This window comes from Terriglobales bacterium (assembly GCA_035691485.1).
Taxonomy (GTDB): Bacteria; Acidobacteriota; Terriglobia; order Terriglobales; family Acidobacteriaceae; genus JAIQGF01.
The window spans coordinates 1-48,710 of sequence record DASSIZ010000116.1; the positions used below are offsets into that span (position 1 = coordinate 1).

Annotated in this window: 46 protein-coding genes and 1 tRNA gene; 24 read left to right on the forward strand and 23 right to left on the reverse strand. The window is 61.6% G+C overall.

The window, feature by feature from the left end:
* Positions 1–178 precede the first annotated feature (178 nt).
* Together VFI82_14620 and VFI82_14625 are read left to right on the forward strand one after the other, a co-directional pair.
* Positions 179–1,204, forward strand: a complete 1,026-nt coding sequence (locus VFI82_14620; GenBank protein ID HET7185917.1) for a xanthine dehydrogenase family protein subunit M — start codon at positions 179–181, stop codon at positions 1,202–1,204.
* Complete coding sequence (locus tag VFI82_14625) at positions 1,201–2,043, forward strand: amidohydrolase family protein (GenBank protein HET7185918.1); 843 nt, start codon at positions 1,201–1,203, stop codon at positions 2,041–2,043. The genes VFI82_14620 and VFI82_14625 overlap by 4 nt, the downstream gene beginning before the upstream one ends.
* A 100-nt stretch (positions 2,044–2,143) precedes the next feature.
* Here VFI82_14625 and VFI82_14630 read toward each other — a convergent pair whose 3' ends face one another.
* Entirely contained in the window at positions 2,144–4,270 is a 2,127-nt protein-coding gene (locus VFI82_14630) for a S46 family peptidase (protein ID HET7185919.1), read from the reverse strand.
* Positions 4,271–4,540: 270 nt separating this feature from the next.
* Here VFI82_14630 and VFI82_14635 point away from each other — a divergent pair, with 270 nt between their 5' ends.
* The 3 genes from VFI82_14635 (at position 4,541) to VFI82_14645 (ending at position 8,649) form a co-directional block, all read left to right on the forward strand.
* The gene (locus tag VFI82_14635; GenBank protein HET7185920.1) at positions 4,541–5,677 is read left to right on the forward strand and encodes a citrate synthase; all 1,137 of its coding nucleotides are present in this window, start codon (positions 4,541–4,543) and stop codon (positions 5,675–5,677) included.
* A gap of 62 nt (positions 5,678–5,739) precedes the next feature.
* Positions 5,740–7,380: an NAD+ synthase gene (locus tag VFI82_14640; GenBank protein ID HET7185921.1), complete on the forward strand. Its 1,641-nt coding sequence runs from the start codon at positions 5,740–5,742 to the stop codon at positions 7,378–7,380.
* 105 nt (positions 7,381–7,485) lie between these two features.
* Positions 7,486–8,649 (forward strand): thioredoxin domain-containing protein, encoded by a 1,164-nt coding sequence (locus tag VFI82_14645; protein ID HET7185922.1) that lies wholly within the window; start codon positions 7,486–7,488, stop codon positions 8,647–8,649.
* A gap of 4 nt (positions 8,650–8,653) precedes the next feature.
* Here VFI82_14645 and VFI82_14650 read toward each other — a convergent pair whose 3' ends face one another.
* From VFI82_14650 to mutS, 6 genes are all read right to left on the reverse strand, one after another.
* Complete coding sequence (locus tag VFI82_14650) at positions 8,654–9,358, reverse strand: HAD family hydrolase (GenBank protein HET7185923.1); 705 nt, start codon at positions 9,356–9,358, stop codon at positions 8,654–8,656.
* Between the two features lie 16 nt (positions 9,359–9,374).
* On the reverse strand, positions 9,375–10,187 hold the full coding sequence (locus tag VFI82_14655) for a TIGR00282 family metallophosphoesterase (protein HET7185924.1): 813 nt from the start codon (positions 10,185–10,187) through the stop codon (positions 9,375–9,377).
* Positions 10,188–10,258: 71 nt separating this feature from the next.
* A complete protein-coding gene (locus tag VFI82_14660; protein ID HET7185925.1) occupies positions 10,259–11,776 on the reverse strand; it encodes an ABC transporter substrate-binding protein in 1,518 nt (505 codons plus the stop codon).
* Between the two features lie 101 nt (positions 11,777–11,877).
* On the reverse strand, positions 11,878–13,020 hold the full coding sequence (locus tag VFI82_14665) for an anhydro-N-acetylmuramic acid kinase (GenBank protein ID HET7185926.1): 1,143 nt from the start codon (positions 13,018–13,020) through the stop codon (positions 11,878–11,880).
* 120 nt (positions 13,021–13,140) lie between these two features.
* Positions 13,141–14,250: a beta-N-acetylhexosaminidase gene (nagZ, locus tag VFI82_14670; GenBank protein HET7185927.1), complete on the reverse strand. Its 1,110-nt coding sequence runs from the start codon at positions 14,248–14,250 to the stop codon at positions 13,141–13,143.
* A 31-nt stretch (positions 14,251–14,281) separates the two neighbouring features.
* Positions 14,282–16,951 carry a DNA mismatch repair protein MutS gene (mutS, locus tag VFI82_14675; protein HET7185928.1) on the reverse strand — a complete coding sequence of 890 codons (2,670 nt, stop codon included), beginning with the start codon at positions 16,949–16,951 and terminating at the stop codon, positions 14,282–14,284.
* A gap of 99 nt (positions 16,952–17,050) precedes the next feature.
* On the opposite strand from mutS, the gene VFI82_14680 reads away from it, so the two are divergent.
* The 6 genes from VFI82_14680 to VFI82_14705 all read left to right on the forward strand — a co-directional run bounded on the left by VFI82_14680 (position 17,051) and on the right by VFI82_14705 (position 22,452).
* Complete coding sequence (locus VFI82_14680) at positions 17,051–18,043, forward strand: DUF4931 domain-containing protein (GenBank protein ID HET7185929.1); 993 nt, start codon at positions 17,051–17,053, stop codon at positions 18,041–18,043.
* Positions 18,044–18,051: 8 nt separating this feature from the next.
* Complete coding sequence (locus VFI82_14685) at positions 18,052–18,408, forward strand: hypothetical protein (protein ID HET7185930.1); 357 nt, start codon at positions 18,052–18,054, stop codon at positions 18,406–18,408.
* A gap of 160 nt (positions 18,409–18,568) precedes the next feature.
* Positions 18,569–19,390 (forward strand): cytochrome c biogenesis protein CcsA, encoded by an 822-nt coding sequence (gene ccsA / locus VFI82_14690; GenBank protein HET7185931.1) that lies wholly within the window; start codon positions 18,569–18,571, stop codon positions 19,388–19,390.
* Positions 19,387–20,691 carry a glutamyl-tRNA reductase gene (gene hemA, locus VFI82_14695; GenBank protein HET7185932.1) on the forward strand — a complete coding sequence of 435 codons (1,305 nt, stop codon included), beginning with the start codon at positions 19,387–19,389 and terminating at the stop codon, positions 20,689–20,691. Before ccsA ends, hemA begins: the two co-directional genes overlap by 4 nt.
* A complete protein-coding gene (gene hemC, locus VFI82_14700) occupies positions 20,691–21,626 on the forward strand; it encodes a hydroxymethylbilane synthase (GenBank protein HET7185933.1) in 936 nt (311 codons plus the stop codon). Before hemA ends, hemC begins: the two co-directional genes overlap by 1 nt.
* Positions 21,627–21,657: 31 nt before the next feature.
* The gene (locus VFI82_14705) at positions 21,658–22,452 is read left to right on the forward strand and encodes a uroporphyrinogen-III synthase (GenBank protein ID HET7185934.1); all 795 of its coding nucleotides are present in this window, start codon (positions 21,658–21,660) and stop codon (positions 22,450–22,452) included.
* Between the two features lie 47 nt (positions 22,453–22,499).
* On the opposite strand, the gene nth is transcribed toward VFI82_14705, so the two are convergent.
* Together nth and VFI82_14715 are read right to left on the reverse strand one after the other, a co-directional pair.
* Positions 22,500–23,363, reverse strand: a complete 864-nt coding sequence (gene nth / locus VFI82_14710; GenBank protein HET7185935.1) for an endonuclease III — start codon at positions 23,361–23,363, stop codon at positions 22,500–22,502.
* Positions 23,363–24,073: a chlorite dismutase family protein gene (locus VFI82_14715; GenBank protein ID HET7185936.1), complete on the reverse strand. Its 711-nt coding sequence runs from the start codon at positions 24,071–24,073 to the stop codon at positions 23,363–23,365. The genes nth and VFI82_14715 overlap by 1 nt, the downstream gene beginning before the upstream one ends.
* 168 nt (positions 24,074–24,241) lie before the next feature.
* Between VFI82_14715 and hemQ the strand changes: the two genes are divergently transcribed.
* From hemQ to VFI82_14730, 3 genes are all read left to right on the forward strand, one after another.
* On the forward strand, positions 24,242–25,108 hold the full coding sequence (hemQ, locus tag VFI82_14720; protein HET7185937.1) for a hydrogen peroxide-dependent heme synthase: 867 nt from the start codon (positions 24,242–24,244) through the stop codon (positions 25,106–25,108).
* A 69-nt stretch (positions 25,109–25,177) separates the two neighbouring features.
* Entirely contained in the window at positions 25,178–25,399 is a 222-nt protein-coding gene (locus tag VFI82_14725) for a hypothetical protein (protein ID HET7185938.1), read from the forward strand.
* Positions 25,400–25,431: 32 nt separating this feature from the next.
* The gene (locus tag VFI82_14730) at positions 25,432–26,097 is read left to right on the forward strand and encodes a DedA family protein (protein ID HET7185939.1); all 666 of its coding nucleotides are present in this window, start codon (positions 25,432–25,434) and stop codon (positions 26,095–26,097) included.
* Positions 26,098–26,162: 65 nt separating this feature from the next.
* On the opposite strand, the gene VFI82_14735 is transcribed toward VFI82_14730, so the two are convergent.
* Positions 26,163–26,720, reverse strand: a complete 558-nt coding sequence (locus VFI82_14735; protein HET7185940.1) for a DUF4440 domain-containing protein — start codon at positions 26,718–26,720, stop codon at positions 26,163–26,165.
* A 123-nt stretch (positions 26,721–26,843) separates the two neighbouring features.
* Here VFI82_14735 and VFI82_14740 point away from each other — a divergent pair, with 123 nt between their 5' ends.
* Positions 26,844–27,245 carry a DUF3592 domain-containing protein gene (locus VFI82_14740; protein HET7185941.1) on the forward strand — a complete coding sequence of 134 codons (402 nt, stop codon included), beginning with the start codon at positions 26,844–26,846 and terminating at the stop codon, positions 27,243–27,245.
* Positions 27,246–27,305: 60 nt separating this feature from the next.
* Here the strand turns inward: VFI82_14740 and VFI82_14745 are convergent, their stop codons facing one another.
* The gene (locus tag VFI82_14745; protein HET7185942.1) at positions 27,306–28,166 is read right to left on the reverse strand and encodes an SDR family oxidoreductase; all 861 of its coding nucleotides are present in this window, start codon (positions 28,164–28,166) and stop codon (positions 27,306–27,308) included.
* A gap of 193 nt (positions 28,167–28,359) precedes the next feature.
* On the opposite strand from VFI82_14745, the gene VFI82_14750 reads away from it, so the two are divergent.
* From VFI82_14750 to VFI82_14760, 3 genes are all read left to right on the forward strand, one after another.
* Positions 28,360–29,634: an inositol-3-phosphate synthase gene (locus tag VFI82_14750; protein HET7185943.1), complete on the forward strand. Its 1,275-nt coding sequence runs from the start codon at positions 28,360–28,362 to the stop codon at positions 29,632–29,634.
* Between the two features lie 157 nt (positions 29,635–29,791).
* On the forward strand, positions 29,792–30,169 hold the full coding sequence (locus tag VFI82_14755; protein ID HET7185944.1) for a hypothetical protein: 378 nt from the start codon (positions 29,792–29,794) through the stop codon (positions 30,167–30,169).
* 261 nt (positions 30,170–30,430) lie between these two features.
* A complete protein-coding gene (locus VFI82_14760; GenBank protein ID HET7185945.1) occupies positions 30,431–31,645 on the forward strand; it encodes a M48 family metalloprotease in 1,215 nt (404 codons plus the stop codon).
* Between the two features lie 67 nt (positions 31,646–31,712).
* Here VFI82_14760 and VFI82_14765 read toward each other — a convergent pair whose 3' ends face one another.
* From VFI82_14765 to VFI82_14780, 4 genes are all read right to left on the reverse strand, one after another.
* Complete coding sequence (locus tag VFI82_14765) at positions 31,713–31,904, reverse strand: hypothetical protein (protein HET7185946.1); 192 nt, start codon at positions 31,902–31,904, stop codon at positions 31,713–31,715.
* A 196-nt stretch (positions 31,905–32,100) separates the two neighbouring features.
* Positions 32,101–32,343: a hypothetical protein gene (locus tag VFI82_14770; GenBank protein ID HET7185947.1), complete on the reverse strand. Its 243-nt coding sequence runs from the start codon at positions 32,341–32,343 to the stop codon at positions 32,101–32,103.
* Between the two features lie 207 nt (positions 32,344–32,550).
* Positions 32,551–32,793: a zf-HC2 domain-containing protein gene (locus VFI82_14775; GenBank protein HET7185948.1), complete on the reverse strand. Its 243-nt coding sequence runs from the start codon at positions 32,791–32,793 to the stop codon at positions 32,551–32,553.
* Positions 32,790–33,416 (reverse strand): sigma-70 family RNA polymerase sigma factor, encoded by a 627-nt coding sequence (locus tag VFI82_14780; protein ID HET7185949.1) that lies wholly within the window; start codon positions 33,414–33,416, stop codon positions 32,790–32,792. The genes VFI82_14775 and VFI82_14780 overlap by 4 nt, the downstream gene beginning before the upstream one ends.
* A gap of 277 nt (positions 33,417–33,693) precedes the next feature.
* On the opposite strand from VFI82_14780, the gene VFI82_14785 reads away from it, so the two are divergent.
* Together VFI82_14785 and VFI82_14790 are read left to right on the forward strand one after the other, a co-directional pair.
* Entirely contained in the window at positions 33,694–34,899 is a 1,206-nt protein-coding gene (locus VFI82_14785; protein ID HET7185950.1) for a hypothetical protein, read from the forward strand.
* A gap of 13 nt (positions 34,900–34,912) precedes the next feature.
* Positions 34,913–37,183, forward strand: a complete 2,271-nt coding sequence (locus VFI82_14790) for a transglycosylase SLT domain-containing protein (GenBank protein HET7185951.1) — start codon at positions 34,913–34,915, stop codon at positions 37,181–37,183.
* On the opposite strand, the gene lspA is transcribed toward VFI82_14790, so the two are convergent.
* Entirely contained in the window at positions 37,184–37,708 is a 525-nt protein-coding gene (gene lspA, locus VFI82_14795; GenBank protein ID HET7185952.1) for a signal peptidase II, read from the reverse strand.
* Entirely contained in the window at positions 37,698–40,538 is a 2,841-nt protein-coding gene (gene ileS / locus VFI82_14800) for an isoleucine--tRNA ligase (GenBank protein ID HET7185953.1), read from the reverse strand. The genes lspA and ileS overlap by 11 nt, the downstream gene beginning before the upstream one ends.
* A 588-nt stretch (positions 40,539–41,126) precedes the next feature.
* Between ileS and VFI82_14805 the strand changes: the two genes are divergently transcribed.
* The 3 genes from VFI82_14805 to VFI82_14815 all read left to right on the forward strand — a co-directional run bounded on the left by VFI82_14805 (position 41,127) and on the right by VFI82_14815 (position 43,383).
* On the forward strand, positions 41,127–42,140 hold the full coding sequence (locus VFI82_14805; GenBank protein ID HET7185954.1) for an energy transducer TonB: 1,014 nt from the start codon (positions 41,127–41,129) through the stop codon (positions 42,138–42,140).
* Positions 42,141–42,288: 148 nt separating this feature from the next.
* Positions 42,289–42,588: an antibiotic biosynthesis monooxygenase gene (locus tag VFI82_14810; GenBank protein HET7185955.1), complete on the forward strand. Its 300-nt coding sequence runs from the start codon at positions 42,289–42,291 to the stop codon at positions 42,586–42,588.
* Between the two features lie 57 nt (positions 42,589–42,645).
* On the forward strand, positions 42,646–43,383 hold the full coding sequence (locus VFI82_14815; protein HET7185956.1) for a uracil-DNA glycosylase: 738 nt from the start codon (positions 42,646–42,648) through the stop codon (positions 43,381–43,383).
* Between the two features lie 29 nt (positions 43,384–43,412).
* Here VFI82_14815 and VFI82_14820 read toward each other — a convergent pair whose 3' ends face one another.
* Genes VFI82_14820 through VFI82_14830 form a run of 3 tightly spaced genes read right to left on the reverse strand, consistent with a single transcriptional unit; the run spans position 43,413 to position 46,235 of the window.
* A complete protein-coding gene (locus VFI82_14820) occupies positions 43,413–45,044 on the reverse strand; it encodes a glycosyltransferase family 39 protein (GenBank protein ID HET7185957.1) in 1,632 nt (543 codons plus the stop codon).
* 49 nt (positions 45,045–45,093) lie between these two features.
* Positions 45,094–45,390: a DUF3467 domain-containing protein gene (locus tag VFI82_14825; GenBank protein HET7185958.1), complete on the reverse strand. Its 297-nt coding sequence runs from the start codon at positions 45,388–45,390 to the stop codon at positions 45,094–45,096.
* A 53-nt stretch (positions 45,391–45,443) separates the two neighbouring features.
* Positions 45,444–46,235, reverse strand: a complete 792-nt coding sequence (locus VFI82_14830; protein ID HET7185959.1) for a sulfite exporter TauE/SafE family protein — start codon at positions 46,233–46,235, stop codon at positions 45,444–45,446.
* Between the two features lie 242 nt (positions 46,236–46,477).
* On the opposite strand from VFI82_14830, the gene VFI82_14835 reads away from it, so the two are divergent.
* Positions 46,478–46,795 (forward strand): antibiotic biosynthesis monooxygenase, encoded by a 318-nt coding sequence (locus VFI82_14835; GenBank protein HET7185960.1) that lies wholly within the window; start codon positions 46,478–46,480, stop codon positions 46,793–46,795.
* A gap of 75 nt (positions 46,796–46,870) precedes the next feature.
* Here the strand turns inward: VFI82_14835 and VFI82_14840 are convergent.
* The 3 genes from VFI82_14840 to VFI82_14850 all read right to left on the reverse strand — a co-directional run bounded on the left by VFI82_14840 (position 46,871) and on the right by VFI82_14850 (position 48,588).
* Positions 46,871–46,955: transfer RNA gene (locus VFI82_14840), tRNA-Leu, on the reverse strand.
* A gap of 17 nt (positions 46,956–46,972) precedes the next feature.
* A complete protein-coding gene (locus VFI82_14845) occupies positions 46,973–47,170 on the reverse strand; it encodes a hypothetical protein (GenBank protein ID HET7185961.1) in 198 nt (65 codons plus the stop codon).
* A 218-nt stretch (positions 47,171–47,388) separates the two neighbouring features.
* Positions 47,389–48,588, reverse strand: a complete 1,200-nt coding sequence (locus VFI82_14850; protein HET7185962.1) for a fibronectin type III domain-containing protein — start codon at positions 48,586–48,588, stop codon at positions 47,389–47,391.
* Between the last annotated feature and the right edge of the window lie 122 nt (positions 48,589–48,710).

A 48,710-nucleotide genomic window follows, 5' to 3' on the forward strand; every position in this document is an offset into this window, starting at 1 on the left:
GCGCGCGAAAAACGGCGAAAAGAAGTTGAACATGACGCGCGACGTTGACCCCACCGCCCCAGCCACATTTCCCGAACACGGCGGCGCGCTTTGGTTCAAGGGCAAGGGCCCGGAGAGACATGCCGCCGACCCGTCGCGTACGGCGCATCCGGTGGCAGAAAATGGAGGCGACGACTAGATGGCGCTTCCCGACTTCCAGTTGCTTCGCCCGCGCACTCTCGCTGAAGCCATCGAGCAACTGGCGCAGCATGCGGCCCATGCGCAGATTGTTGCCGGCGGCACCGACCTGATCCCCTCCATGCGGCAGCACTTGTTCGCGCCGCGTTTCCTGGTGGACATCCGTGGCATCGGCGAGCTGCGCGGCATTCGCTCTCGCGATGGTGGCCTGGAGATCGGCGCGCTCACAACGCTGACCGCGATCGAGCGCTCGCCGGAGGTTGCGCGCAATTATCGCGTGCTGCACGAGGCGGCCAAGACGGTGGCCTCGCCGCTGCTGCGCAACATGGGCACGATCGGCGGGAACATCTGCCTCGACACGCGCTGTCTCTGGTACAACCAGTCACTGGCGTGGCGGAAATCGTGCGGCTTCTGCATCAAGGCACCCCGGCCGGCGGGGCTGGCCGGGGACCCCGCACATCAGGACGGCGACCTCTGCCACGTCGCGCCCGGCGGAACCAAATGCTGGGCGGCGTTTTCCGGGGACACGCCGCCGGCGCTGCTTTGCCTGGAAGCTGAAATCGAAATTGCGGGGCCGCGTGGGACGCGCCGGGTTGCGCTCAGCGAGTTCTACACCAACGTCGGCGACGCGCGCATGCAGCTGGAGAAAAACGAGCTGCTCACGCGCGTGCTGCTGCCGGCGCGGACTTCGGGCTGGCGGGGCGTCTATCGGAAGCTGCGCATTCGCGGCTCTATTGACTACCCCCTGGCCGGTATCGCGGTGGCGCTGAAGCGCAGCAATGGCCACGTCACCGAGGCCAAGGTTGCCATCACCGCGGTCAATCCGGCGCCGCTGGTGGTGAAGGGCGCAAGCGAGGCACTGGCGGGCAGGGAAGTGGACGAAGAGTTGGCGTCGCATGTCGGGGAACTGGCGGCGCGCACGGCCAAGCCGCTGACGACCTCGGCATTGACGCCGGAGTATCGGCGGGAGATGATTCGCGTGTTCACCAAGCGCGCGCTGATGGACGCTGCCGCCGATCGTCAATGATTACCGACTGCCACATCCACATTCAGCCCCTCGAGCTGCTCAAGCCGGAAGCGCTGCGCCTGATGAAGGCCAAGCGCCCGGAGTTCCCCCAGATCGAAGAGTTCTGCCGCTCGCCGCGCGCCTTTCTCCATCACATGGACAAGGCGGGCATCGATCGCGTGGTGCTGATCAACTACGTGGCGCCGGAGGTGATTGGGTTCACCGGCGCGGTCAACGAATTTGTCGCCAATTACGTGAAAGAAGACCGGCGGCGGCTGATCCCGTGCGGCTCATTGCATCCGCGCCATTCCAACAATTTCATGGCCGATGTCGAGCAATTGCTGCGGCTCGGCATCCGGCTGATCAAGATCCATCCTCCGCACCAGCTGCTTTATCCCAACGATTACCTGCGCGGCGTCAAGGAACTGGAAATCCTCTACCGCGCCGCCGAAGCCAACGGCATCCCGGTCATGTTTCATACCGGCACGTCAATTTTTCCCGGAGCGCGCAACAAGTTCGGCGATCCCATTTACGTCGACGATGTCGCGGTTGACTTCCCCCAGTTGAAGATCCTGCTGGCGCACGGGGGCCGCCCGCTGTGGATGGACACCGCATTTTTCCTGGTTCGCCGCCATCCCAACGTCTATCTGGATATTAGCGGCATCCCGCCGAAAACTCTGTTGAAGTATTTTCCGCGCCTGGAGGAGATCGCATCCAAGACCCTCTTTGGCACCGACTGGCCCGGACCCGGCGTGCCCGACATGAAGCGCAACCTTGATGACTTCAAAACGCTGCCGCTGCGACCCGAAGTCCGCGAGCAGATTCTCGGGAAGACCGCGCTCACCGTCTGGGCGGAATAAGAAAGTCGTTGGTCATTGTTCATTGGTCGTTCGCAACCTGACTGTTGCGCGAACACCAAGGATCCAACGCCAACGACTCACTACCGCCGATTCTTATTTCTTATTTTTTGGCAGCGCCGGCGCTTGCTGCCGCCGTCTTTCCCTCCAATTCATCGGCCACTCGGGTTGCGCCATAGATGTGGCGGAGTGCTTCCAGGATGCCGCGCGAATCCACGTGCAGCGAGCGGCCAATCCCGTCTTCGTACTGGAAGTTCCAGGGAAGCGACTGGATGTTTCCGTCGAAGATGATGCCCACCACGTCGCCCGCCTTGTTGACCACCGGGCTGCCGGAGTTGCCGCCGATGATGTCGGCGGTCTCAATCGCATTCAGCGGCGTTTGGAGGTTGATTTTCGACTTGTTCTGCATCCAGCTGGCCGGCAGTTTATAGGGCGGCTGGTTGTTGTGCTTGGCGGCGTGCTCGAAGGCACCCGCGAAATTCGTGAAATACGGCAGCTTGGTTCCCGCGGGAACGACACTGCCGCGCCCGTCCTCGGTGTAACCCTTCACCGCGCCATAGCTGAGGCGAAGCGTGAAGGTAGCATCGGGGTAGAAATTCGTCCCCAGTTCCGCGAAGCGGATCTTGGACAGCGTGGCGCCGCTGCGCCGTTCCACCGACTCGACTTCATCGTCGTACTGGGTGCGGTATTTGCGGGCTTCCGGGTCGATATTGCGCATGAGGATGATCAGGGGATCGGTGCTGGCAGTCACTGCTGCCTGCCCGCCTTCGTACAACTGCTTGCGGACCGCCACGTCGTCCAGTTTGCTGCCTTCGATGAGGGTCTTCGCCACCTGGGCAGGGTCCTGGCCATTGAGAACCTGTGCCACCACGGTATCGCTTTTCAAGTCGCGCTGCATCTGGCGCAGCGATTCGGTCAGCAGCACGGTCTCCTCATCCTTGTAGATGGGAGCCGTGGAAAACAATTGCTGCTCCAGCGACGCGAGCGCCGACTCGCGGTATTCACGCAGCCGCTGGCCACTGGGCTTTTGCTTTTCGACGGCGGCCCGCACCAGGATGCGCGCGAAGCCGGGCAAGTCGCCGCGGAAGCCGGCGCGCCGCTCCACGTAGGTCAGCGGCAGGAAAATTTGCTTGTACGTTGCCTCCGCCCGCGCGGTGTCCGCCCATGGATCGCCGAACTGCTGCTTCTTCTTGGCATCGCCCGCCACATCCTGCTTCAGCTTATTTTCCGCCTGCTGTTTGGTTGCCATTAACTTCTGATCGAGCAGGCCGGACCGGTAGCCGGTGATCGCTTTCAGCGAATTTTCCATCCCGAAAATATCTTCCTGCGCGCGGCGGGCATTTTCGGCAGATTGCCCGGAATAGGCCTTCAGAGCCTGGATCAATTCCTTCAGGTTTTGCAGCCGCCAGGAATAGCTGGTATCGCGCAGGAACTCCAGTTGTGAGGTGGTCAACAGCCGCCCGGTCGAGCCCGGGTTGCCGGAGACAAAGATCAGTTCGCCGTCGCTGACGCCGGCCTTCGACCACTTAAAGTAATTGGTGAGCTGTGCCGGCTTATCGTTCTCATAAACGCGGAAAAACGTGATGTCGAGATCGTAGCGGGGGTACTCGAAGTTATCGGCATCGCCGCCAAAAAATGCGGCGTCAAACTCGGGTGCGAATACCAGTCGAACGTCGGTGTATTTTTTGTAGCGATACAGGTTATAAAGTCCGCCGGCGTAGAGAGTCACCACGTCGCAACGCAGCCCGGTGCTCTTGGCGCATTCGCTTTCGATGGCCGACATCGCGGAGCGCTGCGCCGTGCCCGCCTCCGCCGCCGACATGTTTGCCTTCACCGCGTCCTGCACCTGTGCCGTGACATCCTCGATGCTTTGCAGGACATTGAGTTCCAGGTCGGGGCACCTGGCCTCCTCCGCCTGCGTCTTGGCGTAGAAGCCCTGTTTCATGAAGTCCTTGCCGCCGGTGGAAAGCTGCTGCACGCACACCGCGCCGACGTGGTGGTTGGTGAAGGTCAGGCCGGTGGGGGAAACGAACGATCCCGAGCCTCCATTATTGAAACGAACTGAGGACAGGCGGACGTGGTCGAGCCATTCCTGGGTGGGTTCGAAGCCGTATTTCGCTTTGACCCGGGCCGCGGGGAATGCATTAAAAAGCCACATGCCTTCGTCGGCCGTAGCCGCTCCGGCGAGTAATAGTGCGGTAAGAATCAGCAGAACTGCGCGTTTGAACATTGTATGTCTCCCATGCCATCCGGCATGAATGGTGAGTTTCACGGCATAAAAAAGGCTGCCGGCATACCGCGTACGCCTGCGGCAGCAAAACTGTTCAATATACGCTGGCGTTCACCGCTCGACAACGGCGGTGGTGGCGTTGCTCTCACGGGCGGGCCGATTTGGAATTGGAGAATGTTTGCGGTATGTTAACGAGTCTCACCCATTCGACATCGCCGGGCCCTGCGTCACCTGCGTCTCAACCCGCATCAATAGGATTGCGAGGATTTTATGTCCACGAGCACTCTTACGCCCAAGGGTTTGGAAGGCGTGGTTGCGGCTGTTTCCAGCATCTGCTACATCGATGGCGACCGTGGCATCCTGGCCTATCGCGGCATTGATATCCACGAACTTGCCGACAATTCCACGTTTGAAGAAACCTGCTTCCTGCTCTGGTTCGGCAAGCTGCCGTCCGCCGGAGAGCTGCGCGATTTGAAGCGCAACCTGGCCGACGAGAGAAAACTGGACCCTGCTATCGTCAACTTGATCCGCCAGGCGCCGCGCCAGGCGTTGCCGATGGATGTGCTGCGCACCGCCGTGTCGGCGCTCGCGTTCTACGATCCCGAGGACAAGCTGAACACGCCGGAGGCGAACCTGCACAAATCGGTGCGCCTGACATCGCAACTGGCCATGATCGTGGCTGCCTACGACCGGGTGCGCAAGGGACGTCCCATCGCCGAACCGGACCGCTCGCTCTCGCACGCCGCAAATTTCCTGTTGATGTTGAACGGCGAGCCGCCCTCGAAAACCGCCGAGCGCGCGCTCGACATCGCCCTGATTCTCCATGCCGATCACGAGCTCAACGCCTCCACCTTCGCCGCCCGCGTGACCGCCGCGACGCTCTCCGACATGCATTCCGCCATCACCTCCGGCATCGGCGCGTTGAAAGGACCGCTGCACGGCGGCGCCAACGAGGCCGTTTTCAAGATCCTGACGGAACTCGACAAGGCCGGCGCCGACCCGGTGGAGCACATCAAGGGAATGCTGGCGCAGAAGAAGAAAATTCCCGGCTTCGGCCATCGCGTCTATCACACCGAAGACCCGCGAGCGACGCACTTGCGGCAGATGTCGCGCGAACTGGGAGAATCCAGCGGCCAGGCCAAGTGGTGGCAGTATTCCGACAAGATCGAAAAATACCTGAAGGGGGAGAAGAAGCTGAACGCGAACGTCGATTTCTATTCCGCCTCCACCTACCACACGCTCGGGATCGATGTGGACCTGTTCACGCCGGTGTTCGCGGTTTCCCGCATCAGCGGCTGGACGGCGCACGTCATGGAACAGCTCAACGACAACCGCCTGATCCGCCCGCGCGCCGACTACATCGGGCCGCCCTACCCGCAGCACTACGTGCCGATCGATCGCCGGTGAATCACCGTTATGATGGATTCGCGAGTTGTTCCAAGCCAAGGGGTAAAGCGAAGAGCTGAACTGTGAAGATTGCGCTCGGGCAGATCAATACCACCATCGGCGATTTCAGCGGAAATTGCGGCAAGATCGTAGAGTTCTCGCGGCGCGCGCTGGCGGCGGGTGCAACTGTCGCCATGTTTCCCGAACTTTCCATCTGCGGCTACCCGCCGCGCGACCTGGTGGAGAACCCCAGCTTCGTCAACCGCAACCAGGAGATGCTGCAACGATTAGCCGATGAGACCCGCGGCATTGCCGTGATCTGCGGACTGGTAACCCCGGCCCACGCCGAGACCGGGAAGTCGGTGATGAACTCCGCTGCCATGACCCGGGACGGGCAAGCGGCGTTCCTGCAGTCGAAGATGCTGCTGCCCACTTACGACGTTTTTGATGAATCGCGGAACTTCGCGCCCGCCGCCAAGCAGGAGTTGCTGCCTCTGTGCGGGCGCAAGATCGCGCTCACCGTTTGCGAGGATGCCTGGAACGACAAAAGCTTCTGGAACCGGCGGCTGTATGGCTTCGACCCGGTGGAAGCACTGATGCGCGGCGGCGGCAACCTGCTGCTGAACATCTCGGCGTCGCCGTTCTATGCCGGCAAGCGCGAACTGCGGCAGAACATGCTGGCAGCGCTGGCGAAGGAATATGGGGCCCCGGTGGCCATGGTCAACCAGGTGGGCGGCAATGACAGCCTGGTGTTCGACGGTTCCAGCGTGGTGATTGCGCCCGATGGCCGCGTGGTGGCGCAGGCAAAGTCTTTCGAGGAAGACCTGATTTTCTTCGATACCGAGAATCTCGCCGGCGACGTGCATCCGCAGGTCGAAGGCCTGGAGGGCAGCGTCTATGCGGCGCTGGTGCTGGGTACACGCGACTACGTGCGCAAGTGCGGCTTCCATCGCGTGCTGGTGGGTCTGAGCGGCGGGATCGATTCGGCGCTGACCGCGGCCATCGCCGCCGACGCGCTCGGCAACCAGAACGTCACCGGCGTCGGTATGCCAGGACCATACTCTTCACGCGGCAGCATTGACGATGCCCGCGCGCTCGCCGGGAACCTGGCGATTCGCTTCGAGCTGATCCGCATCACTGAAATGTTCGATACTTACCTGAAGGCGTTGAAGCCGGTGTTCGCGGCGAGGGAAGAGGACGTGACGGAAGAGAATATTCAGGCGCGCATCCGCGGCGCGCTGTTGATGGCATTATCCAACAAGTTCTCCTCCATGGTGCTGAGCACCGGGAACAAGTCGGAGTTGGCGGTGGGGTACTGCACTTTGTACGGCGACATGGTCGGCGGTCTGGCGGTGATTTCCGACGTGCCCAAGACCATGGTCTATCGGCTGGCGCACTACGTGAATTCGCGCAAGCCGGTGATTCCGCGCTCCACGCTGGAGAAGCCGCCTTCGGCGGAGCTGCGCCCCAACCAGAAAGACAGCGACTCGCTGCCGGATTACGATGTTCTGGATACGGTGCTGGAGGATTACATCGAGGATTACAAGAGCGCGGAGCAGATTGCCGAGGAGCGCGGTTACGACCTCCACCTGGTGCGCAACGTCATCCGCATGGTGGAGCGCTCGGAATACAAGCGCCAGCAGGCGGCGCCGGGATTAAAAATTTCCGAAAAAGCGTTCGGAGTGGGCCGACGTTTTCCGATTGCCGCAAAGGCAGATTATTAAAGTGGTTTGCGAGGTTTCCAAGGTTTCGGATGTTGGTCGATTGCAGGGGAGCTGTGAACCCTCCAACACCGCGAGATCCTTGGTACCTCGATTCGAAAGGACCGCATGCGCCGTTTTGTTGCAATAGCGAGCCTGGTGGGGCTCGCCGTAATCGTGCCGGCACAGGAGCCGGCAAAACCGAAACCGACCACGCCGGGTGGAGCGCAAAAGACAGCCGCCACAGCACTGCCGTCCAAGGCGATTGTGGATACGTTCCTGCGCCAGATGTTCGGCTTTGAGCAGGACGTTTCCTGGACTGTCGCCAACATCAAGCCTTCGGATGCAGCCGGCATCGCAGAAATCGACGTGAACATGAAGTCGGCGAAGAACAATGGCGAGCGCAAGCTGTACGTTCTGCGGGGACAGAAACAAGCGGTCGCCGGCAACATGGTGGCGTTTCCGGGCGAGGGAGAACGGCCGTCCGATGCGGCGATCAACAGCTTCGTGCGGCAGATGACCGGAGGACCCAACCCGGCGGTAACGTGGACGATCAGCGAGATCAAGCCGCGGGCGGTGTCGGACTTGACACAGGTCACGGTGTTGATGAACACGCCGCAGGGACGCGGCGCGGCGGCGTTCATGGTGACCGCGGACGGAAAGCACGCCTTGATGGGCGAAGTGATTCCATTCGGCGCCAACCCATTCGCCGCCAATCGCGCCAAGCTGCTCAAGGGAATCAACGGACCGTCGCGCGGTCCGGCGAATGCGCCGGTGACGATAGTGGAGTTTGCCGACCTGCAATGTCCGGCATGCAAAGCGGCCTTGCCCGAGATCCAGAAGCTGATCGCGGATGAGCCCAACGCCAGGTTTGTCTTTCAGCAATTTCCGCTGACCATGGCCCATCATTGGGCGATGAAGGCGGCGGAGTACGGCGACTGCGTGCACCGGGAAAATCCAGCGGCGTTCTGGAAATATGTGGATGCAGTGTATGCCGCGCAGGAGCAGATTACGACGGAGACGAACAACACCGACGACGCGGGCACCAAGGCGGAAGGAAAGCTGACGCAATTGGCTGCCGGCGCGGGAGTGGATGGGCAGAAGGTGGCGGCCTGCGCCAATCAAGCCGCGACCGAGCAGCGCATCAAGCAGTCGATGGCGCTGGGCAAGGAAGTGGACGTGACCGGAACGCCGACGCTCTACGTCAATGGCCGTCGCATTAATAATCTAGGCTCGTTGTCGTACGAGCAGTTGAAGCGGCTGGTGGACTTCATGGCGAAGCAACCGAAGTAGCGCGTCATGTGCCGTTCAGCAAATCGGTGCAACAGTTCACGCACAGGTCGGGATGGAGCGCCACAAGCTGGTCGCGGGGAAAAATTCCCGTAGCGACGGCTACGATGGGCGCCTGCACCGCGCGCGCGGCGGCAATGTCAGAGGGAGTGTCGCCGACGATGCAGACGCGGGCAGCAGCGCCGAGCCGGCGGCGGGCTTCGCTGATGCCGTGACGAAAGATGTCCTCGCGCAATTCCAGTTGATCGCTGAAAGATCCGAAGTCGAAATAATGCCGCAGCCCGGCGGCTTCCAGCTTCGTCCAGCCAATCGGCTCCAGGTTGCCGGAAACTACGGCTAACAGTTTTTCTCTCTGGCGCAGGGACTCCAGTAGTTCGCGGACGGAAGGGCAGAGTTCAACTTGAATGCCGGCGGCGTTGCGGCGGACCTCATCGCACATGGAGCGTGCCAGGTCGGGCAGCTTGCGCTCGAACTCCTCGCCGAAAACCCCGGCACGCGCGAGCACAGCGCGCAGGATGCCGAGGTCGGTATTGCCATGGACGGGCACGCCATCGATCGTGCCCTCGATGCCGAACAGGGCGCGCAGCGCGTTGCGGAAGGCGTGGTAGTGGACGCCGTCGCGCGAGTTCAGCAGGGTGCCGTCAATGTCGAACAGGTAGGCGTCTGCTTCCCACCAGCGGAACGGAGATGCGGCGGCGCGCGATGTTTCCATTCAATCCTGGGCGGCCTTACAGGCTCGCACCCTGGCGGCCGGGAATCATGATGCGCTCGACGGCGGTAGCGCGGCCGGTGTGCTGGTCGCACTCCACATACACGCCGCAGAAATGAACGTCGCCATGCGCCGCCTCCCAGCGAGCGGGCATGTTGGTGAGAAAACGGTGGATCACCAGTTCTTTCTGCACGCCAATCACGCTGTCATAAGGACCAGTCATGCCCACGTCCGTCTGATAAGCGGTGCCGTTGGGCAGAATGCGGGTATCGGCGGTGGGAATGTGGGTGTGGGTGCCGAGAACCGCGGTCACGCGGCCGTCAAGATACCAGCCCATGGCGACCTTTTCCGAGGTTGCTTCGGCGTGGATGTCGACGAGGATGACCTTGGCCTTGGTCTTTGCGATGAGCGCGTCAGCCAGGCGGAAGGGATCGTCATTTTGGGGCAGGAAAACCCGGCCCTGGAGATTGATGACGGCGTAGGGAATATCGCCCACGGTTCCTTCGTACATGCCGATGCCGGGCGTTCCCTGGGGATAGTTGGCGGGCCGAAGCACGCGGCGCGCCGGACTGTGAGGATTGCCGTTGGCCGAATGGAAGTAGTCGATGATCTCGCGCTTGTCCCAGACATGATTGCCGGTGGTGAGCACGGCGATGTTGAGATCGAAAAGCTCGTCGATGATGGGCGGCGTGAGGCCGAATCCGCCGGCGGCGTTTTCGGCGTTGGCGATGACCAGATCAACCGGCCGCTGCTTGACGAAGGCGGGCAGGTGCTCCTTGACGCTGACGCGTCCGGGCTTGCCGAAAATGTCGCCGATAAAGAGGATGCGCACGGTCGAATTCTAAACGTTGGATGGTAACACGGAGGCAACCGTCGACGGCCGACGGTCGATAGTCGACAAAATCAAGGCTTGAGCTCGACCGTGGTGAGGAAGTCGTAATTGCCGGCGGGACTGATCTGGAAATTTGCCGTCCGGCGGGAATGCACGACTACGTTGTCGAGGTACCAGAGGTTGAGGTAGGGGAGGTCCTCGGCGAGCAATTGCTGGACGCGCAGGTACATCTGCTTGCGCTTTTGCGGGTCGAGTTCGCGGCGCGCCAGGTCAATCAGGCGATCGACTTCAGGATTGGCGTAGTAGCTGCGATTGGCGCCGGCAGGCGGGGTGAAGGCGGAATGGAAGGCGTACTGGAACATGTCGGGGTCGTTGTTGCCGCCGATCCAGCGCAGGGGATAGAGCTGGAATGCTCCCTTTTGCACGTCGGAGAAAAAGGTGGCGAACTCAAAGGTCTTGATATCAAGTTCGACGCCGACGGCGCGCCACTGCTGCTGCAGAACTGCAGCCAAAAGGCGAGAGTTCTCCTCGGTGGAGGTCTTCATGGTTAAGTGAAAGCGCGTGCCGTTCCTGGCCGGGTAGCCGGCGGCGTCCAGAAGATCGCGGGCACGCTGCGGGTTGAAGTCGTAAGCGGGAAGGTCGGCCGTGAAGGCCCACGACTGCGGCGGAAGGATGGTGTAGGCGGGGCGTGCCTCATCGCGCCACAGATAATGAATCAGCGGGCGACGGTCAAGGGCATAGGCGAGCGCCTGGCGCACGCGCGGGTCGCGCAAGATCGGATCGCGGAGATTGAGCGCGACGTAGTTGAGCACGGTGCCGGGCGTCTGCTGGACTTCCAGGCGGGGATCTTTGCGGAGGGCGAGCACCATGTCGGCGGTGAGCGCGTTGAGGGCAACGTCGGCGCTGCCCTTTCGCAGTTCCAGCGCGCGCGTGGTGGTGTCAGGCACGACGATCATGCGGACGCGTGGAATGCGCGGCCGCTCGCGCCAGTACTGATCGTTGCGCTCGAGAACGACTTCGCGGTCCTGCTGATTGCTGACCAGGCGGAAGGGCCCGGAGCCGACCGGGTTGCGATAAAAATCGCCGCCACTGCCGAAAGGCACGATGCCGATGGCGTCGTTGGCAACGTTCCACAGCAGCGAGGCCCAGGGTTCTTTCAGATGGAAGACGACGGTGGTGTCGTCGGGCGCGTCCACGTGGTCGACGAAGCGGTAGGTGCCGGTCTTCACCGTGCGCATGGTGCGGTTCATGATGGAGTCGAAGGTCCACTTGACGTCGCGCGCGGTGAGCGGGCGTCCGTCGTGGAAGCGCACGCCGGAGCGCAGGTGGAAGACGTAGGTCAGCGGGTCGGGAATGTCCCAACTGGTGGCCAGCCACGGCTGCAGGTTGAAGTGCTCGTCGCGGTGGACCAGGGCGTCGAAGAGCAGCTCGTCAATGCGCTCCGAGTAAGCGTCAATTCCAACCCGGGGATCGAGATTGGTGGGGCTGCTCTCGATGATCATGACCAGGGTATTGGCTTCGGGCTTCTTCGAACAGCCGAGAAGTCCTAAACCACAGAGGACAGCGATGACGGAGCCGAGAAGTTTCAAAGTTTCAAGTTTCAAAGTTTCAGGTTAACGGAGCGAATTCACGTCATTGATGGTAGCCGATTGCCACGCCTCAATATTAGCGGCATGGCTGACCGCCGCGGCTAGGGGTAGGAAATTTTGCCGAGCACGGAGGGATGATTGGCGCCGGTGGCGGAAGGAATATTCGACGGCAGGCGCCGCCAGGTCTGGTAGGCGAGGACGGCAAAGGCGACCGCCTCCTTGGCTTCAGCCGGCAAGCCGAATTCGTCCGAGGCACGCAGCTTCACGCCGGGAAGTTCCGCGCCGAGCATGGAGAGCATGGTTTTGTTGTTGGCGCCGCCGCCGGAGACGATCATCTCTCGAAATTTCTTCGCCGAGGCCGGGGCCACGAAAGTGCGCACCGCGTCCGCGATGGAGCAGGCGGTAAGGGCGGTGGCGGTGGCGACGATATCTTCCTTGGCGGCACGGCGGCAGCGGCGGAGGAAGTCGGCTACGAACTCGCGGCCAAACTCCTCGCGGCCGGCGGTCTTGGGCGGACGGCGGCGGAAGAACGGCTGATGCAGAAATTCCGATAGAACGACGTCGAGGACGCGGCCCCGCGCCGCAATGCGGCCGTCGCGGTCGAAAGGCTTGTTGAAGAGTTTTTCGGTAACGGCGTCGATGACCATGTTGCCGGGGCCAGTATCGAAAGCAATGACCTGCTCGGGCGTTGCCTTGGCAGGAATGGCGGTGAGATTGGCGATGCCTCCGATGTTCTGCACGATGCGCACGCGACGGCGATGGCGATAGGCGATGTAGTCAAGGAAGGGAACGAGGGGAGCGCCGGTGCCGCCGGCGGCCATGTCGGCCGGACGAAAGTCGCTGACCACGGGAACGCCCGTGCGTGCGGCAATCACCGCGCCTTCGCCGATCTGCCAGGTGGAGGCTACGCTGGCGCCGAGATAGGCGCGGGGCGTGCCCTGGTGATAGATGGTCTGACCGTGGCAGCCGACCAGATCGAGAGAGATGCGGGCGCGCTTGGCGGCGGCAGTGACGGCGCGGGCGTAGAGGCCGCCGAGCAGGAAATTGAGCCGCGAGAGGTCGGCGACACTGGCCTCCTGCGCGTTCATGAAATCCAGGACGGAACGGCGCACGCGCTGTGCGAAGGGAAACGTGGAGTGATGAAGAAGTTCGAAGCGGGTGCGAAAGCCGCGGCCGAGGACGCGCACGATGGCAACGTCAATGCCATCGGCCGAGGTGCCGCTCATCACGCCGGCAACAATCACGGGTGCGCTCCCATGCAGATTGAAGACTTAAGATGAGAATGGGGCACGTGCTTGTAATTTGCAATTTGAAATTCGAAATTTTCGCGGTGCACCATTTCCGGTGACGCCGGTGTTTATGGGTCACGCATTGGCGGTCTGCACCAGGCGACCTTCTTCGCTGAGTTCCCAGATTTCGCGGCGCAGGCGGTCGACGGTTTCGCCGGTCGGCGGCGGGGCGTGGCGTTTCAGTTCGGGGGCGCGCTTCTTGAATGAAAGCACGCGCCGCGCCTTCTCGGCGACCATAGAGGCAAATTTGCGATCGCGCTCGGCAGTGGTCAGAACCGCTTCGTAAGAGCGCCAGACCATTTCCTCATTGTGGCAGACCATGAAAATGTCAGAGCCCGCCCTGAGAGTTTCGACAGCGGCCTCTTCCACCGACGCCGCGGCCAGCACCCCGCCCATTTCCAGATCGTCGCATAAGACAAGCCCGCGATAGCCGATGCGCTTGCGCAGGATGTCGGAAATCCATTTGCGCGAGAGGCTGGCCGGGGTTTTGTCCTTGGTAATGGCGGGATAGGCAGCATGCGCGACCATCACGAACGGCAGTTGCCGGTGCAATTCGCGATAGGGATAAAGGTGATCCACCAGCAGTTGTGAGGCGGGGGTCTTGATAAGCGGCAGCGACTTGTGAGTGTCCAGGTTGGCGGAGCCGAGGCCGGGAAAATGCTTGCCGCAGCCGAGGACGCGCGCGTCCTTAAGGCCGTGAAGGACCTCGCGGGCGTAAGCGGCAATTTTCTTGGGATCGTCGGAAGCGGTGCGCGAGGTCAGTACTTTTCGCGACGGTTCCAAGCCCAGGTCCAGCACCGGGGCAAAATCGACGTTGAAGCCGAGCAGGCGGCATTCATCGCCGAGCACGCGTCCATGGAGACGGAAAAGTTTTTTGTTGTTGCTGGCGGCGATGTCGGCAACGGAAGGCGCGGGAGCGATGAGATCTTTCAGGCGATCGACGGTGCCGCCTTCCATGTCGACGCAGAGGAAGGCGGGGGTGACGATGCACTTCTGAGTTTCGCGGAGAAGGTCCCAGGTCTGGCGCGCGGCGGTGATGTTGCGCTTGAAGAGGATGATGCCGCCGGGCTGCAAGCTGGAGATCATGGAGCGCAGGCGAGTCGAGGCTTCGGTGCCATCAAAGCCCATGACGAGGATCTGCCCCACTTGTTTGATCAGGTCGGAAGTAGATTTGAATTTGGACATTTACATAGCTTAACTAAAGTATCGGTTTCAATTACTTGAGCTGCTGCTGCAGCGCGTGCAGCAGGTTGAGTGCTTGCAGCGGGGTGAGGTGGTCGAGATCGGCGTCGCGCAACTGGTCGACGATTTTTTGCGACAGGGGCGTGAACATGGTGAGCTGCACCGAGCCGGGATGGAGTTCGTCGGAGGCCAGTTCGCTGGTGAGGCGATGCTCGGCGGATTCGTGCTCGGTGAGAACTTCACGGGCGCGGGCGATGACCTCGGGGGGCAGGCCGGCCAGCTTGGCGACCTCGATGCCGTAACTGCGATCGGCGGCGCCGGGCTCGACCTTGCGCAGGAAGACGATGCCGCCGGCATTCTCCTTCACCGCGACGTGGTAGTTCTTAACGCCGGAAAGCCGATCGGCAAGTTCGGTGAGCTCATGATAGTGGGTGGCGAACAGCGTCCGGGCGCGAGTGCGGGCGTGGATGTACTCGATAGCGGCCCAGGCGATGGCGAGGCCGTCGTAGGTGGCGGTGCCGCGGCCGACCTCATCGAGGAGGATGAGGGAACTGGGCGTGGCGGTGTTGAGGATGGCGGCGGTCTCGGTCATCTCCACCATGAAGGTGGATCGTCCGCGGGCAAGATTGTCGCTGGCGCCGATGCGGGTGAAGATGCGGTCGACCACGCTGAGCCGGGCCGAACGCGCCGGAACGAACGAACCCATCTGGGCGAGGATCACGATGAGGGCGGCCTGGCGAAGATAAGTCGACTTGCCGCCCATGTTGGGGCCGGTGAGTACGAGGATGGTGTCGCTGGTGGAATTCAAGTAGAGATCGTTGGGAACGAATCGGTCGGCGCTGCCGGTGAGCTCGGGGCGCTCGACCACGGGATGACGTCCCTGGCGAACTTCGATTTCACCGCTGTCCACGAATTGCGGGCGGCAATAATCGCTGGCGGCGGCGAGGTGCGCGAGTCCGGCCAGCACATCGACCTGCGCGACCGCGAGCGCGGTTTGGCGGATCCGCTTCGCTTCACCGGCGATGGCGGCGCGCAGTTCGGCAAAGAGGCGGCGCTCGATGTCGACTATTTTCTCCTGCGCATCGAGGATCCTGGCTTCGTACTGCTTGAGCTCGGGGGTGGTGAAGCGCTCGGCATTGACCAGGGTCTGCTTGCGCTCGTAATCGGAGGGCGCGAGGTGGAGATTGGCCTTGCTGATCTCGAGGTAATAGCCGAAAACGGAATTGAATTTCACTTTCAGCGAGGCGATGCCGGTGCGCTGGCGCTCGCGTTCCTCGATTTGCGCCAGGAACTGCTTGCTGTTGCGGCTGAGGGTGCGCAGCTCGTCGAGTTCGGAATCGATGGCGGCGCGGATGACACCGCCATCCGCCAGGGTCAAAGGCGGTTCTTCGACCAGCGTGCTCTCAATGCGGGCGCGCAGGTCAGCGAGATCGTCCAGAGAAGCGAGCAAGGAGACGAGGCGCTGGCTGCGGAAGCGCCCCAGGGCTTGGCGAATTCCCGGCAGCCGAGCCAGGGACGCGGCCAGCGCCAGCAGGTCGCGGGGATTCGCCGTCTCCAAAGTAATGCGGCTGAGGAGACGCTCGATGTCGAAGACGCCCTCAAGGGCTCGGCGCAACTCCTCGCGTTCGACGGTGGCGCGCACCTGTTCCTCGACCGCGTCCAGGCGCTGGTTGATTTCCCCGGCGGCGATGGACGGGCGCAACATGCAGGCGCGGAGCAGGCGCTTGCCCATGGGCGTCAGGCTGTGATCGATGGCACGAAACAATGTGACGGCGTCGCCGGAGCCGGAGAACAGCGGCTCGACCAGCTCGAGATTGCGGACCGTGACGGCGTCGAGCACGAGGCAGTCCTGGCGTTCATAGAAGCCGATGCGGTCGACGTGATCGAGCGACCCGCGCTGCGTGCTGCGGACGTAATGAAGGATGGCGCCGGCGGCCGCCCCTGCCGCCGGACGGCCAGCAAGACCGAAGCCTTCGAGCGAGAGAACGCCAAAATGATTTTCCACCAGGGGGAGGGCGTAATCCGGGGAGAAGACCCAGTCGTCGAGCGGGGTTTCGGTCCAGCCCGCGCTCGAGGGCGAGCGCGCTCCATGGCTGAGTTCAAACAGGGGCAGGGAAGAACCGAACAGGACTTCGCGCGGGCGCAGCTGTTCCAACTCTTCCAGGACGCGGCGTTCGGCGGTGTCGCCGGTGAACTCGGTGGCGCGAAACTCGCCGGTGGAAAGATCGAGGACGGCAAAACCGGCGACTGCCTGACGAGCGGCGCCGCCAGGGACACGCGCAACCGCGGCAAGAAAATTGTTTTCCTCGGAGCCCAGCGAGGAATCGGCAGCGGTGCCGGGGGTGACCACGCGGGTGACGGCGCGCTTGACAAGCTTCCCGGCGAGCCGCGGGTCTTCGACCTGGTCGCAGATGGCGACCTTGTAACCCTTCTTGATCAGCTTGGAGATGTAGCCCTCGGCGGCGTGATAGGGAACGCCGCACATGGGGACGGCGACGCCCTTCTCCTTGTTGCGCGAAGTGAGCGTGATCTGGAGCTCGCGGGCAGCGACGACCGCGTCCTCGAAAAAAAGTTCGTAGAAATCGCCGAGGCGAAAGAAGAGAAGCGCGTTAGGATGCTCGCGCTTGATGGCGGTGTACTGGCGCATCAATGGGGTGGCAGGCGCGGCGTCGGCCACGGGCTTCGAGGTGGAGAATTCGTCCATCGGCGGCGGAACTTGCGCGGATTATAACAAGCTGCGGCGGCATCGCTACGCCCGGGTAAGAATTTTGCGTACAATGCTTCCGTTGGAAGTGAATTCCTGATGCCGATGGAACTGCGCAAAGATCCAATCACACGCTCGTGGGTCATTACCGGTGACGAGGTGCCGTCGCCGGCGGGAGAGACGCGCTGTCATTTTTGTCCTGATTGGACGGGCGGGCCGCAGGTGATCGCGACGCGTCCATCACTGGACGGCGGGCCGTGGTCGTCACGCGCGGTGGTTCATCCTAACCCGCTGTACCGCATTGAGGGCGAACCGGGGCGGCGAGGCGACGGGTTATACGACCGCATGGCGCCGGTGGGAGCGCACGAAGTTCTTGTGGAAAATCCGCGCCACGACGGCAACCTGTGGAAGGTGGGCGATGCGGAAATCGACGAGTTCCTGCTGCTCACCGCCAATCGCATCCTGGATCTGAAACGCGACCGGCGATTCAAGTACATCACGGTTTTCAAGAACCACGGACCCCTGGCGGGGCAGGAATTCGATCATCCCACATCGCAAATCACCGCCAGCACCTTCGTTCCACGGCGGGTTCTGTACGAACTGCGGGCCGGGCGCGAGTACTTCCAGCAGAAAGAACGGTGCGTATTCTGCGACATCATCGCGCAGGAAGAACAGCAGGCGTTGCGGATGGTGGAAGCGCGAGGAGACTACATTTCAATGTGCCCGTATGCGCCGCGGGTGCCCTACGAGACGTGGATATTACCGCGCACGCACGAGGCATTTTTCGAGCGCACGGTGCAGCGGCCGGGCGGCATCCGCGACCTGAGCGCCCTGCTGCGGCGCACGCTGCTGCGCATCCGGGCCGTGACTGAGCAATTCCACCTCGTGGTGCATACCGCGCCAAACACGCTGCACCGTTCCGAGATCCTGAACTACTGGAAGACGATCGACGAGGATTACCACTGGCACATCGAAATTCTGCCGCTGTCGCCGAAGACGTCGAAGTCGTACACCTTCAAGGAGGTGTACTTCACGCCGGTGACGTCGGAAACGGCGGCGGCGCGGCTGAGGGAAACCAGCCCCGGCGACTGAGCGCCCGTATGGCTCTCCGCAGGATCAAGACGCACAGCGCGCAGACCGGCTACGTATACGAATACTACTTTGTCGGGAAACGCCGTTCGCTGCCGGGGGAGACAGCGGCCACGGAGTACATTTTCGATGCCAGCGCAGACCGCAAGACGCGCTTTTCGGTGAGCGTGTTTGTCCCCGACGAGGCAGCCCATGAGTGGGCGTCGTCGCACGGACGGACGCTTACCGACCCGGAGCAGTACGCGGCGGCGAAGATGCGGCTGCTGCAGGGGTTTGACGAGATTGAAGACATGCTGAAGGCGGGACGGCGCCTGACGCTGGACGGCGGAGAAATCGCGACGCTGCTGGGGGAAATCGGGGTGGAGTAGCCTGCCGGGCACATGGTGACGCAGGTCACAGCCGATTGTGACCACCTCCACTGCACCTGCGTGCCCCCGGGAAGCACCATGAGGACGGAGCAGGAAGGCTATAATTGTGCTTCCCGCCCCGCAACTCCGGACCGAGCCGCACGCGCGGGCGGACCCATCTATGCCGCTGTTATGGTTAAAAGTCGCGGTCGGGTTTTACGCGGTCGGGCTGCTGTGGGCCACGGCGGCGGTGAGCCGGCCCTGCAATTACCTGTCGAAGATCGTGCTGCCGGCGCTCAGCCTGGGGATGGTATTTCACTTGGTTTCGCTGGCGGAGAGCGCCATGACCACCGGGCACTTGACGCTGGCGCTGGCGTCGATCCACGAATCCGAATCGCTGCTGGCCTTCGTCATCCTGGCGTTTTTCCTGCTGGTTTACGCGCGATATAAAACCCTGTCGCCGGGGATCTTCGTGTTCCCGCTGGTGTTCCTGCTGACGTTTGCCTCCTCCATCGCGCAGGCGCCGCCGCTGTTTGATTCCCGACTGGTTCGCAGCGGCTGGATTTTCGCGCACATCGCGCTCATCTTCACCGGGTACGCGGCGCTGTTCCTCAGTTTCGGGGCCAGCATCCTGTACCTGCTGCAGGAGCGCAGCCTGAAGGCGAAACAACTGGCGGGAATGCTGAGCCGGCTGCCGGCGCTGGAAGTGATCGACGAGATCGGCTACAAGTCGCTGCTGCTGGGGTTTCCGTTCATGACCTTCGGGCTGATCGCGGGTTCGGTGATCGCGCAAGAGCATTTCGGGCCGATGTACTTCCTGGACCCCAAGATCCTGCTGTCGCTGCTGATGTGGGTGGTTTACATGGTGCTGCTGTACACGCGCTGGAATTCGGGCTGGCGTGGGAAGAGGGCCGCGTACCTGGCGACCTTCGCCTTCATTGCCGCGGTCAGCGCCTGGGCGGCGAATTATTTTAGCGGGGTCCACAGGTTCGTGACGCAATGACGTTTCAACTCATCGGAGTCAACCATCGCACCGCGCCGCTCGAGGTGAGGGAGCGGTTCGCGATCTCCGAATCGAAGCTGCCGGCGGCGGTGCAGCAGCTGGCGCAGCATCCCGGGGTGGAAGAAGGGATGATCGTTTCTACCTGCAACCGGGTGGAACTGCTGGCGCGTTCGCGCAACGGCGGTTCCGACTTGCGCACCTTCCTCAGCCAGTACTTCCAGATCGACGCCCGGGAATTCGACCAGCACCTCTACGAATATGCCGACAAGGAAGCCATCCGCCACCTGTTCCGCGTGACCTCCAGCCTGGATTCGATGGTGGTGGGCGAACCGCAAGTGCTGGGCCAGGTGAAAGAGGCGTACGCGGTGGCGCGGGCGGTGGGAACGGTGAACTCGCAACTGGATGCGCTGGTGACGCGCGCCTTCGCCGTGGCCAAGAAGGTTCGCACCGAGACGGCGGTGGGCAGCTCGGCGGTCTCCGTGGCATCAGTGGCGGTGGAACTGGCGAAGAAGATTTTCGGCTCGCTTTCCGGCAAGACGGTCATGCTCGTCGGAGCGGGCAAGATGTGCGAGCTGGCGGCGCGGCACCTGCTGGCGCACGGCGCCGGTTCGATTTTCATGTACAACCGGACCTACGAACGGGCGCAGAAGCTGGCGCAAAAGTTCGGAGGGCAGGCGCTGCCGTGGGACCAGCTTTACGATTCCGCCGACAAGGCCGACATCGTGATTACCTCGACGGGGGCGCCGGTGGCCATTTTCCGGCGCGAGCATGCCGAAAGGTTCCTGGCGCGCCGGCGTAACCGGCCCATGTTCTTCATCGACATCGCGGTGCCGCGCGACGTGGATCCCGAGGTCAACAGGCTGGATGGAATTTTTGTCTACGACATGGACGACCTGCAGCAGGTGGTCTCCAGCCACGTGGCGGACCGGGGCCGGGAGGCGCAGCGCGCCGAAGACATTGTCAATGACGAAGTGGAGCGCTTCCTGGCGCGGATGCAGACGCTGGACGTGGTGCCGACAATCGTCTCTCTGCAAGATCACCTGGAGACCATCCGGCAGGCGGAGATTGACCGGGTGCGCGGGCGACTTGGGGAACTGACGCCGGAACAAGAGCTGGCGATCGAGGCGATGAGCCGGGGAATCATCAACAAGATCATGCACACGCCGATCACGACGCTGAAGACGGCTGCGCGCGAAGAACAGGGCACGACGGTGATCGACGTGGTGCGGCGCCTGTTCAACCTGCAGCGCAAGCCAGAGAAAGACAAGTCGGAATCAGCCGCCAACGGGGCCAAGCACTGATGGCGCGCCTGCGCATCGGCTCGCGCGGATCGCAACTCGCGCTCTGGCAGGCAAACCACATTTCCGGCCTGCTGCGCGCGCAAGGACACGAGGTCGCGCTCGAGATCATCAAGACCACCGGCGACAAAATCACCGACGTTGCCCTGGCCAAGGTCGGAACCAAGGGCATGTTCACCAAGGAAATCGAAGAAGCGCTGCTGGAGCGCCGCATCGACCTGGCGGTCCATAGCCTGAAAGACCTGCCGACCGAGTTGGCGCCGGAGTTCGAAATCGCGGCGATCACCAAGCGGGAAAACCCGCGCGATGCGTTCCTGTCGCGGCATTTCAACAGCATTGACGATTTGCCGCAGCGCGCCCGCGTGGGAACGAGCAGCTTGCGGCGGCAGGCGCAACTGAAGGCGCTGCGTCCCGACCTGAGTATTTTTCCGTTGCGCGGGAACGTGGATACACGCCTGCGCAAGCTGGAAGAGGGCGAATACGACGCCATCATCCTCGCCTCCGCCGGATTGAACCGGCTGGGACGCACGGAATGGGTTCGCGCGGTGCTGGCGGTTGAAGTAATGTGCCCGGCGGTGGGCCAGGGAGCGTTGGGGATCGAGGTACGCAGCGGCGATACGCAGACGCGTGCAGAGCTGGAGTTTCTGAACGATGCCGGCGCGCGCGCCGCAACCAGCTGCGAACGGGCGCTGTTGAACCAGCTCGGCGGCGGATGCCAAGTGCCGATCGGCGCTTACGCGGAAGTGATGGACGCCATGGTGCACCTGACCGCGGTGGTGGCGCGCCCGGATGGGTCCAAGGTGCTGCGCGAGAATTCCTCCGGCCGCGATCCCGAGAAGTTGGGGGAAACGGTTGGCAAGCGACTGCTGGAGCGCGGCGGCGACCTGATCCTGCAGGAAGTGTACGGCGAAACCGCAGCGGCCCCGCAACAACCGTAAAATGACCCTCGGACAATTGGCCAAGGTTTGAATGAACACAAAGGAAGAGCTTGCGACACGGCCCCTGGCGGGCAAGCGCGTACTGGTGGGCCGGGCGCGGCACCAGGCGAGCGCGCTGTCAGCGGCCTTAAGGCTGCTCGGCGCCGAGGTCATTGAAATTCCCCTCATTGAAATTCGCGAGCCTGCGTCGTGGCGGCCGCTGGACCAGGCGATCGCGCGCCTGCTCGACTACGACTGGCTCATCCTCACCAGCGTGAATGGAGTCCAGGCGCTGTTTGCGCGGCTGGGGAAGGTGGGAAAAACGGAGGCCGACCTGCTGCACCTGAACATTGCGGCCATTGGCCCGGCGACCAGCAAGGCGATCGAAAACCACGGCCTGCCGGTGGACGTTATGCCGGAAGAATACGTTGCCGAAGCGGTGGTGGCGGAGCTGAAACAGGAAGTCAAAAGCAAGCGCGTGCTACTGGTACGCGCCAAAATCGCGCGCGACGTGATACCCAACGAACTGGCGAAAGCCGGCGCCAAGGTGGACGTGGTCGAGGCCTACGAGACGGTGGCGCCGGAATCTTCGCGCAGCGAGCTGACCAAGGTGCTGCGCGATCCGCGCCGCAAACCCGACGTCATCACCTTCACCAGTTCCTCGACGGTGCGAAATTTCCTGGAACTGCTGGGTAAGAACAACCAGGCGCTGCTCACCGGCACCAAGCTGGCATCGATCGGACCGATAACCTCACAGACGATGCGCGAGCTGGGTTTGCACGTGGACATCGAAGCGCGGGAATACACGGTCCCGGGGCTGGTCGCCACCATCGCTACCTCGATTTAATTTCACTGCTATTTTTGAATTGATGATTGGCGCTGCGCCATGCCCGCTTACGGCTTCGCATTCTTGTGAATGTCGATGGTGCTCCAGGTCTTGTCGGCGGCGTGACAGATATTTTCCAGCGGGCAATCAATGCACTTGGGGGAGCGCGCCACGCACAGCTTGCGGCCGTGCCAGATCACCTCGTGGCTGAAGCTGGTCCAACGCACACGCGGGATGATGCGAATCAGGTCCTGTTCGATCCTGGCGGCATCGGTATTGGTGGTCAGCTCCAGGCGGCGGGAAATGCGGTAAACGTGGGTGTCAACCACCACGCCTTCGTTCTTGTGGAACCAGGTGCCGAGCACCACGTTGGCGGTCTTGCGGGCTACACCGGGCAGAGTCAGCAGTTGGTCCATCTCGGCGGGAACTTCGCCGCCGAAATCGCTGACAAGTTTTTGCGCGGCGCCGACCACCGACTTCGACTTGTTGCGAAAGAAGCCGGTGGAGCGGATGTCCGGTTCCAACTGCTCGGGTTTGAGCGCGGCGAAAGCCTGCACGGTCGGGTACTTTCGGAAAAGCTCGGGCGTAGTTTTGTTGACGCGCTCGTCGGTACATTGCGCGGAGAGAATGGTCGCGACCAGCAGCTCCCAGGCGTTCTTGTGTTGCAGAGCGCAGGTGACGTCGGGATAGGTGACATCGAGCCGCCGGAGAATTTCCTGCACGCGCTCGGGCGCGAGCGGGTTGTAGCCTTTCGCAGACTTGGCAACAGTGGTCTTCGCGGGACGCTTTGCCTTGGCCGCGGACTTCAGCGGAGGCTTCACGCGTGAGGAGGCAACACCGTGCTGCAAGGGAGATGCGCCACGCACCGGCGTTCTTCGGCCCTCCTGGCGGCCGCTCTTAGACGGCTGGCGGGGAACAATGCCGCGCGCCATCAGCCCAGCTGCTCCAGCATCTTGCCGGTGTCGCACTGGATGCCGGTGAACACCGGCGTGTCCTGCTGAATGTAGGTTGCGTTCTCGGTTTCGCGCAGGCGCATTTTCAGGTCCACGACAGCGGCGGGATTGTCGGTTTCAAACACCAGGACGTACTCCTGGTCGTCGATGCCGAAAGAATACAAAGTATTCATGCGCACGCGCGGGTATTCGGCGATGACGTCCACATATTCGTTGACGATGCGCTGCCGCTCTTCAAAGGCGAGCTGGTACCAGTTGCGGGTCTTGATGAAGGGCAGCACGGAGGCGTAGCGGTAGTGGCCGCACTTGATGGTGTTTTCGTCGTCCTGGCCGCGCCCGATCTTGTATTGCGAGCGGCGGGTCATCGCGAGATAGGATTGCGGGGTTTCCAGGAAAGAACCCAAGTGCGTGTGCATCAGTTCGGAGTGCATCTGCTGCAGGCACTCCAGCGAATAGCAGATGCGCCACAGCATCATGTCGGCGCCGGAGTGCAGTCCAGCCAGCGAATAGGTGAGCACGGTCATCTGCTCGCTGTCGCGCCACTTGCTGATTATGGAGGCGAACTCGCGCCGGTGCTCCGCCTTTTCCGCCGCGGGCAGACGGCGCCATTCGGGCTGGAGCTTGTAAAACGTAAAGCTGACAACCTGGCGGCGCAATTCCGGCGCCTCACGTTGCGTGCGATCAGGCATTCAGCGCTCCCTTTCGAGCCGCGCTGGAGATATTAACAGCCGCTCGCCTGCCCGCAAAACCGAGCCGGGTGTCAGGTCATGGTTGCGGCGTACAGGGAATGGATTTTGACCCCCCACGAGTAGAATGGATGTCGGCAGCGGGCTGCCAGTTTGTTCTGGAGTGAAGGGATGGCATCTTCGTTACGAGGCGAGGCGCGCCTGCAGGGCGGCGCGACGGAACTGTTTCCGGTACCGCTGACGCTGGAGGGCGCCAGCGTGCTGCACCAGATGGCGCGTTTCCGCTGGCCGACGTGGCGGAAACTGGGTTCGGCGGAGCGCTCACGCCTGGTGAGCGAAGCGGCGCCGGTGCTGGCGCGAATGGAGAGTGGCCAGAGCGCGTTGTACTCCGTGCTGGGCCACAAGGGCGACCTGCTGCTGGTGCACTTCCGCAAGAGCTTCGACGAGCTGAAACAGATCGAGCTGGAACTCTCGCGCACGGCGCTCTCCGATTACCTGGAGATCGGCAAGTCGTACCTGTCGGTCGTGGAGTTGGGGTTGTACGAGTCGTCGGTAAAGCTGTATCGCACGCTGCAGGAACGCGGCATCGAGCCGCACTCGGAGGAGTGGAACCGGGAAGTCAGCGAGGCCATGGAACGGCAGCGGGAAGCGATGAAGCCGCGTTTATGGCCGGAGATCCCAGCGGCGCGCTATGTCTGCTTCTATCCCATGGACCGGAGGCGCGGCGAGGGGAAGAACTGGTACACGCTGCCGATCGAGGAACGCCAGCGCCAAATGGACGAGCACGGCAAAGTCGGGCGCCGATACGCGGGAACGGTGCGGCAGATCATCACCGGCTCGATCGGATTCGACGACTGGGAATGGGGCGTTGACCTGTTTGCCGACGACCCGCTGGTGTTCAAGAAGCTGATTTACGAGATGCGCTTCGACGAGGTGAGCGCGGTGTACGCGCTGTTCGGGGAGTTCATCGTGGGCGTGCGCGTGCCGGTGGCACAATTGGGCGAGCTGCTGGAAGGGAAGCTGCCGGAAAAGCGGTAGCCGCCGCGGCTGTTCCGAACTAGCAACTTGTTGGTTGAGAAAGCGCGCTGTACTCTCGACAATATGGCCGTGAAATCCATCCAGCTGGGACAGGTCTGGCGCAAGGACGAGACCTCGCAGAATTTCCTGGTCACCAAGGTCTATAACGAGGTTTTCACGCAGTACGCAATTCTACGCATCGCCGACGCCACCGCCGCCACCACCGACACCATTCGCGTGAAAGTGCAAAAGACAGGCGACGGTGCGACTCTGCCGGGCTACACGTTTACGCAGGAATCGCAGGATTTTTAGTACCGAGCACCTAGTATTTAGTACCTGCCTTCATGATTGCCAACATCATTGCGGCGCTGAGCGCCTTCATCATCTCCGTAATTTCCACCCTTGGGTACCCGGGGATCGTGCTGTTGATGGCGATCGAGTCCGCCTGCATCCCGCTGCCGTCGGAAGTGATCATGCCGTTTTCCGGGGCGCTGACCATCGGCTCGATCGCGGCGCAATACCACCGCGAGCCATTCACGCTAGTTCTGGTGGCGCTGTTCGGGGCAATCGGCTGCAACGTGGGCTCGGTGATCGCCTACGAGATCGGCTACTACGGTGGACGTCCGCTGGTGGAGAGGTTCGGCGCCTACATTTTGTTGAGCAAGAAAGAACTGGATTGGGCGGACCATTTCTTCGCGCGCTACGGCAACTGGACGGTGCTGGTCAGCCGCCTGCTGCCGGTGGTGCGCACCTTCATCGCGCTGCCGGCGGGGATTGCGCGCATGCCGCGGCTGCGATTTCACGTGTACACCTTCGTCGGATCATTTCCGTGGTGCCTGATGCTGGCCTACATCGGGATGAAACTGGGCGAAAAATGGGAGACCGATCCGCGCCTGAAAATCTGGTTTCACCGTTTCGATGCCCTCATCCTGGCGGTCATCGTGATCGGTGTGGTGTGGTTTTTCTGGTCGCGATGGCAGCACCGGATCCGGGTTACGGAAAAAACCTAGCCACAGATCACCACGGATTGACACGGATGGAATTCGATAAGTGTTTTTCGGTGGAACTGCTGTGGCTACTCTTTGGGCTTGTCTGGGGGTTTGGTCGAGGGCGGCGGTAGCGACGCCGGCGGCGCCTGGAGGTTCCAGATGGCGCGGGCGATCTTCCAGTCTCCATCCGGCTGGCGTTTCAGAACCTGGATGACATTCCTCACCGCGGTCGACTCGCGCTTTTCGTTTTCCTGCCGGGCGCGGATGTTGATGGTGCCCCACTCGAAGGCGAAATCGCCGGCCACCTGCACCTCCCGCCATTGTTCTTCGTAACCGACCATGTCCCAATCGGCAAGCTGGCGGCGAATGTCCTCCAGGTAGTTGCGCACCGCCTCCTGTCCCACCAGGGGAGAGCGCCCGGGCACGAGGTAGACGACATCGCCGGTGCGAAGGGCCATGATTTTGTCGGTGTCGACGGCGATATTGGCGTCGATGTCGCGGCGCTGCAAGTCGGCAATGGCCTTCTGATCTTCTTCGAGGCTGTGTTGCGGCGCGGGCGTAGCCGGACGATGGCCGCGCGTTCGCTGAGCAGTGGCGGCCAAGCTTAGCGCGAAGACAAAGAACGCGATGAAGGTCAGACGCATGTAAGGTGCTCCGATATGGGCGAGTATACGCGGGGCGAGCGGCGGGCGGCGCCCGTGTGACCCAGGTCACTGCGCGCTGTGCCGGGCCCGGCTATGGTGGGATGCAACAAAGGGGAACAAGTTGTGACACCCGAAGTCCAGCAATCCGGCGTCTTCGTGCTAGCGATCTTCCTGGCAGTGATGGCCGAGCGCGTCCGGCAGTGGTTGCGGCGGCGAACTGCGCGCAAGTGGCCAGTCGCCGACGGCCGGGTGGAGCGCGCCGAATGGCGGCAGCCGAACACGGGAACCAACCGTTACTTCGTGGCCGACCTGGCCTATTCCTATGTCGTCGGCGGGCAGTACTACGCCGGATATTACCGGCGCTCCTTTTCCGACATGGATGCGGCGATGAGGTTCGTGAAGTCGGTGGCGGGCCGTGCGTTGCAGGTCCGCTACAAGCGAGGCGAGAGCGCGACTTCGCTCCTGCTGGAAGAGAACATCGCGGAAGTGATCGGCGCGGGGGAGATGGCGTCCCTGGGCGGCTAGAGCCGGACTGCCTCCCCTTTCTCATGGCGGCTGAAGCCGCACCCCTTCAAAACGTTTCGTTTACTCCAGACCGAGTTTGCGCAGCACGAGCTTCTCGTACCACTTCCAAGGCAGCAGGTTGGCAAGGAACCAGCGGGCTCGGGCGTCGCGTCCGATCATGTAGCGGAGGCGAGGGTCGGGATCGTCGGCGAGGCGAGCTATCAGATCGGCGACCAGCTGCGGATCGGCTTTCGGGACGTTGACCGCCCATTCCTTCAGCTTGCGGCCACGCGCCTGGTTGGGAGAGGTGCCATCGAGAAGGCCTTGATTGATCCGCGTATTTCGCTCCCAGATATCGGTCTTGAACGCGCCCGGCTCGACGATTACGACCGTAATGCCGAGCGCCCGGGTTTCCAGGCGCAGGGTTTCGCTCCAACCCTCGAGGGCGAATTTGGACGCCGAGTAGCTGCTGATGCCCGGCGATCCCATGCGCCCCGTTTCCGAGGAAACCATGATGATGCGGCCGCAACGTTGGGCGCGCATGGTGGGCAGCACTGCCTGCGTGACGGCCACGTGGCCGAAGAAATTGGTATCGAATTGCCGGCGCAGTTCGGGGAGGCGTATGTCTTCGGCGAAGCCGGCGTAAGCGAAGCCGGCGTTATTGACCAGAAGATCGATGCGGCCGTGGTCGCGCAAAACTTCCTCGACCAGGCGCGGAATGGAATCGAAATCAGAGATGTCGAGAGCGCGGATGTCGATGCGATCGCAAACGCGGGCGCGGTTTGCGACTTCATCCAGCCGCGAACGGCGGCCAAGGTCGCGCATGGTGGCAACGACCGCGTAGCCCTTGCGCGCGAGCGTGACCGCGGTGAGCAGGCCAAAGCCGCTGGAGGAGCCGGTAATGAGCGCGACTTTCTGCACGGCGATTTCCGGAAGCGGCAAGTCTAATTGCAAAACCGGTCGCGATACGAGAAGATACACGGTTTTGAGTTCATTCTGATTTCCGGAAGTGATAATGGCGACACGTCAGAAGCAAGCAAGCAGGGTTTCCCCGGCGCGGCGGCGGGAGCCGGAGGAAGCGCCCGGGCGTTCCGAAGCGAGCAATATCGCGGCGCCTAAGGGCAAGCTGGGCGTGATGATCCCAGGCATGGGCGCGGTGGCGACCACCTTCGTCGCGGGCGTGGAAGCGGTGCGCAAAGGCCTGGCGCAGCCGATCGGATCATTGACGCAGATGGGCACCATCCGGCTGGGCAAACGCACCGAGGGCCGCTCGCCATCCCTTCACGAGTTTGTGCCGCTGGCCAAGATCAGCGACCTGGTGTTTACGGGCTGGGACCCGTTCGAAGACGACATGTACGCCGCCGCGCGCAAAGCCGGGGTGCTGGAACGCGACCTGGTGGACCAGATCAAGCCGTTTCTAAGCGGCATCAAACCGCGGCCCGCGGTCTTCGATCGCAACTACGTCAAGAGGCTCGATGGCCCCAACGTCAAGAAGGGCAAGACCAAGATGGACCTCGCCGAGCAGGTGAGGGAAGACATAAGGGAGTTCAAGAAGACTTCCGCCGCGACGCGGCTGGTCATGATCTGGTGCGGTTCGACGGAGACCTTCCTGCAGCAGAGCGCGGTGCACCAGACGATGCAGTCGTTCGAACGAGGCCTGGCGAAGAACGACGAAAATATTGCGCCGTCGATGATCTACGCCTATGCCGCGCTGTCCGAAGGCGTGCCCTACGCCAACGGTGCGCCGAACCTGACGGTGGACATCCCGGCCATGCACGAGCTGTCGCGACGCAACGAAGCGCCTATCTGCGGCAAGGATTACAAGACCGGGCAGACGCTGCTGAAGACGATCCTGGCGCCCGGGTTCAAGGCGCGCATGCTGGGGATGAGCGGATGGTTTTCGACCAACATCCTGGGCAATCGCGACGGAGAGGTGCTGGACGATCCGGGCTCGTTCAAGACCAAGGAAGAATCCAAGCTCTCGGTGCTGGAACACATCCTGCAGCCGGAGCTGTACCCGAAGCTGTACGGAAACATCTGCCACAAAGTGCGGATCAATTATTACCCGCCGCGCGGTGACAACAAGGAAGGCTGGGACAATATCGATATTTTCGGCTGGCTCGGCTACCCGATGCAGATCAAGGTGGATTTTCTGTGCCGGGACTCGATCTTGGCAGCGCCGATCGTACTCGACGTGGTGCTGTTTCTCGACTTGGCCAAGCGCAGCGCGGAACTGCGCGGGATCGGTATCCAGGAATGGTTGAGCTTCTATTTCAAATCGCCAATGACGGCGCCGGGACTCTATCCCGAGCATGACCTGTTCATCCAGCTGATGAAGCTGAAGAACACGCTGCGGCACCTGCAGGGCGAGTCGCTGATCACCCACCTCGGACTGGAATATTACGACTAGCGAGCAGCCATCAGCCATCGGTTTTCACGAATACGCGTTAGCGGTTTTCGATGATCGGTTGTCGGCCGGTTATGTGTACGCAACCGCCGAGAACCGATTAGCGGGAACCGAGTTTTTTTACGTAACCCGAACCACCTGCTCCGGCATCGAATCTGCCATGCGTAATCTGGCATTGCCGATCCTGGCTCTATTCCTGATTGCAACCTTCGCCTGGGCCGACACCCCCGGGACGTTTCGCGGAGTGGTGATTCACGGCCCGGAGGTGACCCCGGGCTGGATTTACCTGAAAAGCGCGAACGGCCAGGTGCGGCGGGTGGCGCTGGGGCGGGCGCGGGTGGTTTACTCCGACACCGTCCCGGCTACGGAGCGGCAGAAGACGGCGGTCAATTCCATCTCCACCGGGACCGAGGTACGGGTAACCGCGCAGCAGGACAAGAGCGGGGAGTGGCGGGCGACGAAGATTGAAATCCTGAGCTTGCACGGGGCGTCGACGATTGAGCCTTCGGAGCGCTCGGAGAGCCTGAAGAGCACCTGACGAGGCGGTTTCCACAACCGCCTAGCCGTGTGCAGCATTCATCCCTCTTTAGCCGAGACTTCTTGTGGGTAGGTGGGTTGTAGAGGAGAAGGACAGGCGCGCCCTGATTATTGTGGGATCAATTAACTACACCCGGCCAGGGAAACGTACATCAAAAAGAGAGAAGGGGACTGCGCCCAACCGGGGCCTGGTGCCCGACAGAATAGCTGTATAATGGAAACCAACGAGCTCGTCGGCAAGCCATCCCAAAGGAAGTGCAACATGAAGTTTCGTGCCTATACGCTTGTAGCCGCGTTATTTGTGGCGACGCTAGCGCCATATACGCTGGCCCAAAGCACGGATCCGCAGAATCCGAATCCGACGGCAGCGCCACCGGTGACGGGCACACACCAGACGGCAGATCCGCAGAACCCGAATCCAACCGGGGCGCCGCCGGTGACCGGTACGCCGCAGAGCACGGATACGAAGCCGGGTCCCGATAGTCCGAAGCTGGCGCCGACGGATACGGTTCCGCAGGTGGCGAACCCACCGAAGGAAAGCCACGACGGCGGCAAGAACGACATCGATGCCATCGGCAACCGCAAGATCGGCAATGGCAAAGGGCTGGGCAACTGGTACTCGCTGGAAAAAGAAATCGCGATGGGCAAGGAATATGCCGCGCAGGTGGAATCCAGCGTGAAACTGGTGCAGGACCCGGTGGTGACGGAGTACGTCAACCGGATCGGGCAGAACCTGGTGCGGAACTCCGACGCGCGCGTGCCGTTCACGATCAAGGTGGTGGATTCCGATGAGATCAACGCGTTCGCGCTGCCCGGCGGCTTCTTCTACGTCAACTCAGGACTGATCCTGGCGGCCGACGATGAGGCGGAACTGGCGGGCGTGATGGCGCACGAGATCGCGCACGTCGCGGCGCGCCATGCTACGCGTCAGATGACGCGCGCGCAGTTCGCGAACCTGGCAAGCATTCCCCTGATTTTCGTGGGTGGGGGCCTGGGTTACGCGATCCGCTCCGCGGCCGGCATCGGACTGCCGCTGACGTTCCTGACGTTCTCGCGCGGATTCGAGGCGGAAGCCGATTACCTCGGGCTGGAGTACATGTATAAGTCCGGCTACGACCCGCAGGCATTCATCTCCTTCTTCGAGAAGATCCAGGCCAAGGAGAAGAAGAAGCCGGGGTCGCTCGCCAAGGCGTTTTCCACGCATCCGCAAACCCCCGACCGCATCACCAAGAGCCAAACTGAAATTGCGAAGGTGCTGCCGGCGCGCGATCAGTACATCATCAATACTTCCGAGTTTGACGACGTCAAAACGCGTCTGGCCGGAATCGAAAACCGCCGCAAGATGACCGGTCCGGACGACAACAAAGACCGTCCGACGCTCCGCCGTACAACCGCTGACAACAGCAAGAAAACGGGCGATGGAAAAGACAGCAATGACGACGATCGTCCGACGCTGAAACGCAGAGACAACGACTAACAATCAGGGTGTTCGCAGAACAGCCGGCGGCGAGATGCCGCCGGTTTTAGTTTGGCGGGAGAGTGATTCAGTGGTTGACCGCGTCCTGCATCTTACGCATCTTCATCGCGTTCAGTTCTATGCTGTCGCGGAACAACTGACGGATGAGGGCGCGTTGGCTGTCGATGGTGTGGCCTTGCTGCACGATGAGCAGCAACATGAAGAATGAAGCGGCGGCAAGCAGAGCTACGACCAGGTTACGGCGGAAGCTGTCCAGCATTGATGAGTACCCGCGGTCTCAGGCTATAAGAACCCGAAGGGGGCGACGGAAGTTGGCCCTGGGAGCGCGATTTAGCGTGGCGGCGCCTTGTTCGGCAGCCGGCGACCGGCGCAGGACGGCACGAATCAGGAAAGGATCTTTACGAGCGTCGAAGAAGTAGGCATTTCCCAGGGCGGATAATTTGCCAGATCGCAACTCAAGCGGACTTGGCCAAAGGCCGGGCAGCCTCGCGGAGGTCGCCCACATTCGTGCGCGCGGAGACAAACCGCATCTCCTGCCAGTCATACGGAAATTCTTTTCCGCAATCCAGGCAAACCACATACGTGCCGGTGACGGCGGCAGCTTCGCTGCGGCGGTGACCCGGCTTGGTCGTAATGGGAAAGCTGTAACGCTTATGCGCGCAGCCGAACAGCGCGTCGAAGATGCCTGAGATCGTCATGGCGCTACCTTGTACTGCGAACCCTCGAGCGGAAGGAAAGTTCCGGCTCCAGGAATTAGATTCAGAGTAGCCGGAAAAGGTTCGATTATGGGGCGAAATGCAATCGCTTTGGATTGTTTAATTTGGCGAATCGATTGGAAAGAAACGGAGAGCGCAGCGAAGAATAAGATTCAATGCAGCAGAAAATCACCCGCAAAAACGGCGCTGCTAGGCCTTCTTGTGGTTCTGGCACTTGGTCATGATGGCGGCGCGCAGCCGAGTGCGGAGATGGTCGGGTAATTCGTAAAGTTGTGAGTCGCGGTAGATTTCGATGGTCTTCTTGGTGGTGTTGCAGATGACGAAGCAGTTGTGGCACCACTGCAAATGCTCTTCCAACTCGGTCCGTGTGCGGGCGTCGAGGCTTTCGTCGAGATAGTCTGTCAGCTCTTTCAGGAAATCCGAGCAGTTCACTTTTTGCCGTCTCCGCTCTTACGCTTTTTAAAGTACTTATTCAGCCTCTCGCGCAACTGCAGGCGAGCCCGTAGCAAGCGGGATTTCACCGCCGGAATGCTCAAATCGAGGGCTTCGGCCGTCTCCTCGGTTGAAAGACCTTCCACGTCGCGCAGCACGAAAACCGTGCGGAAACTGGAAGGCAAACCCTGGATCGTCTTGGTGAGGATGTCGTGCAGCTCGGACTGCGTGTACAGCTGCTCGGGATTGGGACTCCAATCCGCGACCTCCCGCGGCATGCTGTCCTCGTCGGTTTTAACGTCTTCGTCGAGGGACAACATGCGTTCTGGACGGCGGCGACGCAAGCGCATCAGCGCCTCGTTAACCGCGATCCGCACCAGCCAGGTGTAAAACTTTGACTGCTCCTGAAAGTTCTTCAGGTTCTCGTACGATTTCAGGAACGCGTCCTGAACCACGTCTTCGGCATCCTCGCGATTCTGCGTGATGTGCTGCGCGATGCGGAAGACGTTCCGATCGTAGCGATGGACCAGTTGCTCGAAGGCGCTGATGTCACCCGCCTTCGCAGCACGAACCAGTTTCAACTCATCGCTGATCGGTTCATCTACTTTTTGGATGGCTCCCATCACTGCCCCGATTCAAGAATTTACGCGAACCAATGCGCGAAACAGACATTGTAATGGTTTGGAGCAGTCCGCACACCCCTGTTTTGCCGGACGGCAGGATTTTGAACCCCGGCGGTATTGCAACCCGACTCATCCGCTTCCCACTGGAGCCAGAACCGGGATTGAATGGGGCCCCCCGGATGTATCTGGTCGCACATTGACACTGGAAAGTGGGTTCATATAATCGCGGAAGCCGGGCTTTGCGGGCCTTGCGCTGAAAAGGGGGAAAGAGGTCGCGATGGGGGAATCGGAGAATATCCGGAGAATCATCGACCGCGTGGTGAGCGCCAGCCTGGCGACGCACGTCACCGCCTTGAAAGAGGAGCTGGTGGAGAAAGCGTGCCAGGAGCTGGAGGGAATCGCTGCTGAAACAGCGCCCGCCGCTGCCCTCGCGCCGGCTGCGCCGAGCGGCGCGTCCACGGAACTCCTGAATGCGGCGATAAACTTGGTTCGCGATTCCACCACCCAGGTCGATATCCTGATGTCGCTATTGGAGGGAGTTTCGAAGTTCGCCGACCGCACCGCGCTGTTCGTCATCCGCGCCGGAGTTGCCACCGGTTGGCGAGCCATCGGCCTGGAGAACAAGGATTCCATCAAAGCTTTGAGCCTGGATTTGAACGAGGGCCTGGCGGCGCGGGCTTACCGTGAGCGCATGACAGCTTCGGGATCAGCGGCGGAGTTCGACGCGCAATTCGTTTCCACTTACGGAGCGCCGGCGGAGGGAACCAATGTGATGGTTCTGCCGCTGGTCATCCGGGACAAGGTGGCGGCGCTGGTCTATGCCGATGCCGGTTTTCGCCTGGATGGGAACTTGGATCCCTCGGCGGTCGAGACCGTGGTCCATTGCGCGGGCATGTGGCTCGAGATCATGGCGTCGCGCAAGGGCGGAGCGACGCGGGCAGACGGTTCAGACACCGACCGTCACCTCGCGAAGTACGCCGAGCCAGCGCCCGCGCCGGAACCGACACCCGAGCCGGCGTACGAACCATCCGCGGCAGTGTACGAAAAGCCGTCACCAGAACCGGTCGAGCCGATGTATGCCGCGCAGCCGGCCATGGCGCCCGAATCGGTCTTCGGCGGGGGAACCGCGGCGGTTGCCGCCGCACCGGAGCCGGAACATGTTCCGGCCGGACTGGAGACTTCAACCATTGCGATTCCCTCGAACTTGAGCCCGGACGAGGAAGAGATCCACCGCAAGGCCAAGCGCTTTGCGAAGTTGCTGGTCGATGAGATCAAGTTGTACAACCAGGCCAAGGTGGCGGAAGGGCGGATGCAAAGGAACCTCTACCAGCGCCTGCGCGACGACATCGACAAAAGCCGGGCCACCTACGACAAGCGCTACGGCGCGACGGCGGCGGCCAGCGCCAACTATTTCACCCGGGAGCTGGTGCGCATCTTAGCTAATGACGATCCTTCACTGCTGGGCAGCGGCTTTACGGGGTAAATTGAAAATCGTGGTGCGTAATCGGGTCCTGGCAGTTCTCACCATTGCAATCTGGCTGGCGACGTCCACTGCGCTGGCGACGCAGACGGCGGAAACTGCCCCGAAGACTTCAAGCAAGAAATCCACGAAAACATCGGCCAAGACGAAACGCAAGGCGCGGCGCAAGAAGACGGTAAGCCCGCAGCGCATCCGGCGGATCCGGCGCGCGTTTGTCGCCTCCAGTGAACTGAAGCCGATGGCGCGGCAGTTGCTCGAGAACCGCAGCCCAGCGGCCTACGCCGGTGTGGAAGCATATGCGCGGCGACATGCCCACGATGACGCCGGCGTCCTGGCCAATCTCGCGCTCGGCTATGCGCACACGCTGGATCACGATCCGGCAAAGGCCATTCTGCCGCTAAAGCTGGCGCAGGCGCGAGCCGGCGACCTGGCCGACTACACGACATACCTGCTGGGTTCCTCGTACCAGGCTACGGGCCAGACCGAGCTGGCAGTTGCCACCCTGCGTGACTTCAACACCAGGTATTCGGACTCGATCTTCTCGCGAGATGCCGCAGTGGCTTATGCAAACGCACTGGTTGCGTCCGGCAGCGCGGCACAGGCGGCGGCTCTGCTGGACAAGTACCGCCGTCCTTATCGTTCGGACCTGGAATACGCGTACGGCCGCGCGCTCCTGCGCGCTGGAGACACGGCGCGCGGCGCGGACGTTCTGCGGCACCTTTATTTTTCCACGCCGTTGGCCGCGGAAGCGGAGGATGCAGGCAAGCTGCTGAGCGCCTCCGGCGAGATCGGCGCCAACTACGCGCTGCAGAAGGCCCGCGCCGACCAGTTTGCGCAGGCGAAGCGCTATCGCGAGGCGGCGCAGGAATACCGCTCCTTGTTGCCGCTGGCGACGCCGGAGGAGCGGCCGGCAGTCGAGGTCGCGCTGGCCGGGGCGCTGCACCGCAGCGGGGACGATCGGCAAGCGCGGCAGATGCTGGAATCGATGTCGCTGACTTCGAGCGAGCTCAATGGCGAGCGCTTGTTCTACCTGGGCGAAATGGCGCGCGGGTCGAACGACGACGAACGTTTCCTGAGCATCCTGGCGCAGTTGCGGCAGACTACGCCCACCAGCTCGTACCTGGAGCAAGCATTGCTGAGCGCGGGAAACATGTTCCTGCTGCGCAACGATTACGACCGCGCCATCGATTGCTATCGCGAAATCGTGGAGCGCTTCCCGCAGGGGAAGCTGGCGCCGTACGCGCACTGGAAGGTGGCATGGCTCAATTTGCGGGAAGGACGGGCCGACGCCGCGCGCAAGGGGTTCGAGGAGCAGATCGCACTCTACCCGGGATCGCAACAAGTGCCGGCGGCGGTGTACTGGCGCGCGCGCCTGGCGGAAGAGGAGCAGAACTCGCCCAAGGCCCGCGTGTATTACCAGAAACTCTCGCAACGCTTCCGCAACTATTACTACGCGGAACTTGCGCGCGAGCGCTTGCAGGAGCTGAAACACTCCTCCGCCACCGATAGCGATCCGGTGCTGGAGAAGATTCCGCCAATCCAGCTGACCGCGGCGTATACGCGCGTGCAGCCTCCCGCGGATGACTTGCGGGCGCAGAAGGCGGAGCTGTTGCAGAACGGCGGCCTGACCGAGTTCGCCATCCGAGAGTTGAGGATGGCGGCCGAGGAAGAAGACGGTGCGTCGTGGGCGACGGCGGAGATAGCGCGGTTGTACCGGGACAACGGGCAGTATTACCGGGCGTTGCAGGTGCTGAAGCGAGCGGTGCCCTCGTACTTCGCCATGGACTTGGAGGCCTTGCCGCGGCCGTACTGGGAAGACCTGTTCCCGCGCCCGTGGTGGACCGACGTGAAGAAATACTCCTCGAACAATGGACTCGACCCGTTCCTGGTGGCCTCGCTGATCCGGCAAGAATCGGAATTCAACCCGGAAGCGATCTCGCACGCCAACGCCTGGGGCCTGATGCAGGTATTGCCGAGCACGGGAAAGAAACTGGCGCATTCGATGAAGGTGCACTACTCGAACGAGCAACTGCTCACGCCCAATTACAACCTGCAACTTGGCACGCGCTACTTCCGCGAACTGGTGGACCACTTCAACGGCAAAGTGGAGTACGCGTTGGCCGCCTACAACGCCGGCACCGACCGGGTTGATTCCTGGCTTTCGAACGGCAAATACCGCGACGCGCAGGAGTTCGTGGAGTCGATCCCGTTCACCGAAACGCGCGAGTACGTGCAGTCGGTGCTGCGCAACGCCACGGTATACAAGCGCCTGTACGGGACGCCGTAGTCAGCGAACAGCTTTCTGTTCGGCGGGGGTTTTGGCGAAGAGGATCTCGGCGACCAGCAGCAGCGCCCCGACCACGATGGCGCTGTCGGCGATATTGAAGGCGGGCCAGTGGTAGCTGCCGAGGTAGAAGTCGAAAAAGTCCACTACCCGCCCGTTGAGCAGGCGGTCCCAGAGATTCCCGAGAGCTCCGCCAAGAATCAGCGACAACCCTACGCCGGTCACGGTCATGCTGTGGCTGTTCTTCCAAAGCAACGCCGACACCACCGCCAAGGCGACAATCGAAAACAGGATGAGGATGGCGACCTTCCACTCCGAGGACGATTCGGCAAACAGGCCAAAGGCGGCGCCCGGATTCTGAACGTGAGTAAGGCGGAAGAAGCCGGGCAGGACGGGAATACTGTCGTGCAGCGCGATTTTGCCGGCGACCAACCACTTGGTGCCGCGATCCAGCACCACCACCAGGATGGCGATCAGGAAGTGGTACTTGCGCATCGCGTGGGTTCCCGTGCTCGTCTTATCGTCCATGGGCTCCGGTCTCGATCTCCTTCAAGGCCGCGCTGCAGCGCTCGCACACGGTCGGATACTTGGCATCATCTCCCACCTGGGTGGAGTAATTCCAGCAGCGTTCACATTTTTGGCCGGGAGCCTTGCGGATTTCAACGGTAATTCCGCCGCCGCTGCCGTTACCCGAAGGAGCTGCTGCTAATTGGACGCTGGAGACGATGAACAAGTAGCGCAATTCGTTCTGGTGGCGCTGCACAAGCGGGTACAACGATTCCGGGACGCCCAGTCGAACTTCAGCCTCCAGGGCCGATCCAATCAACTTTTCATTGCGGGCGCTCTCCAGCGCCTTCAGCACCTCGTCGCGGACCTGTGACAGCTCCTGCCACTCCGCCAGCAGCGCCTGCGTGGCCTTGCCGGTCAAGGAGAAGCCCTCCCCGGGGATACTCTCGGGCTGAGTGAATACTTCCAGGTGGACGCTCGACTGGCGATTGGCGACTTTAGGCAGGAAGGTCCAGATTTCATCGGCGGTAAAGCTCATGATCGGCGCCAGCAACCGCACCAGCGCCTCGCCGATGCGCCAGATGGCAGTTTGTGCCGAGCGCCGCGCATGCGAGTCTGGAGCAAAGGTGTAGAGGCGATCCTTGACGATGTCGAAGTACGTTTTGCTGAGCGCATCTACGCAGAATTCATTCACGTCCTGGTAGACGCGATGAAAGAGGAAGGCCTCGTACCATGCCAGGACCCGCTGCGAAACCTGCGCCGTCTGCGCCAGCGCCACCCGGTCGAGGAACTCCATTTCCGCGTAGGGGACGGCGTCGCGCTGGGGATCGAAATCGTAGAGATTGCTCACGATGTAGCGGAAGGTGTTGCGAATCTTGCGATAAGTTTCGGCGATGCGCTGCATGAGGGATTCGTCGGAGCGCACGTCGTCGCGAAAATCCACCGATGCCACCCACAGACGCACGATTTCCGCCCCCATGCGATTGGCAATGTCGACGGGATCGACATCGTTGCCGAGGGATTTGTGCATGGCGCGGCCCTGCATGTCGAGCGTCCACCCGATGGTGCCCACGATCCGGTAGGGCGCGGAATTGCGCGCGCCAATGGAGCAAAGCAGGGAAGAGTGAAACCACCCGCGGTACTGGTCGCCGCCTTCGATGTACATGTCCGAGGGCCAGGGCAAATCGGGCTCGCTCGATTGGACCGCCAGGTAGCTGCAGCCGGATTCGAACCAGACATCGACGATGTCGGTTTCCTTGCGGAACCGCGAGTCGCCACACTTGCCGCACTTGGTGCCGGGGGGAACGATCTGCTCCGGTTTCACGCTGTACCAGGCATCGGCGCCGTCGCGGCGGAACAGGTCTACGATGGCGCGCTCCACTTCGGGCGAGCGCAGAAACTCGTCACAACCGTCGCAGAACATGATGGCGATGGGCACGCCCCAGACGCGCTGCCGCGAAATGCACCAGTCCGGCCGGGTGGCGATCATGTTGGAGATCCGCTCTTCGCCCCAGGCCGGGTCCCAGCGCACTTTCTTGATCTCATCGAGGGCGCGGCTGCGCAGCGTGCCGCCACCGAGCTTCGCTTCCATGGAAATGAACCACTGTTCGGTGGCGCGAAAAATTACCGGGTGATGACAACGCCAGCAGTGCGGATAGGAGTGCTCGATTTTCTCGACGTGAAGCAGCACGCCGCGCGCCTTGAGCAACTCGACGATAGAATCGTTCGCCTGGAAGACCGTCTTGCCGTCATATTCGGGCAAGCCGTGGCGAAGACGGCCGGATTCGTCCACGTTGCAGGTTTGGTCGAGGTTGTACTTCTGCCCGGTATAAAAATCGTCGGCGCCATGCGAGGGCGCAGTATGCACCGCTCCCGTGCCTTCTTCCATGTGCACGTATTCGGCGTTCACCCCCAGGATCTGGCGATCAAGGAAGGGGTGCGCGTAGGTGGTGTGCTCCAACTTGCGCCCGGGAAAGCGCGCGACCACGTTGCGCTGCAAGTCGCATTTTTCCGCGGTCACTTGCGCCAGCTTGTCGGCGACGATGTACAGCTCGCCGCCCGAGGCGAGCGCAACATATTCCTCATCGGGGTGAAAAGCGACAGCCATGGAAGCGGGCAGCGTCCACGGGGTGGTGGTCCAGATGATGGTCGAAACCGGCTTGCCGGCGAGCGCGTGATCGAGCTTTGCGGGATCGCTGGTCATCCGGTACTTCACCCAGATGGAGGGGCTGACGTGGTTCTTGTATTCGACCTCGGCCTCGGCGAGGGCGGTCTTGTCGTGAATGCACCAATACACGGGGCGCAGGCCCTTGTAGACCGCGTTCTGCTCGATGAACTTGAACAGGGTTTCGATGACCACCGCCTCGTACTGCGGGGTCATGGTGGAGTAGGGCTGGTCCCAGCGGCCGAAAGTACCGATGCGCTTGAACTGCTGGCGCTGCAGGTCGAGGAATTTTTCCGCGTACTGGCGACACGCCTGCCGGACCTGGAGCGGGTCCATCTCCAGCTTCTTGCGTCCGAGCGCCTCATCGACCTTGATTTCGATCGGCAGGCCGTGGCAGTCCCATCCAGGTATGTAAGCCGAATCAAAGCCCGCCATCGTCTTCGATTTGACGATGAAGTCCTTCACGGTTTTGTTCAGCGCCGTCCCCAGGTGAATGGGCCCGTTGGCGTACGGAGGCCCGTCATGAAGCAGGTAGACCGGGGCGCCCTGGCGTGCCTGTCGGATGAGGTCGTAGATTTTCATCTGCTCCCAGCGGGCGAGCATCCTGGGCTCGTTCTGGGGCAGGTTGGCCTTCATCGAAAACTCGGTTTTCGGCAAGTTCAGCGTGGCTTTCAGTTCTTGCGGCAATCCGGTCCTGGTCTCCGCGATGAGGGTAAGTTTTTATTATAGCGAGTTCATCACTGACTCACCTTTCAATCGCGGGAGTAATGGCGAAGCCGATTGCGGGAATCGAAAAATTGCAGCCCAGGATTGTTGCCGGATGTGTTCTCTTGTCAGGTACATGCCCCGAAGTACCACCGCAATTCTTGTCCTCAGCGTGTAAAACTTTCGTGTCATGTACCTCTGACCGCGACTCCTGCAGCAGCCCCGTGTTAGCCTTATATGCAGAGTGGGGTCAGGACTCGGTTTGCAGGGTTGGTTCGCGCTTTGGGCATTTTCGTCCCAGAGGCTGTATCGGCGGGCTGAGGCTCGGCATCAAATTTTCGGTATTTCGTAGAGTACATTGCGGCGTTTGGGGCCATTCCGCACCCAAAAGTGAGCATTTGGACACCAACATTCGGCAGCGGCAGGTCTGGGAAGACGGCCCGGGTCGCGGACGTGCATGTGCTCACATCATTGGCAGCAGGTCAACTTGGCACCAAATGTGCTGAACATCATAGGTGAATTCGGCTCCTGACAGAGGCGACAGGGACTGAACCCGGGACAAAAGGTACTATGGCACATCAGCTATTGACTCCATCTCCAACGCAGGTCCGGCCGTCCATACCCGAATTGAACCTGCTGCTTCCCCAAGATTTCGAGCTGTCGCTTTGGCAATCGTTACGGCGGCAGATCCACGATTGGCGTCATCCGCAAAAGCTTCCGCCCCTGCACCTGACCTCGAAACCGGTCCCGGTGCGGGAAATCTGGGGCTCATACAACTACAAGAAGCGCGGCGCAGTGGGATCCACCATCGTGCATATGCTGGCGATTGGCGGCATCATCGCGGTGTCGCTGGCGGGCGCCAGGGTAGTCAAGCAGGTTCAGAAGCAAGAGCAGATCACGCTGATCGCCCCCGACATTTCGCAGTACATGCCGCTCTCGTCGAAGAAGAATGACACCATCGGCGGCGGCGGTGGCGGCGGCGATCGCGACAAACTGCAAGCGCCGAAGGGACGTCTGCCCAAGTTTGCCATGGAGCAGTTCACGCCTCCGGCGATGGTGATCCGCAACGACCACCCGAAGCTGCCGATGGAGCCCACCGTGGTTGTGCCTCCGCAGGTGAAGATCGCACAAGCCGCGCTGCCCAATTTCGGCGATCCGAAGTCGGTGATCCCGTCCGGCCCGCCCTCTAACGGCACCGGTTCCGGCGGCGGCATTGGCTCCGGCTCCGGCGGCGGCGTGGGTTCCGGTGAAGGACCCGGCGTCGGCCCTGGCCGCGGCGGCGGCATTGGAGGCGGCATATTCAAGGTCGGCGGCGGCGTATCCGCTCCGCGCGCTCTCTCCACTCCCGATCCCGAGTATTCGGAAGAAGCCCGCAAGGCCAAGTACCAGGGCACGGTAGTGCTCTGGCTGATCGTGGACCAGAGCGGTCACCCGCAGCAGGTGAAGGTGGCGCGCTCGCTCGGCATGGGCCTGGATCAGAAGGCTATCGAGGCGGTCCGGCAATGGAAGTTCGAGCCGGCGATGAAGGACGGCCGCCCGGTCGCGGTCCAGATCAACGTCGAGGTCAATTTCAGGCTGTACTAGAGAATTCGCTGTAGCGAAACACGCCAAGGGAGAAGCTAACCGGCTTCTCCCTTTGCTTTTGGGACCTGGAAGCTTTCGTTGGCCCAGCGCACGGCTGTATTGATTCGCGGGCATAACCGTTGTCTAATGCCGCTCGCGGCAGGTGATGATGATCCAGATTGTCTGGGAGTTCCAAGTCCCTGAAGGGAAACGCGAGGACTTCGAGCGCCACTACGCGAGCGACGGCACCTGGGCGGAGTTCTTCAAGCGCGACTCTGCTTACCGGGGCACACAATTGCTTCGCGATATGAACGATCCATGCCGCTACTTCACCATCGACACCTGGGACGACGAGGATTCCTACGGTGCCTTCCGCGTCATGCATCACAAGGAGTACACCGCCCTAGACCAGGAAATGGAGGCGCTGACCGAATCCGAGAAGAGGCTGGGAGTTTTTCAGTCCACCTGACAGCCCGGCTGGCCCTTATCCACAACATCCCACCAGGCCTGTAAAATGAAAAAGCGCATGCCGGCCTGGTTGGAACAGCTCAATAAAGAAGTCGTAGCGTGCACCCGCTGCCCGCGCCTGGTGGATCACTGTCGCAATGTCGCGCGAGAGAAGCGCCGCGCCTATCGGGAATGGGAATACTGGGGGAAGCCGGTGCCGGGCTTCGGCGATCCCAATGCGCGCGTGCTGATCCTGGGGCTGGCGCCGGGCGCGCACGGGTCCAACCGGACCGGGCGGCCGTTTACGGGCGACTCGTCGGGGATGTTCATGTACCCGGTGCTGCACGCCACCGGGTTCGCCTCGCAGCCGAACGGAACGCACCTTGGCGATGGGCTGAAGCTGACGGATGCCTACATCACCGCGACCGTACGCTGCGCCCCGCCGCAGAACAAGCCCACGCCGCAGGAGATCGCCAATTGCGCGCCGTTTTTGGACCGGGAACTGGCTGGGCTGACGAAGGTCCGCGTGGTGGTCGCGCTGGGGCGGATTGGATTTGATGCCTATCTCAACCACCTGCGCCGCCGCGGCGAGTTGAAGAGCAAGAAAGACTATGTTTTCGCGCACGCAGCGCGCTACACGATGCCGGATGGCAAGATATTGCTCGCTTCCTATCACCCATCCAACCAGAACACGCAAACCGGGAAGCTGACGGAAAAAATGTTCAGGAAGATTTTTGAGCAGGCGCGCGAACTTGTCTCGCGTGACACCGGGAGAGCGAACCGGAGCCAGGCGGCAGCAGTTTCCTCTTCCTCGTAGGCACGCTCAGCCAACCGAATCCAGGCATATTAGCGTGTATCCGCGGCAGCAATTTCGCGCCTCAGGCGGACATTCTGGATCGAGTCTATTTCCAGCACTGCCACCCACTGCTGCCGGCGCTGTTGCTGGAAGACGATGCGGGCGCCCAGGATGCGCGCAACCAGTTCTGGAGGCAGATCGCGATGGTAGCCGAAGAAGCGCTCTTGCAAGCGCTCCCACCCAGGAATACGGAGCAGGTTGCGCGGCTCGTACTTGGTGGAGAAGACCAGTGCGCCGCGGAAATGGGTGCGAGCGTCGGAGGCGGCCAGGACCTGCGGGGTGGAGAAATCATCAATGCGCACGATGGCCACGGGTTGAGGAACGTAACCGAGCCAGGGGCGGGTAAGCTCGTCGGACGCCGGCCAAGCGGTCAAGACACGTCCCGCAGGGAAACGCTGGGCAGCAAATGCGTCCGCCGCCTGGTGCAAGCGAACGTAATCGGACCAGGCGAGATTGTCCTCGGGCGCGAAGCGATAAGGAGGATTCGTGACCAGCGCCAGGAGGAAACCGCCACAGATGATCGCGACAAAGGCTGGCCACCACGGAACGCGGCGTCGCAGCGTGGAAATACAGAGGATCACCACAAGCGGGTAGACAGGGAGGAGGTAACGCGCGAGGACGGCGCCTCCGAGAATGGCAAGCGCGACAAGATGAACCAAGATCAGAAGGTAAAAGACAGCCTGCACGGGCGGTGCAATCGCCTGGCGCCGGGATGCGTCACCATCCGAGCGGGGCTCGAGAAACATGGCCAGCGCCGCGGCCAGCGTGAGCAGGACCATGTTCATGTAGCCAAGAAGGTGCCAGAGGCGCAGGGCGAATGCGGCCAGGAAGCGCACCGGGTTCAGAGTCGAGCCGAGATTGTAGCGAAAGAATTCCGGATTGCCGAACACATGCCCGGTATGGGCGAAGTGAAAGGCGAACCAGGCGCAGAGCGGAACGGTCGCAAGCATAAGCGAAAGAGATCGGGCGATCGGGCGATCTGGGAATCCGGCGATCAGACTCGCTGATTGTCGTTTGCCGATTACGACGCAAATCAACTCCCATGCAAACAGCGACAGCGGCACCAGTATCGCGGTTTCCTTTGCCAGGCAGGCCAGCGCAAACAGCGCGATCGCGGGGGGTCGCCGTTCCGCGAGGTCGAAATAAAGGCCCCAAAGGAGGAGGCAGGCCGCGGCCATGTCCAGGTGCGCCATGGCGCTTTGCGAAAAGAAGACCGGGAACAGCGCGGTGTTGATGACGGAGGCAAGCGCGACTGCCGGGTTGGAGACGCGCCGGGCGAGGCGATCCACGGCCAGCAGGGTGAACGCTGCTACCAGCAGCATGGCACCGCGGGTGACGGCGGGCGAATAGCCGAACACCTTCCACGCTGCCGCCAGGTAGGCCATCACCAGCGGCGGATGCGCGTTGGTGAGGGTGGTGTGCGGGATCAGGGCGCCGGTCAGGTAGAGATCGCGAGCCGCGGGTATGTAGTAGCCCGCCTCATCCCAGAAATAAGGCAATGGCAGAAGAGGGAAGTGGGTGAGCAGGAGCGCGAGCAGAAGCAGCGCGAAAATTATGGCGCCGCGGCCAACCACGGCCGCCGATTCCGTGGTCAGCGACGCAGGCGCGGAAGTGATCGGCACGCGAAGGATGATACACGCGAAGCAGGCGGGGAATCCGGATTGAATCCCATCAGTTGACGCCGCCGGGAACCGCCAGGTGCGGATCGAGCTTGATGTCGCCGAAGGTCTTTTCGTACTGCGAGACGTTCTGCTGCAGGATGCTCATCAGCGCCTTGGCTTGTTGCGGGCTGAGGTACACGCCCTGGAAATTGCGCACTTCGACCTCGGTCTCGGTGGACTGCTGCAGGGTGCCGAAGACGAGAAAAAAGTCCCAGACATTGACTCGCACCTGTACGCTGTTGGCATAGTTTTCGCGATATTCAGCGGTGTTGACGAGCTTGATATTGGGTTGCGCAGGAAAGGCCATGGCGGGATTTTAGCAGGCTTCGGTTGTGGCATCCGGCGGATGGCCAAAGAAAGTCAACTCCCGTAAACGCGGTAGAAGAAGTAAGCCGACATGACGAAACCAATGACAATCACAACCTGGCGGACCCGTCGAGGATCCATTTTCCGCGCGTAATACGCTCCGCCGTATCCGCCAATCGCGGTACCGGCGACCATGACCAGCGCTTGCGGCCAGAAGATTGCGCCGGCGACAACGAAGGTCGCAATGGCGACCAGGTTCGAGACACTGACCAGGTAGGTGCGCAGACCGTTAATGGCGTGCATGCTCTCCAATCCCATGAGCGCGAACACGGCGGCCACCAGGATCGCCACGCCGGCGCCGAAATATCCGATGTAGATGGAGATGAGCAACAGCAGCACGACGTTCACGGCGCGGGCGATGGCGGAGACGCGGGGGCGATGTTCGGTGCGCGCGCGCACCCAGCGGGCCACGCGAACGCCATAAATGAACACCAGCGTTCCCATCAGCAGGAGCCAGGGGACCAGGCGGAGGAAGGTTGCTTGCGGCGTTTTCAGCAGAATGTTGGCGCCTGCCAGACCGCCGGCCATGCCTACGATGGTGAGCAGCGGGATCATGCGCAGGTGGACGCCGACCTCGCGCCGGTAGCCGACCGTGCTGGCAACCACGCCCGGCCAGATGGCGACGGTATTGGTGGCGTTGGCCTGGATGGGCGGGACCCCGGTCAGCAGCAGCGCCGGAAAGGACAGAAAGCTGCCGCCGCCGGAGATGGAGTTGGCGGTGCCGGCCAGGAAAGCGGTGAAGAAAAGAAAGAGAGCGTCGTGCGCGTGCACGACGTGAAGATTCAACTTTAGGATTTCAAGATTCAAGAAGATAGATGGGGAGGAAGGGTGACGCCATAAGCGACGATTTACGAGGCAGTAGCTCCAACCACGAAGGGCACTAAGGATCACGAAGATTCTTCGTACCCTGACCAGTGACTCCCTGGATTGACACCATCACTTCAGGCCGTGACCCCTCTCACTGACCCAGCAGGGCTTACGGGCTTTATCTGAATGGGAAACACGCGGCGTCGAGGAGGAGTTTCGTCATGTTCACACGAGTCGTCGAGATTAAGACCAAGCCCGGAAAAGCACGGGAAGTCTGCCAGACCGTTCACGGCAAGATTCTTTCTACCCTCAAAGCGCAGCCCGGCTTTGTGGACGAGATGGTGCTCGTATCGGACAGCGAAGGCATCCTGGCGATGAGCATCTGGAAAACCAGGGAAGACGCGGATCGTTACAGTCGTGAGCACTATGCCGAGGTGAACGAGCTCATCCGCCACCTGGTCCACAGCGCTCCCAAGGTCCACACGTTTGACGTGGAGACCTCCACATTTCACAAGATTGCCAAGGGCATCGCGGCCTGAGCCGCCGCTCTCCGGCGGTTAGGCGCAAGACTGGCGCAACGAAAAGGCGCGGCCTCTCAGCCGCGCGAAACCCTTTGGTGCGAAAGGGGGGATTCGAACCCCCATGGGTTTCCCCGCCAGATCCTAAGTCTGGTGCGTCTGCCAATTCCGCCACTCTCGCATCTGAACATAACTTACTCAATTCGCATTGGTTGCTGCAAGTTCCGGCTGCGGTACTGATGCCCGATTCTGGTGCACCTCAGTGAAATTCTGCCCAACTTCTGCCCAAACTTTTTTCCCGGCTTCGATCTTAAGAGCGGCGTCATTCAGGTCAGACTCGCTCACGACGTTATAGCGGTCAAATACGCTGCGCGTTTTATGCCCGCTGATTTTCATGCAAACAACTTCGGGAATGCCACGGCGGACCATGTTGCGGACGCTGGACCGCCGCAGATCGTGGAACAGCAGTCCAGGGCACCCGGCAGCGCGGGGAAATGCACAAAAAAGCCCGCCGAAGCGGGCTGAGTGCAAACTGTCGGGTAACACTACTCTGCTACGTTCTTCTGCCCCTCCGAGCCTCTTGTCTTAGGAGACTACCGTGGTTTCAGATGCCGCTATCGCTGATGCCGCCAGTCTCTTCTATTGCTGCCAGATGTACCTTGCTGCCAGATGTACCCGGCAATGCCTTCATCGCGCCAGCCTTGTTGTACGTCCGCTTGCTGTTCTTGTGGATTGGCGGTGTAGAAGTGTTTGTTACCCCTTAGCATTCGATACAGGGGCACGGTGCCGGGCTGCTGACTGCTTGCGATATAACCAGCAATCCCTTCGTCCTGGTAACCGTTGGCCATTGCCGATTGCCGCTCTGGCGCGCTTGTCGTATAGAAGTGGTCGCCGGTTTTGGGATTCATTAGGCGGTAGAACGGGTCCGTCCCCGGTGCTTGGGTTCGCTGAACATACCCGGCAATTCCCTCTCGTTGGTAGCCGCCGCTGGACACGGCTTGGCTTAACTCCGAGTAATTCGAAGTGAACACATGATCGCCTGTAGTCGGGGACACACCGCGATAAAGTGGAACTTTGTCGCCACCGCTGGCATTTGCGGCATTGGTCGTAAACTGCGCGACCTGGCTCTTGACTTCCGTGCCCGTGCCTTCGCCCTGGCCGGAATCGACTGCGAAATAGTAGGTCGTGTTCGGCTGCAGGTTGTTGATGGTCACACGGTGGGTCACGTGCTGGCCATTGCCCGCGGAGCGATCGTAGGGAGCCTGCGCCGTCTGGCTCAGGTTGTTCGGGTCGGTGCTGTAGCGCACCAGCGAACTGCCGCCAGTGCTGGTGGTCCAGGCGATTTCCGCCTTATCGGTGCCGACGTATTCCACCCGCGGGCCATCGGTGATCTGCAGCGCTGCCGAGCCACCCTGGTCTGAGGTCCCGCCCTTGGTGGCGAAGGACTGTACCGAGCTCTTGGCTTCGGTGCCGGTGCCTTGTCCCTGGGCGGAATCGACCATGAAGTAGTACTTGGTATTCGGCTGCAGGTTCTTGATCTTCACGCGATGGGTAACATGTTGACTGCCTTCCCCTCGAGCGTACGGTTCCTGGGCGGTCTGGTCCAGGTTGTTTGGATCCGTGCCATAGCGCAGGACGGTGCTGCCACCGGTGCTCGTTGTCCAAGCAATCTCTGCGCTATTGGTTTCTACGTCCTCGATGACAGGACCGTTGGTGATAGTGAGTGGCTGAGTCTGCGCTGCTACGATTACCGGCTGCAACAGCAGAACAGCAAACGCAAGTAAAGAAACGGAGTAGTTTCGAAGGGAACTCATAGATCTCCTCCAGCAGTAGAGCGCGAAGCTCAACTAGCGTGTTAGATGTAACTGGACTACACCGTTCTGTCTCGGACGAAATATTCTACGGCCAATGCCCACATGGAACTGCAGCTTCGATG

Excerpts from the sequence above, each read along its gene's own strand:
- VFI82_14785 (HET7185950.1), top strand. The coding sequence starts at position 33,694 with ATGGGGGAATCGGAGAATATCCGGAGAATCATCGACCGCGTGGTGAGC.
- VFI82_14705 (HET7185934.1), top strand. The coding sequence starts at position 21,658 with ATGAACACAAAGGAAGAGCTTGCGACACGGCCCCTGGCGGGCAAGCGC.
- VFI82_14755 (HET7185944.1), top strand. The coding sequence starts at position 29,792 with ATGCGTAATCTGGCATTGCCGATCCTGGCTCTATTCCTGATTGCAACC.
- VFI82_14680 (HET7185929.1), top strand. The coding sequence starts at position 17,051 with ATGCCGATGGAACTGCGCAAAGATCCAATCACACGCTCGTGGGTCATT.
- VFI82_14735 (HET7185940.1), bottom strand. The coding sequence starts at position 26,720 with ATGCGTCTGACCTTCATCGCGTTCTTTGTCTTCGCGCTAAGCTTGGCC.
- VFI82_14770 (HET7185947.1), bottom strand. The coding sequence starts at position 32,343 with ATGACGATCTCAGGCATCTTCGACGCGCTGTTCGGCTGCGCGCATAAG.
- mutS (HET7185928.1), bottom strand. The coding sequence starts at position 16,951 with ATGGACGAATTCTCCACCTCGAAGCCCGTGGCCGACGCCGCGCCTGCC.
- VFI82_14815 (HET7185956.1), top strand. The coding sequence starts at position 42,646 with ATGCCGGCCTGGTTGGAACAGCTCAATAAAGAAGTCGTAGCGTGCACC.
- VFI82_14635 (HET7185920.1), top strand. The coding sequence starts at position 4,541 with ATGTCCACGAGCACTCTTACGCCCAAGGGTTTGGAAGGCGTGGTTGCG.
- VFI82_14805 (HET7185954.1), top strand. The coding sequence starts at position 41,127 with ATGGCACATCAGCTATTGACTCCATCTCCAACGCAGGTCCGGCCGTCC.
- VFI82_14685 (HET7185930.1), top strand. The coding sequence starts at position 18,052 with ATGGCTCTCCGCAGGATCAAGACGCACAGCGCGCAGACCGGCTACGTA.
- lspA (HET7185952.1), bottom strand. The coding sequence starts at position 37,708 with ATGGACGATAAGACGAGCACGGGAACCCACGCGATGCGCAAGTACCAC.
- VFI82_14730 (HET7185939.1), top strand. The coding sequence starts at position 25,432 with ATGATTGCCAACATCATTGCGGCGCTGAGCGCCTTCATCATCTCCGTA.
- VFI82_14715 (HET7185936.1), bottom strand. The coding sequence starts at position 24,073 with ATGCCTGATCGCACGCAACGTGAGGCGCCGGAATTGCGCCGCCAGGTT.
- VFI82_14765 (HET7185946.1), bottom strand. The coding sequence starts at position 31,904 with ATGCTGGACAGCTTCCGCCGTAACCTGGTCGTAGCTCTGCTTGCCGCC.
- VFI82_14825 (HET7185958.1), bottom strand. The coding sequence starts at position 45,390 with ATGGCCTTTCCTGCGCAACCCAATATCAAGCTCGTCAACACCGCTGAA.
- VFI82_14645 (HET7185922.1), top strand. The coding sequence starts at position 7,486 with ATGCGCCGTTTTGTTGCAATAGCGAGCCTGGTGGGGCTCGCCGTAATC.
- VFI82_14810 (HET7185955.1), top strand. The coding sequence starts at position 42,289 with ATGATCCAGATTGTCTGGGAGTTCCAAGTCCCTGAAGGGAAACGCGAG.
- hemQ (HET7185937.1), top strand. The coding sequence starts at position 24,242 with ATGGCATCTTCGTTACGAGGCGAGGCGCGCCTGCAGGGCGGCGCGACG.
- VFI82_14780 (HET7185949.1), bottom strand. The coding sequence starts at position 33,416 with ATGGGAGCCATCCAAAAAGTAGATGAACCGATCAGCGATGAGTTGAAA.
- hemA (HET7185932.1), top strand. The coding sequence starts at position 19,387 with ATGACGTTTCAACTCATCGGAGTCAACCATCGCACCGCGCCGCTCGAG.
- VFI82_14650 (HET7185923.1), bottom strand. The coding sequence starts at position 9,358 with ATGGAAACATCGCGCGCCGCCGCATCTCCGTTCCGCTGGTGGGAAGCA.
- VFI82_14850 (HET7185962.1), bottom strand. The coding sequence starts at position 48,588 with ATGAGTTCCCTTCGAAACTACTCCGTTTCTTTACTTGCGTTTGCTGTT.
- hemC (HET7185933.1), top strand. The coding sequence starts at position 20,691 with ATGGCGCGCCTGCGCATCGGCTCGCGCGGATCGCAACTCGCGCTCTGG.
- ccsA (HET7185931.1), top strand. The coding sequence starts at position 18,569 with ATGCCGCTGTTATGGTTAAAAGTCGCGGTCGGGTTTTACGCGGTCGGG.
- VFI82_14630 (HET7185919.1), bottom strand. The coding sequence starts at position 4,270 with ATGTTCAAACGCGCAGTTCTGCTGATTCTTACCGCACTATTACTCGCC.
- VFI82_14845 (HET7185961.1), bottom strand. The coding sequence starts at position 47,170 with ATGAAAATCAGCGGGCATAAAACGCGCAGCGTATTTGACCGCTATAAC.
- nth (HET7185935.1), bottom strand. The coding sequence starts at position 23,363 with ATGGCGCGCGGCATTGTTCCCCGCCAGCCGTCTAAGAGCGGCCGCCAG.
- VFI82_14760 (HET7185945.1), top strand. The coding sequence starts at position 30,431 with ATGAAGTTTCGTGCCTATACGCTTGTAGCCGCGTTATTTGTGGCGACG.
- VFI82_14835 (HET7185960.1), top strand. The coding sequence starts at position 46,478 with ATGTTCACACGAGTCGTCGAGATTAAGACCAAGCCCGGAAAAGCACGG.
- nagZ (HET7185927.1), bottom strand. The coding sequence starts at position 14,250 with ATGTCCAAATTCAAATCTACTTCCGACCTGATCAAACAAGTGGGGCAG.
- VFI82_14620 (HET7185917.1), top strand. The coding sequence starts at position 179 with ATGGCGCTTCCCGACTTCCAGTTGCTTCGCCCGCGCACTCTCGCTGAA.
- VFI82_14750 (HET7185943.1), top strand. The coding sequence starts at position 28,360 with ATGATCCCAGGCATGGGCGCGGTGGCGACCACCTTCGTCGCGGGCGTG.
- VFI82_14625 (HET7185918.1), top strand. The coding sequence starts at position 1,201 with ATGATTACCGACTGCCACATCCACATTCAGCCCCTCGAGCTGCTCAAG.